Origin of the sequence: Aerococcus sanguinicola (genome assembly GCF_001543145.1) — a bacterium.
Taxonomy (GTDB): domain Bacteria; phylum Bacillota; class Bacilli; order Lactobacillales; family Aerococcaceae; genus Aerococcus; species Aerococcus sanguinicola.
In genome coordinates this window covers 1903158-1960302 of the sequence record NZ_CP014160.1, presented here as the reverse complement: position 1 = coordinate 1960302, position 57145 = coordinate 1903158, and the positions used below count along the sequence as shown (strand labels likewise).

At 48.7% G+C, this 57145-nt stretch carries 58 protein-coding genes (2 of these 58 only partly in view); 49 read left to right on the top strand and 9 right to left on the bottom strand.

Annotation, left to right across the window (positions count from 1 at the left end; all coding sequences use genetic code 11):
- Positions 1-114 carry the 5' portion of an N-acetylmuramoyl-L-alanine amidase family protein gene (locus tag AWM72_RS08780; RefSeq protein WP_083505598.1) on the bottom strand. The gene continues 1323 nt to the left of window position 1, outside the view, so only the first 114 of its 1437 coding nucleotides appear in the window; it begins with the start codon at positions 112-114; the stop codon falls past the left edge of the window.
- A gap of 463 nt (positions 115-577) precedes the next feature.
- Here AWM72_RS08780 and hisS point away from each other — a divergent pair, with 463 nt between their 5' ends.
- The 4 genes from hisS to AWM72_RS08760 are packed head-to-tail and all read left to right on the top strand — an operon-like array spanning position 578 to position 5343.
- Entirely contained in the window at positions 578-1873 is a 1296-nt protein-coding gene (gene hisS, locus AWM72_RS08775; protein ID WP_067976319.1) for a histidine--tRNA ligase, read from the top strand.
- A gap of 11 nt (positions 1874-1884) precedes the next feature.
- Positions 1885-3654 (top strand): aspartate--tRNA ligase, encoded by a 1770-nt coding sequence (gene aspS, locus AWM72_RS08770; protein ID WP_067976317.1) that lies wholly within the window; start codon positions 1885-1887, stop codon positions 3652-3654.
- 37 nt (positions 3655-3691) lie between these two features.
- Positions 3692-4699 (top strand): signal peptide peptidase SppA, encoded by a 1008-nt coding sequence (gene sppA, locus AWM72_RS08765; protein WP_067976314.1) that lies wholly within the window; start codon positions 3692-3694, stop codon positions 4697-4699.
- Between the two features lie 2 nt (positions 4700-4701).
- The gene (locus AWM72_RS08760) at positions 4702-5343 is read left to right on the top strand and encodes an RDD family protein (RefSeq protein ID WP_067976312.1); all 642 of its coding nucleotides are present in this window, start codon (positions 4702-4704) and stop codon (positions 5341-5343) included.
- 529 nt (positions 5344-5872) lie between these two features.
- Here the strand turns inward: AWM72_RS08760 and AWM72_RS08755 are convergent.
- Complete coding sequence (locus AWM72_RS08755; protein ID WP_067976310.1) at positions 5873-6703, bottom strand: pyruvate, water dikinase regulatory protein; 831 nt, start codon at positions 6701-6703, stop codon at positions 5873-5875.
- A 131-nt stretch (positions 6704-6834) separates the two neighbouring features.
- Between AWM72_RS08755 and AWM72_RS08750 the strand changes: the two genes are divergently transcribed.
- The 3 genes from AWM72_RS08750 to AWM72_RS08740 all read left to right on the top strand — a co-directional run bounded on the left by AWM72_RS08750 (position 6835) and on the right by AWM72_RS08740 (position 9899).
- The gene (locus AWM72_RS08750; protein WP_067976308.1) at positions 6835-7269 is read left to right on the top strand and encodes a Fur family transcriptional regulator; all 435 of its coding nucleotides are present in this window, start codon (positions 6835-6837) and stop codon (positions 7267-7269) included.
- 79 nt (positions 7270-7348) lie between these two features.
- Entirely contained in the window at positions 7349-7528 is a 180-nt protein-coding gene (locus AWM72_RS08745; protein WP_067976306.1) for a hypothetical protein, read from the top strand.
- A gap of 220 nt (positions 7529-7748) precedes the next feature.
- Positions 7749-9899: a beta-glucosidase gene (locus AWM72_RS08740; protein WP_067976305.1), complete on the top strand. Its 2151-nt coding sequence runs from the start codon at positions 7749-7751 to the stop codon at positions 9897-9899.
- A 201-nt stretch (positions 9900-10100) separates the two neighbouring features.
- Here AWM72_RS08740 and AWM72_RS08735 read toward each other — a convergent pair whose 3' ends face one another.
- On the bottom strand, positions 10101-11066 hold the full coding sequence (locus tag AWM72_RS08735) for a 2-keto-3-deoxygluconate permease (RefSeq protein ID WP_067976302.1): 966 nt from the start codon (positions 11064-11066) through the stop codon (positions 10101-10103).
- 198 nt (positions 11067-11264) lie between these two features.
- Here AWM72_RS08735 and rpsU point away from each other — a divergent pair, with 198 nt between their 5' ends.
- The 13 genes from rpsU (at position 11265) to AWM72_RS08675 (ending at position 24152) form a co-directional block, all read left to right on the top strand.
- Positions 11265-11438: a 30S ribosomal protein S21 gene (gene rpsU, locus AWM72_RS09250; RefSeq protein WP_070619792.1), complete on the top strand. Its 174-nt coding sequence runs from the start codon at positions 11265-11267 to the stop codon at positions 11436-11438.
- A gap of 30 nt (positions 11439-11468) precedes the next feature.
- Positions 11469-11912 carry a GatB/YqeY domain-containing protein gene (locus AWM72_RS08730; RefSeq protein WP_067976301.1) on the top strand — a complete coding sequence of 148 codons (444 nt, stop codon included), beginning with the start codon at positions 11469-11471 and terminating at the stop codon, positions 11910-11912.
- 147 nt (positions 11913-12059) lie between these two features.
- Positions 12060-13007, top strand: coding sequence for a PhoH family protein (locus AWM72_RS08725; RefSeq protein ID WP_067976300.1), 948 nt, complete (start codon positions 12060-12062; stop codon positions 13005-13007).
- 25 nt (positions 13008-13032) lie between these two features.
- A complete protein-coding gene (gene ybeY / locus AWM72_RS08720) occupies positions 13033-13512 on the top strand; it encodes an rRNA maturation RNase YbeY (RefSeq protein ID WP_067976299.1) in 480 nt (159 codons plus the stop codon).
- On the top strand, positions 13490-13879 hold the full coding sequence (locus AWM72_RS08715; protein ID WP_067976298.1) for a diacylglycerol kinase: 390 nt from the start codon (positions 13490-13492) through the stop codon (positions 13877-13879). The genes ybeY and AWM72_RS08715 overlap by 23 nt, the downstream gene beginning before the upstream one ends.
- 17 nt (positions 13880-13896) lie before the next feature.
- Positions 13897-14814, top strand: a complete 918-nt coding sequence (gene era / locus AWM72_RS08710) for a GTPase Era (protein WP_067976297.1) — start codon at positions 13897-13899, stop codon at positions 14812-14814.
- A gap of 17 nt (positions 14815-14831) precedes the next feature.
- Positions 14832-15614: a DNA repair protein RecO gene (recO, locus tag AWM72_RS08705; RefSeq protein ID WP_067976296.1), complete on the top strand. Its 783-nt coding sequence runs from the start codon at positions 14832-14834 to the stop codon at positions 15612-15614.
- 238 nt (positions 15615-15852) lie between these two features.
- Positions 15853-16779: a glycine--tRNA ligase subunit alpha gene (glyQ, locus tag AWM72_RS08700; RefSeq protein ID WP_067976295.1), complete on the top strand. Its 927-nt coding sequence runs from the start codon at positions 15853-15855 to the stop codon at positions 16777-16779.
- Entirely contained in the window at positions 16772-18853 is a 2082-nt protein-coding gene (gene glyS, locus AWM72_RS08695; protein WP_067976294.1) for a glycine--tRNA ligase subunit beta, read from the top strand. Before glyQ ends, glyS begins: the two co-directional genes overlap by 8 nt.
- A 39-nt stretch (positions 18854-18892) precedes the next feature.
- Positions 18893-20230 carry a GTPase ObgE gene (gene obgE, locus AWM72_RS08690; protein WP_067976293.1) on the top strand — a complete coding sequence of 446 codons (1338 nt, stop codon included), beginning with the start codon at positions 18893-18895 and terminating at the stop codon, positions 20228-20230.
- A gap of 129 nt (positions 20231-20359) precedes the next feature.
- Positions 20360-21286: a ribonuclease Z gene (rnz, locus tag AWM72_RS08685; RefSeq protein ID WP_067976292.1), complete on the top strand. Its 927-nt coding sequence runs from the start codon at positions 20360-20362 to the stop codon at positions 21284-21286.
- Between the two features lie 15 nt (positions 21287-21301).
- Positions 21302-23629 carry a single-stranded-DNA-specific exonuclease RecJ gene (gene recJ, locus AWM72_RS08680; protein WP_067976290.1) on the top strand — a complete coding sequence of 776 codons (2328 nt, stop codon included), beginning with the start codon at positions 21302-21304 and terminating at the stop codon, positions 23627-23629.
- Positions 23630-23639: 10 nt separating this feature from the next.
- Positions 23640-24152: an adenine phosphoribosyltransferase gene (locus AWM72_RS08675; protein WP_067976288.1), complete on the top strand. Its 513-nt coding sequence runs from the start codon at positions 23640-23642 to the stop codon at positions 24150-24152.
- A gap of 444 nt (positions 24153-24596) precedes the next feature.
- On the opposite strand, the gene lexA is transcribed toward AWM72_RS08675, so the two are convergent.
- Both lexA and AWM72_RS08665 read right to left on the bottom strand, forming a co-directional pair.
- Entirely contained in the window at positions 24597-25208 is a 612-nt protein-coding gene (gene lexA, locus AWM72_RS08670; protein ID WP_067976286.1) for a transcriptional repressor LexA, read from the bottom strand.
- 74 nt (positions 25209-25282) lie between these two features.
- A complete protein-coding gene (locus AWM72_RS08665) occupies positions 25283-26956 on the bottom strand; it encodes an Rqc2 family fibronectin-binding protein (protein WP_067976284.1) in 1674 nt (557 codons plus the stop codon).
- Positions 26957-27367: 411 nt separating this feature from the next.
- On the opposite strand from AWM72_RS08665, the gene trpX reads away from it, so the two are divergent.
- Genes trpX through AWM72_RS08650 form a run of 3 tightly spaced genes read left to right on the top strand, consistent with a single transcriptional unit; the run spans position 27368 to position 30088 of the window.
- Complete coding sequence (trpX, locus tag AWM72_RS08660; RefSeq protein ID WP_067976282.1) at positions 27368-28423, top strand: tryptophan ABC transporter substrate-binding protein; 1056 nt, start codon at positions 27368-27370, stop codon at positions 28421-28423.
- A gap of 2 nt (positions 28424-28425) precedes the next feature.
- Entirely contained in the window at positions 28426-29313 is an 888-nt protein-coding gene (locus tag AWM72_RS08655) for an ABC transporter permease (RefSeq protein ID WP_067976280.1), read from the top strand.
- Positions 29314-29317: 4 nt separating this feature from the next.
- A complete protein-coding gene (locus AWM72_RS08650) occupies positions 29318-30088 on the top strand; it encodes an ABC transporter ATP-binding protein (protein ID WP_067976278.1) in 771 nt (256 codons plus the stop codon).
- A gap of 336 nt (positions 30089-30424) precedes the next feature.
- On the opposite strand, the gene nrdH is transcribed toward AWM72_RS08650, so the two are convergent.
- Positions 30425-30646, bottom strand: a complete 222-nt coding sequence (nrdH, locus tag AWM72_RS08645; protein ID WP_067976276.1) for a glutaredoxin-like protein NrdH — start codon at positions 30644-30646, stop codon at positions 30425-30427.
- 110 nt (positions 30647-30756) lie between these two features.
- Here nrdH and AWM72_RS08640 point away from each other — a divergent pair, with 110 nt between their 5' ends.
- From AWM72_RS08640 to AWM72_RS08630, 3 genes are read left to right on the top strand one after another with little or no spacing between them, the layout of a single operon-like run.
- On the top strand, positions 30757-31623 hold the full coding sequence (locus AWM72_RS08640) for an NAD(P)H-hydrate dehydratase (protein ID WP_067976273.1): 867 nt from the start codon (positions 30757-30759) through the stop codon (positions 31621-31623).
- Positions 31624-32112 (top strand): Cys-tRNA(Pro) deacylase, encoded by a 489-nt coding sequence (gene ybaK, locus AWM72_RS08635; protein WP_067976271.1) that lies wholly within the window; start codon positions 31624-31626, stop codon positions 32110-32112.
- A 13-nt stretch (positions 32113-32125) separates the two neighbouring features.
- Complete coding sequence (locus tag AWM72_RS08630; protein ID WP_070485883.1) at positions 32126-32590, top strand: NUDIX hydrolase; 465 nt, start codon at positions 32126-32128, stop codon at positions 32588-32590.
- On the opposite strand, the gene AWM72_RS08625 is transcribed toward AWM72_RS08630, so the two are convergent.
- Complete coding sequence (locus AWM72_RS08625) at positions 32587-33150, bottom strand: 5-formyltetrahydrofolate cyclo-ligase (RefSeq protein WP_067976269.1); 564 nt, start codon at positions 33148-33150, stop codon at positions 32587-32589. The genes AWM72_RS08630 and AWM72_RS08625 overlap by 4 nt on opposite strands.
- Positions 33151-33185: 35 nt before the next feature.
- Between AWM72_RS08625 and AWM72_RS08620 the strand changes: the two genes are divergently transcribed.
- Entirely contained in the window at positions 33186-33470 is a 285-nt protein-coding gene (locus AWM72_RS08620) for a DUF503 domain-containing protein (protein ID WP_067976267.1), read from the top strand.
- 71 nt (positions 33471-33541) lie between these two features.
- Positions 33542-34030, top strand: coding sequence for a ComE operon protein 2 (locus AWM72_RS08615; RefSeq protein ID WP_067976265.1), 489 nt, complete (start codon positions 33542-33544; stop codon positions 34028-34030).
- A gap of 66 nt (positions 34031-34096) precedes the next feature.
- Here the strand turns inward: AWM72_RS08615 and nth are convergent, their stop codons facing one another.
- Entirely contained in the window at positions 34097-34726 is a 630-nt protein-coding gene (nth, locus tag AWM72_RS08610; RefSeq protein WP_067976263.1) for an endonuclease III, read from the bottom strand.
- A gap of 224 nt (positions 34727-34950) precedes the next feature.
- On the opposite strand from nth, the gene AWM72_RS08605 reads away from it, so the two are divergent.
- The 21 genes from AWM72_RS08605 (at position 34951) to AWM72_RS08505 (ending at position 56613) form a co-directional block, all read left to right on the top strand.
- The gene (locus AWM72_RS08605) at positions 34951-35961 is read left to right on the top strand and encodes an LLM class flavin-dependent oxidoreductase (RefSeq protein ID WP_067976261.1); all 1011 of its coding nucleotides are present in this window, start codon (positions 34951-34953) and stop codon (positions 35959-35961) included.
- Positions 35962-36034: 73 nt separating this feature from the next.
- Positions 36035-36367: a glycine cleavage system H family protein gene (locus tag AWM72_RS08600; RefSeq protein WP_067976260.1), complete on the top strand. Its 333-nt coding sequence runs from the start codon at positions 36035-36037 to the stop codon at positions 36365-36367.
- Between the two features lie 197 nt (positions 36368-36564).
- On the top strand, positions 36565-37338 hold the full coding sequence (locus AWM72_RS08595; RefSeq protein WP_067976258.1) for a protein-ADP-ribose hydrolase: 774 nt from the start codon (positions 36565-36567) through the stop codon (positions 37336-37338).
- Positions 37331-38197 carry an SIR2 family NAD-dependent protein deacylase gene (locus AWM72_RS08590; protein ID WP_067976256.1) on the top strand — a complete coding sequence of 289 codons (867 nt, stop codon included), beginning with the start codon at positions 37331-37333 and terminating at the stop codon, positions 38195-38197. Before AWM72_RS08595 ends, AWM72_RS08590 begins: the two co-directional genes overlap by 8 nt.
- Before the next feature lie 77 nt (positions 38198-38274).
- Positions 38275-38574, top strand: a complete 300-nt coding sequence (locus AWM72_RS08585; RefSeq protein WP_067976255.1) for an ArsR/SmtB family transcription factor — start codon at positions 38275-38277, stop codon at positions 38572-38574.
- Between the two features lie 191 nt (positions 38575-38765).
- Complete coding sequence (gene nrdI / locus AWM72_RS08580; protein ID WP_067976252.1) at positions 38766-39158, top strand: class Ib ribonucleoside-diphosphate reductase assembly flavoprotein NrdI; 393 nt, start codon at positions 38766-38768, stop codon at positions 39156-39158.
- Positions 39124-41301: a class 1b ribonucleoside-diphosphate reductase subunit alpha gene (nrdE, locus tag AWM72_RS08575; protein ID WP_067976250.1), complete on the top strand. Its 2178-nt coding sequence runs from the start codon at positions 39124-39126 to the stop codon at positions 41299-41301. The genes nrdI and nrdE overlap by 35 nt, the downstream gene beginning before the upstream one ends.
- Positions 41302-41411: 110 nt before the next feature.
- Positions 41412-42452 carry a class 1b ribonucleoside-diphosphate reductase subunit beta gene (nrdF, locus tag AWM72_RS08570; protein WP_180754550.1) on the top strand — a complete coding sequence of 347 codons (1041 nt, stop codon included), beginning with the start codon at positions 41412-41414 and terminating at the stop codon, positions 42450-42452.
- A gap of 1038 nt (positions 42453-43490) precedes the next feature.
- Positions 43491-45398, top strand: coding sequence for an ABC-F family ATP-binding cassette domain-containing protein (locus AWM72_RS08565; RefSeq protein WP_067976248.1), 1908 nt, complete (start codon positions 43491-43493; stop codon positions 45396-45398).
- Between the two features lie 11 nt (positions 45399-45409).
- A complete protein-coding gene (locus tag AWM72_RS08560) occupies positions 45410-46354 on the top strand; it encodes a thymidylate synthase (RefSeq protein WP_067976246.1) in 945 nt (314 codons plus the stop codon).
- A gap of 31 nt (positions 46355-46385) precedes the next feature.
- Positions 46386-46883 carry a dihydrofolate reductase gene (locus AWM72_RS08555; RefSeq protein ID WP_067976245.1) on the top strand — a complete coding sequence of 166 codons (498 nt, stop codon included), beginning with the start codon at positions 46386-46388 and terminating at the stop codon, positions 46881-46883.
- On the top strand, positions 46883-47503 hold the full coding sequence (locus AWM72_RS08550) for a DUF2140 family protein (RefSeq protein WP_067976243.1): 621 nt from the start codon (positions 46883-46885) through the stop codon (positions 47501-47503). The genes AWM72_RS08555 and AWM72_RS08550 overlap by 1 nt, the downstream gene beginning before the upstream one ends.
- A gap of 12 nt (positions 47504-47515) precedes the next feature.
- Positions 47516-47743 (top strand): YozE family protein, encoded by a 228-nt coding sequence (locus tag AWM72_RS08545; protein WP_067976241.1) that lies wholly within the window; start codon positions 47516-47518, stop codon positions 47741-47743.
- 13 nt (positions 47744-47756) lie between these two features.
- On the top strand, positions 47757-49253 hold the full coding sequence (locus AWM72_RS08540; RefSeq protein WP_067976239.1) for a S41 family peptidase: 1497 nt from the start codon (positions 47757-47759) through the stop codon (positions 49251-49253).
- A 15-nt stretch (positions 49254-49268) separates the two neighbouring features.
- Positions 49269-49817, top strand: a complete 549-nt coding sequence (gene lepB / locus AWM72_RS08535) for a signal peptidase I (RefSeq protein ID WP_067976237.1) — start codon at positions 49269-49271, stop codon at positions 49815-49817.
- A 60-nt stretch (positions 49818-49877) separates the two neighbouring features.
- Complete coding sequence (ylqF, locus tag AWM72_RS08530; protein ID WP_067976234.1) at positions 49878-50756, top strand: ribosome biogenesis GTPase YlqF; 879 nt, start codon at positions 49878-49880, stop codon at positions 50754-50756.
- Positions 50749-51525, top strand: a complete 777-nt coding sequence (locus AWM72_RS08525) for a ribonuclease HII (protein WP_067976231.1) — start codon at positions 50749-50751, stop codon at positions 51523-51525. The genes ylqF and AWM72_RS08525 overlap by 8 nt, the downstream gene beginning before the upstream one ends.
- 63 nt (positions 51526-51588) lie before the next feature.
- Complete coding sequence (gene dprA / locus AWM72_RS08520) at positions 51589-52434, top strand: DNA-processing protein DprA (RefSeq protein ID WP_067976230.1); 846 nt, start codon at positions 51589-51591, stop codon at positions 52432-52434.
- 184 nt (positions 52435-52618) lie between these two features.
- Positions 52619-54688 carry a type I DNA topoisomerase gene (topA, locus tag AWM72_RS08515; protein WP_067976229.1) on the top strand — a complete coding sequence of 690 codons (2070 nt, stop codon included), beginning with the start codon at positions 52619-52621 and terminating at the stop codon, positions 54686-54688.
- A gap of 166 nt (positions 54689-54854) precedes the next feature.
- The gene (gene xerC / locus AWM72_RS08510; RefSeq protein WP_230080811.1) at positions 54855-55790 is read left to right on the top strand and encodes a tyrosine recombinase XerC; all 936 of its coding nucleotides are present in this window, start codon (positions 54855-54857) and stop codon (positions 55788-55790) included.
- Between the two features lie 4 nt (positions 55791-55794).
- The gene (locus tag AWM72_RS08505) at positions 55795-56613 is read left to right on the top strand and encodes a hypothetical protein (RefSeq protein WP_067976228.1); all 819 of its coding nucleotides are present in this window, start codon (positions 55795-55797) and stop codon (positions 56611-56613) included.
- 165 nt (positions 56614-56778) lie between these two features.
- On the opposite strand, the gene plsY is transcribed toward AWM72_RS08505, so the two are convergent.
- On the bottom strand, positions 56779-57145 hold the 3' portion of the coding sequence (gene plsY, locus AWM72_RS08500; protein WP_067976227.1) for a glycerol-3-phosphate 1-O-acyltransferase PlsY. The gene runs 239 nt beyond the window's last position; the window shows 367 of its 606 coding nt (coding positions 240-606); the start codon falls outside the window, past its right edge; it ends in the stop codon at positions 56779-56781.

Genomic DNA, 57145 nt, shown 5'->3' with positions numbered 1-57145 from the left:
GTTTTGGCTTAGATGAAAAATCGTTAAAAAAGCCCCCAACAAGACCAGGACGACCACTAAGCTGTAGATAAAATAATGCCCCCGCCTGGCTTCCCAGTGGTCTTTCCAGTTCATATTCAACCCCCTTTCTGAATGACTTCTTTCTATAAGTTTACCCTTTAATTAAAAAGAGCGCAATTCAAAAGATAAAAAAGATAGGGGCTGATCCTGAAGTCAGCTGTTACTTGGCTCTGGACCAAAGCTAGCTTCTATCTCTCACTACGAAATAAAAAGTCCCAGTTGGGGAAGATTTTTAAATTGACTTTTGTCTAAAGATTGGTTAAGCTAGTTACTGATAAAACCGTTGAAAGAGAATGACTTAAGGAGAGAATCCTTAGAGAGAATGCGGAGGGTGCAAGCATTTATTCTTGTCTTAAGTTGGACACTCTGGAGGTGAGTGAAGACTCCGTTGCGCACGTTACGCGCTAGAGATTTCTAGTCGATAGCTAGAATAATTAAGGTGGTACCACGAAACTTTCGTCCTTATCCTGTTTTTCAGGATAGGGATTTTTTTATGGAATGATTAAGGGGGATGTGAATGATTCAGCGACCAAAAGGAACGGTGGATATTTTACCTGAAGAAATTGCCAAGTGGCATTATGTAGAAGACAAGGCCAGGGATATCCTGAGCCGCTACCGCTTCCGTGAAATTCGAACACCGATGTTTGAGCACTATGAACTCTTCGCACGGGGAGTAGGGGAGACCTCAGACGTGGTTTCTAAGGAAATGTATGACTTTAAAGATAAGGGCGACCGCCATATTGCCCTCAAGCCAGAAGGGACGGCACCGGTTGTTCGGGCCTATATTGAAAACAAACTCTATGGCCCCGAACACCATCATCCTTACAAGGTCTACTATCTGAGCCCCATGTTCCGCTATGAGCGGCCCCAGGGTGGGCGCCAGCGCCAGTTCAACCAATTAGGAGTGGAAGTCTTCGGCGATTCCCAGGCCCTCATTGATGTGGAAACCATCGCCCTGGCTTGGGAAATTCTCACAGGCTTAGGGATTTCTGACCTGGAATTAGTGATTAACTCACTGGGCGATATCGATTCACGTATAGCCTACCGCCAGGCTCTCATTGATTACCTGGAACCCTTTGAAGGCCAATTGAGCGAGGACTCTAAGACCCGGCTCCACAAGAATCCTCTGCGCGTCCTCGATAGTAAGGACCCTAAGGACAAGGAAATTGTTAAGGACGCACCAAGTATTCTGGACTTCTTATCCGAAGAGTCTAAGGAACGCTTTGACCTAGTCCAAAGCCTTCTCGATCAATTAGTGATTCCTTACCGGATCGATGCCAATATGGTCCGGGGCTTGGACTACTACCAAGATACCATCTTTGAGATCATGACCAAGAATGAAGTTTTCGGAGCAGAAACCACTATCTGCGGGGGCGGGTCTTATTCGGGACTTGTCAAGGAACTCTCTGATGGGAAGCAGGATGTGCCTGGCTTTGGCTTTGCGATCGGTTTAGAGCGGCTCATGCTCCTCTTGGAAGCCCAAGAAGTGGCCTTGCCTGACACGGATCCTTTAGATGTCTACTTGGTGACTATTCCAGGGATCCAGGTTGAAAACAGCCTGCCTTTAATTGAGGCCATCCGCCAACAGGGCTATTCCTGCCAGCTCGATTACAAGCACCGCAAGCCGGGCAAGCAATTCCGGGATGCCGATAAGTTGGGCGCTAAGTTCGTGATGACTCTGGGTGAGAGCGAATTAGAAGAAGGGGCCCTCAATGTTAAAGACATGGCTTCAGGCGAGGAGAAAAAATTCGCCATTGACCAAATTAAAGAACAATTTTCAGATGTTATTGCAAGTTTTCATGCTAATGCATAAGGAGGAATAAGATGAAACGTACAATATATTGTGGAAACGTATCTAAAGAATTAGTCGGCCAGACGGTCACACTCAAGGGCTGGGTACAAAAACGCCGGGACCTTGGTGGGGTAATCTTCGTTGACTTGAGAGACCGTGAAGGCTTCGTTCAAGTGGTTTTCAACGTAGAAAACTTAGGGGACCACTTCGACCAAGCGGAGAAATTGCGGTCTGAATATGTTATTGAAGTGACCGGCGATGTTATCAACCGGGACGAAGACATGGTCAACCCTAAGATTAAGAATGGGGACATCGAAGTCATGGTCAAAGACCTGACCATCTTAAATAAGGCTAAGACCCCACCATTTATGGTAGAGGACGACATCGATGTGAACGATGATATCCGCTTGAAATACCGCTATGTGGACCTCCGTCGTCCTGAAATGAACGCTAATATTGTCCTACGTGCGAAGGTCACCCAAGCCATCCGTCGCTTCCTTGAAAAAGAAGGCTTCTTGGACATTGAAACGCCTTACCTGACCAAGTCAACACCAGAAGGCGCCCGCGACTACTTAGTTCCTTCCCGTGTCCACCCTGGTGAATTCTATGCCCTACCTCAGTCACCTCAGCTCTTCAAACAATTGCTGATGGCTTCAGGTATGGACCGCTACTACCAAATCGTTCGTTGCTTCCGTGATGAAGACTTGCGGGGGGACCGCCAACCAGAATTTACCCAAGTGGACTTGGAAACCAGCTTCCTCAGCCAGGAAGAAATTCGTGAGATCGTCGAAGCCATGCTTAAAGATGTCATGAAAGCAACCCGGGGCATTGAAATTACCGAAGACTTCCCGATTATTTCCTATGATGACGCCATGAATTATTACGGGACAGACAAACCCGACACCCGTTTCGGCATGAAGTTAGTGGATGTTTCAGACGTGGTGAGTCAGTATGAATTGAAGGTCTTCAACCAAGCCATCGAAAACGGGGGTATGGTTAAAGCGATCAATGTCAAAGGTGCAGCTGACCAGTACTCTCGTAAGGACTTAGACGGCTTAACTGACTTCGCCAGCACTTACGGCGCTAAAGGGGTCGCTTGGATCAAGGTGAGTGAAGACGGCTTGACTGGTCCGATTGGTAAATTCTTCAAGGAAAACCCAGAACCACTTGTGGACCGTCTCCAAGCAGAAGCAGGGGATATCCTCCTCTTCTTAGCTGACAAGGCCAGTGTGGTCCACCAATCTCTGTCCGAAATTCGCCTGAAATTTGCCCGTGAACTAGGCTTGATGGACAAGAATCAATTCAACTTCCTCTGGGTCGTGAATTGGCCATTGCTCGAGTATGATGAACAAGAAGGCCGCTATAATGCCATGCACCACCCCTTCACCATGCCTAATGAAGAAGATCTCGACAAGTTAAGCAGCCAACCTGAAGAGGTCTATGCTCAAGCCTATGACATCGTCCTCAACGGCTATGAAATCGGGGGCGGGTCCATCCGTATCCACCAAAAAGATATCCAATTGCAAATGTTAGAAGCATTAGGCTTCAGCGAAGAGAGCGCCAATGAGCAATTCGGCTTCTTACTGGACGCTTTGGAATACGGCTTCCCACCACACGGCGGCTTAGCAATTGGTCTCGACCGTTTAGTGATGCTTTTAGCCGGTGAAGATAATATCCGTGAAGTCATGGCCTTCCCTAAGAATGGCCGCGCCTTCGATCCATTGACAAATGCGCCTAGTGAAGTTTCCCAAGAGCAATTAAACGACTTGAGTCTTGAAGTGACTCGCATCGATGTGGACTAAGCTACAATTTAAGCGTCAAAGGAAGGAGAGCTTGTAAATGAAAGCCAAATCATGGATTTTGGTCATTGTGGCTGCTTTACTCTTGATTCTCGGACTTGCTAGCCACCGACAAAGCCAAGAACGGCTCAAAGAAGTCAATTGGGAGGAATTGAGCAAGCCCTTTGCGGGTAAGGAAGAGGTGCTTGAGAGCGGGAATCCGAGTCAACGGATTGCCGTCCTCAAGGTGGAAGGGACCATAGCGGATACAGGCAATAGCTCTAGCTTGCAAGGGCCCGGCTACCGCCACCAGGAAGTCCTGGACCAGATTGCTGACCTCAAGGAAGACGACAGCGTCAAGGCCTTGCTCCTAGTTGTTGATTCCCCAGGTGGGACGACCTACCATAGCCAGGAACTGTACCGCGCCCTTAAAGACTTAAAAGACGACCGCCAGTTGCCGATCTATGTCAGCATGGGTTCAATGGCAGCCAGCGGGGGCTATATGATCTCCATGGCAGGGGATAAGATCTTTGCTGATAACAATACAACCACCGGCTCTATTGGGGTCATCATGTCCTCGCTCAATGTCAAGGACTTCATGGACGAACACGGCTTCAAGATGGAAGTCTACAAGTCTGGTGACCAGAAGGATATGGGCAGTCCCTTCAAGGATGCCTCTGACGAAGAGAAGAAGATCTTTGATGGCCTGATCAAGGAATCCTACGATGAATTCGTGCGCATCGTCGCAGATGGTCGTGGCATGGAAGAAGACCAAGTCCGCAAGTTAGCGGATGGGCGGGTTTATTCCGGCAAGCAGGCGAAAGATAATGGCCTCATCGATGAGATGGGCTACCAGGCCGATGCCCTAGCTGCCCTCAAAAAAGACCAATCCTTAGAAGAAGCTGAAGTCGTCGATGTGACACCTAAGGCTTCCGAAATGGACTCCATCCTCGGTCTCTTCTCCAAATCCTTGGATCTCAAAAGCGTCATCCCTAACTGGGAAAGTATCCAAGGCCAGGCCCTCCACCAAAACACCCCTCAAGCCTACTATCTCTACGGAGGTGTTTAAAGATGGCCAAGGAAAGAGATGACAAGCTCCAAGGACCTCTGCCCCAACTCAATGACCAGCTCTACCACGGCCGTTTAGAAGGGGAGGCAGAGGCCGTCCGACATGATAAGCAAAAGAAGGCTCAGAAACTATCGGGCCAAGACCTGCTCATGTCCTACCGCCGCCATGTCGACCGCAACCTGGTCAACGGCTTTAGCCGCAAACTCTATGCTGGCTTTTGGATCCGGCTCTGGGCCTTTCTCGTGGACCTCATCTTTGTGGGGGCCCTCCAAGCCATCCTCCTGGCCTGCGTCCTGACCTTCCTGCCTGATGCCTACCTAGTCCAGTGGCCCTTAGTGACTTATTTAGCAGGTCAGCTGGTCTTAGTGATCTACTTTAGCCTGGCCTCATATCTATTAAACGGTCAGACTCTGGGCAAGGCCCTCTTCAAGCTCCAGGTCGTTAAGGCAGACCAGTACCGCCTGAATTTCGGCACCTGTTTTGTCCGCGAAGGTTTAGGTAAGCTGATCCTGACGAATTTGCCCATTCTCGGCCTCTTTGTGGTCGTTACGCCTAAGCGTCAGAATTTCATGGACTTCTTTACCGACACCAATGTCGTCGCCCTCGACCAATTCCGTTTCCTCTATGAAGAAAATCGGATTTAAGCACTAAAAACAAAAGGCCGCCAAGTTACTACAATTAAGTGTGACTTGGCGGTCTTCAATTTTAGATGATGCACATGGTAGTACTGAGCATCCGTTACGTTTTTTGAATTTGATCGTTAAAAAGCCATGGCATCGGCTCGAGCCAAGGTCTCTCGCCTAGCGAGCTTCAAAGGGCTAGTAAGGCTAAAGCCAACTATCCCTAATTCACATCGCTTGCTTATTCATGGCTAACGATCAAATTCAAAGCTCCACTCCTGCTCAAAAATAATTGGTAGAAATCAATTATTAGTTACTAATCATCAAAATTAGCAGAAAAGAGACTGGGATAAAAAGATCCACTGTTTTTTCTAATAACGAACTTCTTTCAAAAAAATGTTTCCAAAGTCAGATCTGACATCCACTTCATATACAGGGTATGAGACTTGGCATTTAGACTTGCGAACCCAACTATGAACTATGAAAAAATATTGTCAACAATTTTTCATAGTTCGCTTCAGCCATCCACTCCTTAGCGACTGTTATCAGAGTCTCATTCTTCAGCTTCTTTTTCCTGGAAATTGAGGAACATGAGGATGAGGGTGGCGGTTTCTTCGATGCTTCGGTCAGCGACATTGATGACTGGACAGCCGAGTTCAGCGTAAATCTGATCCGCATAGTCCAGTTCTTTTTGGATACGCTGGTCGTCGCTATAGCGGCCTAGTTCCTGGATGCCGTAAGAGCGGAGGCGTTCCCTTCGAAACTTGTTGAGGACATTGACATCATTGGTTAGTCCGATAATTTTTTCAGGGTCAACCTCATAGAGCTCTTCAGGTAAGTGGGCTTCGGGAACCAGGGGGAGGTTGGTGACCTTGTATCCCTGGTTGGCGAGAAAGAGACTGAGCGGGGTCTTCGAGGTACGTGAGATCCCTAAGAGAACAATATCCGCCTTCTTGAAGTCAGCGGGATGTTTGCCATCATCGTTTTTGACCGCGAATTCAATGGCTTCGATCCGCCGGTAGTAGTCCTTGTCCAAGGCTTTCTTGTTACCTGGTTTCTGCCGGGGGGCCTGGTCCGCTTCCTTAGCGATATGTTGGACGAGGGGATCGATTAAGTTGTAGTAGAAGAGGTCATTAGCCTCACAGTAGTCCTTGGCCACCTCCTCTAATTCTTCCTTAATAAATGTGGAAATAATAGAGGCCTGGCAGTCTTTGGCCGACTTCAGAATCCGTTTGAGATAGTCCGTATAATGGACAAAGGGAAAGATGCGCACCTTGTATTCGATATTTGGAAACTGGACAAAGGCGTTGTTCAAGGCATCCTTAGCAATGGTTCCTACCGCATCGGATAGGACATAAAAAATTTTTGTTTGGTCTTCACTCATAGACGTCACCCTCCATTAATAGTGGCCCCATTATAGCATAGCTGAGGACCCGGGCCCAGTCCAAGACAAATGAATTATTAGTCATCTGACCCTTCCTGTGTTATAATCAGGTCACAAAAGGGGGCTTAATGATGACAAATTTTGTGACGGAGTCCATGGATGAACTCAAAGACGCGGGCTACAAGTATACCCAAAGACGGGCCGACCTCCTAGCGGCCTTCGACCAGGCAGAGGGCCAGTATTTGACCGCTAAAGAAGTCCAACAGACCATGGAAGACAAGCATCCGGGGATGAGCTTCGACACCATCTACCGCAACCTGAAGCTCTTCAGTGACTTTCATTTCTTAGAAGAAACTGATGTGAATGGGGAAATGTTATTCCGCAAGCACTGCGACCCTGAAATCGGCCACCACCACCACTTCATCTGTGAGAACTGCGGTCGCGCCTTCCCGCTGGAAATGTGCCCCTTGGATTTCTTCTCCGACCAGGTGCCCGGTGCTGAAATCCATAGCCATGACTTCAAAATTATGGGCCTGTGTGCAGACTGCAGTAAGCAGGGGAAATAGGATGTTTATTGTGGTTTAGTATTTTGCTGAAATGAAAGTGTAGTTAATAGAAGCCATAAAAATCCAGCAGGTGATTGACATGAAAAATAAATACCATGCCTTTGTGCTTGTGATTGTATTGGGGCTTTTGATTTTTGGATCCCCCTTTTTTCAAGATAAAATCGTCAATTTTATCTTTGGACTAATTGTTATCTTGGCTAGTGGGGGTCTGATGATCCTAGCAGAAGGCGATATCCGAAACACTAACAGGAAAAATTAATTAACGGCCATTGCTTTTGCCCTTTAGTTCATAACAGCAAATCTCATTTAGAACTTAAATTTAGACCGTCTTTTCGTTTAAGAAATTTAAAGTCCGACTGTAGGAAGCAGTCGGACTTTTTTAACAGCTTAAGATTCTGTCAGGAAATGGCTTTCTTTGTTAATTTGTGCCCCTTGAGTGTTATAATGAAACTACCATAATTGGAAAAGGAGATGCGAAAATGACAGAACAAGTTTGGTTAGACGACTCCAAGTCGCCTAAGGAGCGAGCAGAAGCCCTGGTCGCTGCTATGCCTTTAGAAGATAAGATTGGGCAATTGCACGGTGGCATGAAGACCATCAATATTTACAACATTGATATGGAAGCCATCCAGAATTTATCCGAAGAAGAATATGAAGAACAGATGGCCCAATTGCGGGTGGAACGCCATGTTAAAGAGAATGAAGAGTTTTCGATTCCCCGCATGCGGGTGACCAATGGCCCAGTAGGCGTGGGTATGGGGGATGGCTATCCGAGCCCCAAGGCGACTGCCCTGCCCATGACCATCGGGGTGGCAGCTTCCTTCGATCCCCTCTTAGCCTATGAATACGGGGATATTATCGGGTGCGAGACTCGGACGCTGGGCCAACATGCCCTGGAAGGTCCCGCTGTTTGCCTCCACCGCCTGCCCATTTCAGGCCGGAACTTTGAATACTTCTCCGAGGACCCTTACCTGAGTGGTCGGATGGGGGTAGAAGTGACCAAGGCTATCCAGAGCCATGATGTGATCGCTATGGGTAAACACTTCGTCCTCAACGACCAGGAAGATGAACGCTTCCGCCACAGCGTGGAAGCTTCAGACCAAGTGATGCGGGAACTGTACTTGCTGCCCTTTGAAATGCTAGTGAAGGACGGGAAGATTTCTTCGATTATGAGCTCTTACAACCGGATCCGCGGCGTTTACGGAACGGAATACCGGGAAACTCTGACCGAAATTCTTCGCCATGAATGGGGCTTCGAGGGCTATGTTCAGTCCGACTTCTGGTCTACCCGGTCGGCTGCCCCTTCGCTCAATGCTGGATTAGACTTAGAGATGCCTGATGCCAAGTGGTTCAATGAAGACAATATCAAAGCGGCCCTTGAAGACCAAAGTCTGGAAGAGAAGACGATTGACCGGGCCCTCATCCGTCGCTTCACCCAAATGTTCCGCTTCAACCAGTTCGATTGGGAATACAATCCGGGTGAAATTGACGCTAAGGGCCATGGGGAACGTGCCCGCAAGATTGGCCAAGCTTCAGCCGTCTTACTCAAGAACGATAAGAAGCTGTTACCTGTGGACCCTGCTGACTACGACCATATCCTCCTGGTCGGTCAAGAAAAATTCGCTGGCCAAGCCTGCAATGGGGGTGGGGGCTCTTCCAAGGTTGAACCAATCTATACCGTCAAACCTGAAGACGGTTTGAAGGATGTCCTAGGAGACCTGGGTGCTAAGACTGAGCTCGAGACCGTAATTGTAGAAGATAATCTCTCGAATATTGAAGCGGCTCTAGCTAAGGCTAAAGCGGCTGACTTGGTCATTATTATGGCAGGGATTGTGGCTTCTGAAGGCTTTGACTTGGCCAAACCGAGTCTACCTAACCAACAAGATATTATGGTAGAACAGCTCCTGGCTGTTAACTCCCAAAGTATCTTAGTCCTAAAAGATTCGACGCCCGTCCTCATGCCCTGGATTGATGACGCCCACACCGTCCTTGAAACCTGGAACCAGGGAACAGAAGATGGCCATGTGGCAGCTGACCTGATCTTTGGTTTAGCCAATCCTTCAGGTAAGGTACCAACCACTTACGCTAAGCGAGAAGAAGACCTGGTCTACTATGACCATCCTGAACGGCATCCGGGTGTGGATGAAGGAGACGGTTATCCTGTCATTCGTTACTCAGAAGGGCTTGAAATGGGCTATCGCTGGTACCAAGCCAATGACATCGAATCCCTTTTCCCCTTCGGCTACGGTTTGTCCTATACCGACTTTGAAGTGACAGATGTCGAGCTGAAGCGGACAGAAGACCAAGCTAAGGATGCGCCTTTTGAAGTCACAGCTACCGTCAGCAATACGGGTGACCGTGACGGAGCCGAAGTGGTCCAAGTTTACGTCGGCATCCCTCAAGACCAACAGCCACCTAAGCGCTTGATCGCCTTCCAAAAGGTTCAGCTAGAAGCTGGCCATTCCAAGGCCATCTCCATCACCATCGATCCGCAGGCGACCCACCATCCACTATCCGTATGGGACCGTGGCGCCCACGACTTTGTCATCCCTAATGGTGACTTTACCCTCTACGTCGGCACTTCTAGTGAAGACAATAGCGCTAGCTTTAACTTCACCATTGAAGATTAAGCGTGTGCCTGGTGGCTACTATAGGAATCAAGCGCCTAAGGCATAGGCTGGCAGAGGGCTAGACTTGTTCTTAATTCTATAAATCTTTAATAAGTAGATTCAAAAGAGCAATGCATGCCCAGCATGCTGATAAGAAACTAATAATCGATAACAAAAAGGCTCCCCGTCACTCAATTGACGGGGAGCCTTTTCTTATTTCATTTAGACTTTTTTAGCTTCTTTGAGCTCTGTATGTTGATCTTGACCGGGATGGCCAAAGAGCCATTTGGCAATAATTGGGGTGAGGATACTTGAGATCACAACCCCGAAGGCAATTTGGGCGGTTGCTGCATCCACATAGGCTTGGTAGGCCGGATTGGTCGCCCCAATTAAGGCTGGAACAGACACCGACATCCCGGCGATGGTTGACATGGCGAGAGAAGTCACGCCATCCTTCTTTAAGACATAACGTTCAATGAGGACTAAGATCACAACCATAGGAATATAGAAGAGGAGGGTAAGAAGGATCCCTTGCCCGCCTGCTTTGAGGGCATTGACCAGGTTAATATTAGCTCCGAAAGCCCAACCCATGAAAGGAAGGGAGAGGGCCGCCCCAGGTTTGAGGAAGTCGGCCAATTTCTGGTCGGTATTACCGATAATGACCCCGAGGATAACTGGAATCAGGGTTGAAATAATCGGCATCCAGTTAATAGGGGTTGCCTGGGAAACAGAGAAAACTAACATGGGATAGGCTGGCGTACAGAGGACAGCCAGTAAACCAAAGGCAGCTGAGTCGCTTTCCGTCCCATATTCTTCTTCTAAGGCTAAGAAGAGGGAGGGGTTGGTCGATGCGATGGTTGTAATATAGGCAATGGCAGAGATACCGAAGATACCTGGCAAAGCAAAGAACTTGAAGAAGAGGAAGCCCAGTAGAACATTCAGAATAATTTTACAGAGGATCAAAATTCCTTCTTTTTTGAGGACCACCCGGATGGTATTGAGCTTGAGGGTAGTGCCGGAACACAAGCAGGCAAAACCGATAATATAGTTCAAACCTTTCGAGGTAAAGAGGGCCTCTGTCGCCCCACCGATTTCAAAAAGACCGGGGAAGAAGGTACAAAAAAGAGCGCTGATCAGCATCGGGACTAGGAGCAGGCCGCCCGGCACCTTTTTCATCAATTTAAACATGTCCATCTCTCATTTCTATCACTATATTTTTAATTAATTATAACATAATGCCTTCAAAATTGTTGTAATAAAAGGGATAATCGCTGTTTTGAAAAAAACTTCAAGTAAAAATTGACGGCAGGGAAGAAAAAAGCTATAATGAACGATGTACATTTTCAATGGGAAAATGACAGGTTGAAACGAGGGGAGGTATTGTTCATGTCAAAAACTGTAGTTCGTAAAAACGAATCTCTTGATGATGCTCTTCGTCGCTTCAAACGCACGGTTTCTAAGTCAGGTACTTTACAAGAAGCACGCAAACGTGAATATTACGAAAAACCATCAGTTCGTCGTAAGAAAAAATCGGAAGCTGCTCGTAAACGTAAATACTAATTTATATATGAGCTGATAGGAGGCGAATTCATGGCACTTATTGATGAATTAAATCAAGATATCAAACAAGCCATGAAAGCTAAAGATAAGACAGCCTTATCTGTCTTGAGAATGCTTAAGGGTTCAGTTCAGAATGAAGAAATCAACGAAGGCGGGACTTTAACTGAGGACCAGGAAATGACCGTGCTTTCTCGTGAGTTGAAGCAACGCAAGGACTCGATTTCGGAATTTCGGGCAGCCGGTCGCGAAGACTTGGCTGAGAAGACTGAAGCTGAACTAGGCTATGTTGAAAAGTATTTACCTAAGCAATTAAGCCGCGATGAGATTGAAGCAGTGGTTAAGGATGTTATCCAAGACACCAATGCCCAATCCAAAGCTGACTTTGGTAAGGTAATGGGCCAGGCAGTTGCTCGCATGAAAGGGCAGGCTGCGGGGTCAGAAATTCAACAAGTCGTCAAAGAATTATTAAAATAATTCCAAAGGCAGGTCAACTGCCAAAAGAAAGCTGGAGCTCGTGTTCCAGCTTTTTTCTTTGGACAGACCCCTGACTTAATTTCATTCGTATTTTAGGCGGATATTTGGTATACTTTGAAGTAAATAGAAGAAGGAGGCCGTGCACATTTGACAGCAGCAGATGCGACATACACTTACCAGATTGATCATCCAGATATTGCCCAACAAATTTTTGGCAGCCAGGACCGCCATTTGGATTTCTTGGAGCGAAGCTTTGAGGCAGAAGTCTTTGCCCGCGGAAATGAGGTCGTGGTGAAGGGGGAGGAAGGCCCGCAGATCATTGACTTGATCAAGACCTTGGAAGGCTTACTCCTCAAGGGACAAGTCCTGGAAGAAGCCGATATCGTAACCGCCATTAAGATGGCTAAGAAGGGGACCCTCTCCTACTTTGTCAACCTCTACGATGAAGCGATTGGGAAAACCTACGACGGTAAGGAGATCCGAGCTAAGTCTGCCGGACAGAAACGCTATGTCGAGGCCGTGAAGAAGCATCCAGTGACTTTCGGGATTGGACCGGCTGGGACCGGGAAGACCTATCTGGCCGTGGTTCTAGCTGTCTCCGCCCTGAGAAAAGGTGAGGTCAAGCGTCTCGTCCTCACTCGTCCCGCCGTGGAAGCGGGAGAGAGCCTGGGCTTCTTGCCCGGCGACTTGAAGGAGAAGGTCGACCCTTATCTCCGGCCGATCTATGATGCCCTCTATGCTATCTACGGCTTGGAGCAGACGGAGCGCTTAATCGAGCGCGGCGTCATTGAAATTGCACCCCTGGCTTACATGCGGGGACGGACCTTGGATGACGCCTTTGTTATCCTCGATGAGGCGCAAAATACAACCATTGCCCAGATGAAGATGTTTTTAACTCGTCTCGGCTTTGGGTCCAAAATGATTGTCAACGGGGACCGGACTCAGATTGACCTGCCGCGCGGGGTAAAGTCTGGTCTGATCGATGCCCAGCACAAGCTGCAAGATCTCTCCGATATTGCTTTTGTCTCCTTTGATACGTCGGATGTGGTCCGCCATCCCGTCGTGGCTGCCATTATCCAAGCCTATGAAAACTAAGATTAAATAAAAAGCAGGTGACGCCATGTTAACAATTGAATTTACGGATAAAACCCAAGCCCTTAAGCCCGAGCACTGCCAAATGGTCCAAGAGCTCTTGGCCTATGCCAGCGACTACCTGGACTTAGCTGATCAGACCGAGATGTCGGTGACTATCGTAGATGATGAAGAGATCCACCAGATCAATAAGACCTACCGCGGGGTGGACCGGCCGACTGATGTGATCAGCTTTGCCATCAATGATGAAGTGGCGGATGAATTTGAAATCTTAGAGCTTCCTGAAGGCATGCCTTATGAACTAGGGGACCTCTTTATTTCTATAGATCGGGTCAAGGCCCAAGCTGAAGAATACGGTCACAGCTTTGAACGCGAGCTTGGTTTCTTGACCGTCCATGGCTTCCTCCACCTCAATGGCTATGACCATATGACGGAAGAGGACGAGAAAGAAATGTTTACTTTACAAAGAGAGATTCTAGATAATTATGGACTCAAACGATCAGAATAAGGAACAAGTCGGCAAGAACCGCCACTTCCTAGGGGCCTTGGGGCATGCCCATGACGGCCTGCGCTTTGCCCTCCACCATGAACGAAATTTTCGCTTCCAACTGGCCATGGTTCCCTTGCTGGGAGCTTTGGGCCTATACCTCGGCTTAAAGCCTACGGAATGGGCCTTGCTCGCTCTAGCTTGCGGCCTGGTCCTTTTGGCTGAACTTTTCAATACCAGTGTGGAATGGCTCTGTGACCTGGTAGTGGGAGACCACTTCCACCCCTTGGTCAAGACCATCAAAGATGTCGCGGCAGGGACCGTCCTCTTGATGACCCTGGTGGCTATATTTGTCGGTTTTGTTATTTTTGGTTCCTATATTCTTTAATAAAGTGAGGAAAAATTTTGAAGGAAAATACACACGATACGTTTAAATCAGGCTTTATTGCCATTGTCGGTCGACCTAATGTGGGCAAGTCGACCCTGATGAATCAAATTGTCGGCCAAAAAGTCGCCATCATGAGCGACAAAGCCCAGACCACCCGCAATAAGATCCAGGCTATCTACACCAGTTCCAACAGCCAGATGATCTTTATTGATACACCGGGCATCCATAAGCCCAAGAATGAGCTGGATGATTACATGCTCCAGAGTGCCTACCAGGCTTTAGACGAGGTGGAAGCTATCCTCATGCTGGTCAGTGCGGACGAAAAGATCGGCCCGGGTGACCGCTTTATCATGGACAAGGTCAAGGACCGGGAGAGCCCCGCTTTCCTGATCGTCAATAAGACCGATAAAGTCTCTGAGGAAGATTTGGCTGCTTATATGGCCGATATTCCTAATCCAGAAGCCTTTGAGCAAATTATCCCCATGTCTGCCCTGAATTCTGGCCAGGTGGAGGGCTTAATCGCTAAGCTGGAAGACTTATTACCTGAGGGCCCCCAGTATTATCCCGAAGACCAGCTGACTGACCACCCTGAATACTTTGTGGTCAGTGAATTGATCCGGGAACAAATCCTACAGAAGACCCGGGAAGAGATTCCTCATTCGGTGGCCGTCACTGTGGATAAGATGCAAAAGGACGAACTGGACCGGGTCCATGTCTATGCCAATATCATTGTCGAACGCAAGTCCCAAAAAGGGATAATTATCGGCAAGGGTGGCAAGATGATCAAGTCGATCGGGACAGGGGCTCGTAAGGAAATTGAAAACTTGCTAGGGTCCAAGGTCTTCTTGGAACTCTGGGTCAAGGTTGAGAAGAAATGGCGGGACAAGAAGTCCCTGCTCAAGGAATTTGGCTATAACACCAAGCAGGACTATTAGAAGCTAGAGGGGATTTTTTGCAGGCGGAAGAATTTGCAGGAATTATTCTATTTACGCGCAAGCACCGAGAGAAGGACATGCTGGTCAAGATCTTCACCCGCGAATACGGCAAGCGGATGTTTTTCCTACGCAATATCCAAAGGGCTAAGAATCCTCTGCGACCAGCTGCCTTTGCCTTTGTCCGTGGCCACTTTATCGGTCAGATTAATGCCTCGGGCTTGAGTTTCCTCAATGATGTCCGGGACAGCCTCTTTCCCCGCTTGACGACAGCGGATATCAGCGTTAATGCCTATGCCAGCTACATGACGGGGCTCCTGGACGCTGCTCTGGAGGATGGGGAAGTCAATACGATTCTCTTTGATTCGCTCTGGCAGGCTCTCGGCCAGCTTGAAGCAAGCAAGGATCCGGCCGTCGTTGCCAATATCTTTGAGCTCCAGCTCCTGCCCCAATTTGGGGTGGTTCCTAATCTCAAGGCCTGTGTCTTCTGTGGCCAGGCAGATACGGCCTTGGACTATTCCATGAAGTATGCGGGTTTTTTGTGCCAAAAGCATTTCGATAAGGATCCCCGCCGCTTGCATTGGACGCCGCGAACGGCTTATCTGGTCCAACATTTGAGCCAAGTCGATCTCAGCCGCCTGGGGTCTGTCAGCTTGGGAGAAGCTAATAAGCGGGCCCTCCGCTCAGCCATCGATGACCTCTACGAGGAATATGTGGGCATTCATTTGAAGAGTCGGTCCTTTATCGACCAGTTGGAAAAAATGATAAATCCTCTTGACGGTAAGGAGGAAAATCGAGTATAGTAAACGTATATATTGCATGCAAAGATAACCGAATAAGGAATTCCCTTTTTAGCGAGCCTAGTTAGTGAAAGTAGGCAACGAATTCTAAGGCAGGTTAGAGCATGTCCTGTTAAAGAGTGCCGGCGCTTTGCCGGAAATAGGGTGGAACCGCGATTGAATCGTCCCTATGCACTATTTTTTTAGTGTATGGGGCTTTTTTGTTTGTTAATTTAAATAAAAGAAAAGAGGAGAAGACAAGATGAACCAAGCAGCCAATACCTTACAAGGGATGATTTTAACCTTGCACCAGTTCTGGTCCGAGCAAGGCTGCCTCATTCTGAATGCATATGATACGGAGAAGGGGGCAGGGACCATGAGTCCTTATACGATTCTCCGGGCAATTGGGCCGGAGCCATGGAATGCTAGCTATGTGGAACCCTCCCGCCGGCCCGACGATGGCCGCTATGGGGAAAACCCTAACCGGCTTTACCAACACCACCAATACCAAGTGGTGATGAAGCCCCATCCCGATAACATCCAAGAGCTCTACATCCAGAGTCTGGAACGTTTGGGCCTTGATGCCAAGGACCACGATATCCGCTTTGTTGAGGACAACTGGGAGAATCCTTCCATGGGCTGTGCCGGTCTAGGCTGGGAAGTGTGGATCGATGGGATGGAAATCACCCAATTTACCTACTTCCAACAAGTCGGGGGCTTAGATTGCCACCCAACCACCTGCGAAATTACCTACGGACTCGAGCGCCTAGCTTCCTACATCCAAGGTGTCGATACTGTCTACGACCTGGAATGGGGCGGTGGCGTGAAATACGGTGAAATCTTCAAGCAACCGGAATATGAACACTCCAAGTACACCTTTGAAGAATCAAATTATGATGAACTCTTCAAGATGTTTAACTTCTATGAAGAAGAAGCCCTCAAGCAAATTGACAACAAGCTGGTTCATCCAGCCTATGACTATATTTTGAAGTGTTCCCATACCTTCAACCTTCTGGATGCGCGCGGGGTGATTTCGACAACCGACCGCCAAGCCTATCTGAGCCGGATCCGTAACATGGCCCGGCAAGTGGCCAAACAATTTGTCGCCAACCGCAAGGCCCTGAAATATCCTTTATTGAGCCGGGAAGAAGCGGAAAAATTATTAGAGGAGGACGCAGCTAATGAGTAAGCAACAGTATTTATTAGAAGTTGGTTTAGAAGAAATGCCCGCCAAATACGTGCGTCAAATCAGCCAACAATTCCAAGACCGGGTCGCTAACTTCTTAACCGAAGAGCGATTGACTTATGACGCCATTAAGGCCTTTGCCACTCCTCGCCGTTTTGCGGTTTTAGTGGATGGTTTAGCCGATAAGCAAGCTGACTTTGTCGAAACGGCTAAAGGCCCTTCAGAAAAGATTGCCAAGGATGACCAAGGGGAATGGACCAAGGCTGCCCAAGGTTTTGCCCGGGGTAAGGGCTTGTCGACTGACGACCTCTATGTGGAAGATGGCTATATCTATGCGGAAATCAAGGAAGAGGGGAAGCCCAGCCGGGAAATTCTGCCTCAAATCAGCCAATGCATCACGCAGATGACTTTCCCTGTATCCATGTACTGGTCTAACCACCGTAATTTTAAGTATATCCGGCCCATCCACTGGTTCCTCTCTCTCTTAGATGATGAGGTCCTACCCTTTGAAATATTGGGCATCCAAGCCGACCGCTATACCCGCGGTCACCGCTTCCTCGGCCATGACCAATTAACGATCGACAAGGCTTCAAATTACGAGAAACTCCTGGAACGAGACTTTGTCATTGCTGACCAGGATAAGCGTAAGGAAGTCATTGTCCAACAAATTAAAGACCTCGCTCAAGCGGAAGGCGTCCAAGTCAGCCAAGATGAGGCCCTCCTAGAAGAAGTCACTCAAATTGTGGAATACCCAACGGCCTTTATCGGCAGCTTCGATGATAAGTACCTAGCCTTGCCAGATCCTGTGCTTATTACCTCGATGGCCGAACACCAACGTTACTTCTATGTGTCCGACCAAGAAGGTAACTTGCTGCCTAAATTTGTGGCCGTCCGCAACGGTAATGAAGAAGGGCTAGAAAATGTTCGCCACGGGAATGAGAAGGTCTTAGTGGCTCGGCTAGAAGATGGCTTGTTCTTTGTGGAAGAAGATAAGCAAGAATCGATTGATGACTTCGCTAAGCGTCTCAGCCATGTGACCTTCCACGCTGAAATCGGGACCATGAAGGAGAAGATGGACCGGGTCAGCCAAATCGCTAAGCTCTTATACAGCCATTGGACCATGGAAAACCTCTTTGCTGATTACTTATCCACTGACTTTGAGCCCTTGATTGAGCGGACCGGAGCTATCTATAAGTTCGACTTATTAACTAATATCGTCAATGAATTCTCTGAACTCCAAGGGATTATGGGCGAGTACTATGCCAGAGAAGCTGGCGAGGCTGAAGAAGTCGCTGTCGCTATCCGGGAACACTACATGCCGATCGCTTCTGATGCAGCATTAGGCCAATCAGCCCTAGGGATCCTCTTCGCCATTGCCGATAAATTGGATACGATTATTAGCTTCTTTAAGATTGATCGCATTCCTTCTGGCTCTAACGACCCCTTCGCCCTGCGTCGGCAAATGATCGGGATCGTTCGTCTAATGGCAGCTGAAGAGCTCCCCTTCGATTGGGATAAGGACCTGAAAGCCATCTTAGAGGCCGTTTACCCATCCGACGATGACCAAGTTGCCTTGGCGGAAGCAGTCTATGCCTTCATGTTAGAACGCTTGAAGAATATTTTGGAACAAGAAGGTTATGACCGGGACATTATCCAGGCTGTATTAGGGTCTGCTAGTCACGGTATCAACCAAAAACGCGCAGCCGCTAAAACCTTAGCTGACCACCATGAGGATGAAGACTTCAAGACTGTCATCGAATCTTGGAACCGGATCCTAAACCTCAAGGACAAAATGAAAGAGTTTGATATTGACCAAGTCACAGTCTCAGCAGACCTTCTAGAAAGCGAGAGCGAAGAGGCCCTCTACCAGGCTGTGGATAGCCTTTACCTAGGGGATACGCCAGCTGACTACTACCAAGCCTTGGCTGAACTGGCACCGCTTATTGAGCAATTCTTTGAAGACAATATGGTCTTTACCGATGATGAAGCGGTTCGTAACAACCGCCTGGCCCTCCTAGAAAAAATTGGTCAGCCAGTCAAAGTACTTGCCAATACCAAGGAACTCCTAATAAAATAAGAAGTGAAATAAAGAAAAAGAAGAGAAAGGAGGCAAAAGATGTCAACCTTTTATGATTATGCTAAAATTTGGGTGAAAGCCGGCAAGGGTGGCGACGGCCTCGTCGCCTTCCTGCGTGAAAAATACCGGCCTGATGGTGGCCCTGTGGGTGGCGATGGTGGCCGCGGTGGCGATATTATTTTCCGCGTGGACGAGGGGCTAAGAACCCTGCTCGACTTCCGCTACAACCGCCATTTTAAGGCCAAGGCCGGCCAAAACGGCATGACCAAGGGCCGCTATGGACGGGGGGCAGAAGACCTCATTGTGGGCGTTCCCCCGGGCACTATTGTCAAGGATTTTGATACAGGTCAAATCTTGGCCGACCTGGTAGAAGAAGGTCAGGAAGCCATTGTTGCTAAGGGTGGCCGGGGTGGCCGGGGCAATATGAAGTTTGCCACTCACAATAACCCCGCCCCTGAAATTGCAGAGAATGGGGAACCTGGTCAAGAACGGACCCTGCAATTGGAACTCCGGGTCCTAGCTGATGCTGGTTTGGTAGGTTTTCCTTCTGTGGGGAAATCAACCATCCTATCCATTGTTAGCGCCGCTAAACCCAAGATTGGTGACTACCATTTCACCACCCTGTCACCAAACTTAGGAGTTGTTGATCTGTCCGACCAACGTTCCTTTGTCCTGGCCGACTTGCCGGGCCTTATTGAAGGAGCTGCGGAAGGGATCGGTCTCGGTTTTCAGTTCTTGCGCCATGTGCAGCGGACCAAGGTGATTCTCCATGTCGTGGATATGGGAGGCTTTGAGAACCGCGATCCCTTCGAGGACTATGTGGCCATTAATGAGGAATTGAAGACTTATGACGAGACCATCTTAGAACGGCCGACTATCATTGTCGCTAACAAGATGGACATTCCCGAAGCAGAGCTCTATATTGAGGAATTCCGCGAGAAGTTAGCCGCATATTTTGAGGAACATTTTCCTGGCCGTGACTTGCCGGAAATCTTCCCCATTTCGGCCATTAGCCAGTCTGGTTTGAAGGACTTAATGGAAGAAACTTACCGCTTGATTCAAGAAGAAGAAGTCCGTCTGGCTCAAATCGAAGCTGAAAAAGTCGATGAAGTCGACCAAACACACAAGCTTTACCAAATCGAAGCTGAAGAACCCTATTTCAATCTATCCTATGACCAAGCAGATAAGATGTTTGTCTTATCTGGCGATCGGATTGAAAAAGACTTCTTGATGGCCAATCTTGAATACGATGAGAGCGCCCTGCGTTTTGCGCGCAAGCTTAAGCATCATGGGGTCGACCAAGCCTTGGTTGATGCTGGAGCCCAAGCCGGGGATATCGTCCGCATTCGAGACTATGAATTTGAGTTTTTTGATTAAAGAAGATGCGATAAATACTGGGGTAGGGCGATGAGACTGGGTGCTGATGAAGCAGTTTGGTCCTAAGACCTACCCCTCTTTTATCCTCATCCTGGGCTGTGCCAAGAGGCATTTAGAAAGGTTTTTGAATTGGAATTACATTTTTTAGGAACAGGAGCTGGTGTGCCGAGTCGTCAACGCAATGTGTCCGCTCTAATGCTTAAGCTATTGGATGAAATTAATGAGATGTGGCTTTTTGACTGCGGGGAGGCTACCCAGCAGCAGATCCTCCAGACCACCCTTAAGCCAGGCAAGGTCAGTCGGGTCTTTATTACCCATCTCCATGGCGACCATCTTTATGGATTGCCGGGCTTTTTAAGTTCTCGGTCCTTCCAAGGTGGGGCAGAGCGTCCCTTGACAGTCTACGGTCCTAAGGGTTTGAAGCAGTATGTCTGGACCGCGCTAAAAGTGTCCCAGTCTAAGTTGAACTATCCCTTAAAGATTGTGGAATTGGAAGGGGAGGGCCTCGCTTTTGAGGATTCTTCCTTCAAGGTGAGCTATGGACCTCTTGACCACGCTGTTGAATGTTTTGGCTACCGGGTGGAACAAGCCGACCAAGAGGGGGAACTCTTGGTTGATAAGGCCCGGGCTGCCGGGGTTCCGAATGGGCCCCTCTTAGGTAAGCTCAAACAGCGGCAAAAGGTGACCTTGGAAGATGGACGCGTGCTCGATGGTAATGACTTTGTCGGCGACAAGCAGGCGGGGAAGACCGTCACCATTTTTGGCGATACCAGGCCTTGTGACCAGGCCCTGAGTTTGGCTAAGGATGCGGACGTCTTGGTGCATGAGGCTACCTATGAAGCGGGCGAAGAGAAGATGGCCCACCGTCATTTCCATTCGACGGCCGCCCAAGCGGCCAAGCTTGCCAAAGAAGCAGGCGTTAAGCAGCTCTACCTGGCCCATATTTCCTCGCGCTATGTCACGGCGCCCCAGATCAAGCAATTGGTCCAAGGTGCCCAAAAAATCCACCCTCAAAGCTTGGTGGTTAAAGATTTTGACCAGTTTCAGATCAAGTAGAAAGTAGGGAGATACTTGCTTAAAGCAAACTATGATTGGAAAGTAAGATCTGACCAGTTAACAGACCAAGACCAGGAGACTATCGCCCAGTTAAAGGAAGCGGTGGAGCTTCCTGAATTGATGGTGAACTTGCTCTACCAGCGGGGCTTCCAAGATGAAGCCGCTATTCATGACTTCTTGGACGAAGAGCCTGTCATCCACGACCCCTTCCTCTTATCCGACATGGACCGGGCAGTGGCCCGACTGATGGCTGCCATTGAAGCAGGCGAGGCCATCTTAGTCTACGGGGACTATGATGCCGATGGGATTACTGCGGCCACCATCCTCGTTGAGAGTCTGGAGAACATGGGAGCTAATGTCCATAGCTACCTACCAGACCGCTTCGTGGATGGCTATGGCCCAAATACCGAGGTTTATGACTACTATATCAAGCAAGGGATCCAAGTTATCCTCACCTGTGACAATGGGGTCAAGGGGCATGAAGCGATTGCCCATGCTCAAGCCCAGGGGGTGGATGTGATTGTTACTGACCACCATGAAATCGGTGCTAGCTTACCCGAAGCCTATGCCATTGTCCATCCCCGCCATCCCGACCAGGCCTATCCTTTCGATGACCTGAGTGGGGCCGGGGTGGCCTTGAAGTTGGTCCAAGCCCTAACTGGAGACTTACCCGTCGACCTCTTAGACCTCTGCGCAATCGGAACAGTAGCGGACTTAGTCAGCCTCACTGATGAAAACCGGTCCTTGGTCAAGTTGGGCATCCAAGAGCTCAAGCAGACCCAACGTCTGGCCTTCATCCGGCTCTTTGAGAAGCTGGAAATTAACCCGTCGACGATTGATGAGGAGACCATCGGCTTTAAGATTGCCCCTCGGCTCAATGCTTTGGGCCGGCTTTCCGATGCCAACCTAGGCCTTAAACTCTTGATGAGTTTCGACCCGGATGAAGTGGACCAACTCCTCCAAGAGATGGAAGCCATCAATGTCGAACGGCGCGGCCTAGTCGACCAAATCGAAAAAGAAGCCCGGTCACAAATCGACCAACGCGATGATTTGGACGATATCTTAATCTGCTGGCAGGAGGACTGGCATGAGGGCGTCTTAGGCATTGTCGCCAGCCGCTTGGTTGAGCGCTACCAACGCCCTTGCCTTGTCCTTAGCCATAAGACTGACCAGGATGTCTACAAGGGATCTGGCCGGTCGATTGAGGGCGTCAACCTCTTTGACCTACTGAGCCAAGTTGAAGACCTCATGCAAGCCTTTGGAGGCCATGCCATGGCAGCAGGTTTGACGATTGCAGGTGAAAACTTTGCAAGCTGGCAGTCCCAGCTCCAAGCACTCGGCCAGACTATCCATGAGACGGTCCAAAAACCCGCGCCCTTGGTCCTAGATGGCCGCATCCAGCCGGAAAGTATTAGCTTAACCAGCCTCGACGCCTTAGAACGCCTGAAACCTTTTGGGACGGATAATCCGAAACCTAGCTTCTTACTCGAAGCCGGTCCCTTGAACCGGATCCAGCAGATTGGCCGCGACAAGCAGACTTTGAAATTAGCTTTGGAAAAGGCGCCTGACCTGGCCCTGATTGGTTTTTGCATGGGAGACTTGGCCCGTCAGCTCGCTCCTGGCAATCATTTAGAGGCTGCTGTTGAATTGAATATCAATGAGTGGCAGGGCAAGCGCTCGCCCCAGGCCCTTTTGATTGACTTGAGGGTGGATGAGGCCAGTGTTATTGACCTCCGCCAGGCCCGGGCTCGCGAAGAGGTCTTTGCGGTTGAAGAAGCCTTCTATCTCTTCCAGGACCCCAAATACTTGGCAGCCTACCGCGACCAAATTCCTGGCTCGAGTCGGGCCATATTGGTCGATGAATTGGACCAGGATCAAGGGCTAAGCTACCAGCAGGCTGTTCTCTTTGACTGCCCCTTGGACCTAGAAGGCGTGCGTCGCTTTGTTCAAGGCCAGGGGATTAAGAACCTTTATCTCTTTGCCTATTCGCCCAAGCAGGTCTACTTGAATGGCTTGCCCCAGCGCGAGGATTTTGAACGCTACTACCGTTATCTCTTGGGCCACCCCCAACTCCCGCTCAAAGGACAGACAGCTGTCCTAGCTTCTTATCTCAAACTCGCTGAAGGACAGCTCATCCTGATGACGGATATTCTTGAGGAAGCCGGCCTAGTCGCTTGGAAGGGGGAGACCCTCCACATTTTGCCGGTCCAGGGCAAGGTTGATTTGAAGGCCTACCTGATCAAGTATGAGCAATTATTAAACAGTGAACAAGTTTTGCTTTATAATGATATTGGATCAATCACGAGCTACTTTTTTGCGCCAGAGCCAGCCAGTGCACCATAAGGAGGAAATTATGAATTTTGAAGACTATATTGCTAGTATTGAGAACTATCCTGAAGAAGGGGTGACTTTCCGCGACATTACCCCTCTGATGGCTGATGGGGAAGCCTTCCATGCTGCCATTGACCAGATTGTCCAGTTCGCTAAGGATAAGCAGGTCGATATGATTGTTGGACCAGAAGCGCGGGGCTTTATTGTGGGATGTCCCGTGGCCTATCAACTAGGGATCGGCTTTGCGCCCGCTCGTAAGAAGGGCAAGCTCCCTCGCGATATCATTAGCGTAGACTATGGTTTAGAATACGGAGAAAATACCCTCCAGCTCCATAAAGATGCCGTTAAACCCGGCCAGCGCGTCCTTATCGTCGATGACCTCCTAGCAACCGGAGGCACCATCCAAGCCACCACCCAATTAGTGGAAAAACTCGGAGGCCAAGTCGTCGGCGCAGCCTTCATCATCGAACTAGAAGCCCTCAATGGCAGAGAAAAAATCCCTAACCTGGACATCTTTAAAATACTGACTTATTAGGAAAGGGTGTGAGGGCTGGCGTTTAGCTTTCCTTCACTGGAGCAAGTCACCAGAGCAGTCTGAAAGACTGCTGCGGGGACTTGTGAAGTGACAGGAAAGCTGCCGGCCCGAGCCCAACTAGGGTGTGAGCAAAGGCGGTTAGAAAGGGATGACTGGAGGCAAAGAGGATAAGAGCGGCTTTAGCCGATCGTTTCCCTTTGCTGAAGTCACTCCTTTTCTGCCTTTGCGAACCCGACTAGGAAAGGGTGTGAGACTTGGCGGTTAGACTCGGATGATTGGAGCAAGTCAGAATAAGAGCGAAGCATTCGTTCGTTTCTGACTTGTGAAATCACTCCGAGCCTGCCAAGTCGAACCCAACTACAGCCTCCAAGCAATTTCCCATAGAAAACTAAAAAAGGAAACTGGCAAAAATCCAGTTTCCTTTTTCTATAAAAACTTTTCACTTTAGAAGGTATGCTCTCTAAAAAGGGAAATAACCTTTCCTAAGATTGTACAATTGTCCAAAATAATCGGGGCCATTTCATGGTTTTCGGGTTGCAGGCGGATATGACCGTCTTCTTTAAAGAAACGTTTGCAAGTAGCCTCATCGGCATCGGTCATCGCAATGACAATCTCGCCGTTCTCAGCGCTCTGCTGCTGGCGAACGAGAACATAGTCGCCATTGAGGATGCCAGCTTCAATCATTGAATCCCCGCGAATCTTCAGCATGAAGAGATCTTCATCACTCTCGGCGAGGTGGGGTGGCTTGGGAAAATAACCTTCGATGTCCTCATAAGCAGTAATGGGCTGGCCTGCTGTAACCGTCCCAAGCATGGGGATACCACGGGTGTTGATGCCCAGTTTATCTAGGCCTTTTTGGGTGATTTCTAGGGCCCGGGGCTTGGTCGAATCTTTGAAAAGATAGCCCCCTTCTTCTAGACGGTTTAAGTGGCCATGGACTGTGGACGTTGAGGCTAGGCCAACTGCATCGCATATTTCGCGGACAGTCGGGGGATAGCCCTTGTCGTCAACACAATCAAAGATATAGCGTAAGATTTGCAGTTGCCGTTCTCTCATCTCTGTGTCCTCCTCGAATGATTTGCCCTCATTATAGCATAGATCGATCACAGACACAAACAAACGTTCTCATTTTATTCTTTATTAGCGATCTGGGCCGGTTTGACAAAGACCGTTTTTTGGTTGAAATAGTTGACAAAGCCCGGCTTGGCCCCATTCGGTTTTTTGACATCCTTGACCCGGGTGTAGTCAACCGGCACATTGTTGGAGTGGCGGGACTTGGAATAGTGGGCAGCGATACTAGCGGCTTCGAGGATATCGTCGTCACTAGCCTGGTCTGTCTCTAAGATGACATGGCTGCCGGGCACGTCCTTGACGTGGAACCAGTAGTGGTTCTTGTTGGCCTGGCGCATGGTCAGTTGGTCATTTTGTTTGTTATTGCGGCCTACTTTAATGGTATAGCCGGAGGAACTGGTGAACTGTCGGGGCTTGAGCGGCTTGATCCGCTTATGGGTCTTCTTCTTACGGTCCTTGATATAGCCTTCTTCTTTGAGCTCTTCGCGGATCAGTTCCAATTCTTTAGGATTGGACCATTCAATTTGGGCTTGGATGGATTCCAAGTAGTTGATCTCTTCTTGGCTCTTGGCCAATTGTTCCTGGATATGTGACCGCGACTTGGTGAGTTTATTGTATTTTTGATAGTAGGCTTGGGCATTCTCGGCAGGCGAGAGCTCTGCTTTGAGAGGGATATGGACTAGGCGGTTATCGTCATAATAATTAGGCAGGTCCACACTAGCCTGGTTCCCCTGGAGCTGGTAGAGGTTGGAAGTGAGAAGCTCTCCTAAAAGCTGGTAGTGGTCAGCTTTCTGGCTCTTTTCCAGGTCCTTCCTGAGGTTCTTCTGCTTCTTTCTCTGGTGCTTGAGTTCCCGCTGGGTAACCTGGTCAATCTGTTGGCCGATTTCTTGGACTTGCTGGCGCTCGGTATGGCGGGCATAATAAACATCCAAGAGTTGACCGAGACTATCATAAGTTTCTTTATCCCCAGTCAGGCTGAGATAGGGGAAGGCCGTGAATTCTAACTTCTTGTCGGTCCCTGTCAGGCAGGGCTGGGGCTGGTCGAAGGCCTGGCAGAATTCTTGGATAATCTGCCCCAGGGCCTTATCTGGATTGGACTGGGCACGGAAGATAATTTCCTCCGCTGATTCCCAGCCCAGGCCCATGAGTTCTTGCTGGAGGACTTGCCGGGACAGGCTCTGTTGGCTGGTAGGCTGCCAATCGCTCCCAATTTTGAAAGGGTTAGCCTTGTTTTGATAGGGAGGGAGTTGGTAGCTAGCGCCGGGCAAAAGGGTCCGGTAGCGGTTCTGGTAAAGAGGGACCCGCTTGATCACATCCAGAATTTGCCCCTGGTGGTCGACTAAGATGATATTGGAATGGCGTCCCATCATCTCGACCACTAAAGTCAGCTTCTGTTGGTCGCCAATCTCATCCGTCCGTAAGAGGTCCAAACGAATCACCCGGTCGTTTTCGTATTGGTCAACGGCGAGCACTAGGGCGCCCTTGAGGTACTTGCGCAGGACCATACAAAAATTGGGTGGGGTATCGGGCATTGGGTAGTCCACCTGGCTCAATTGGGCCCGGGCAAAGTCCGGATGGGCAGACAGGAGGAGCTTATGATTTTGCCCCTGTTTGCGTATGGTAAGTAGAACTTCATAATCAGAAGGTTGTTGGATCTTGTTGATTTTACCTTGTGTCAGTGTTTCTTTGAGTTCGTGTGTCATGCTGTGTGTAAACATTCCATCAAATGACATTCAAACACCTTCTTTCCAATCACTAATTATAGCAAAAAAGCCTATAATATCAAAACTAAGGAGGACAGCAAGGGACTTTTATGATAAAGTCTTAATAAAGTTATTGCAAATTCAGACTTAATCTGCTATCCTAAAGCTAACAAATCAAAGGGAGGTTATCACATGTCAGTTTTAGATACAAAACTTAGAGCTTGGCAAATCCGCACGGCTTAGTTGTATTTATTACTGTTGAAGCAATAGATACAACTTCAGACAACTGAGGCTGTATCTGTGCGGTGTGATAACAAGACAATTTTGAGTACCCGCATAGACGCATAAAGAGTGACTTTATGTCTGTGCGGGTTTTTCTATGGACCTGCAGCTTCTGCTTTAGCTGGAGGTTTTTTATTTTTAATAAGGAGGAAAGAAGAAATGAAACGATTTACAGCTTTAGGCAGTTTCTTGATTGCTGCCTTGATGGTATTATTCCTAGCTATGCCAACGCTTATCGAGAAAAATAAGGCCGCCCAAGCGCCTAAAACCAATTCAGGCAACCAAGCCGTAACAGCCAAGGACTTGGACGAAGACTTGAAGGTGGGCCTGCTCCAACTCATGGACCATCCCGCCCTCGACCAGATCCGCCAGGGCTTCTATGACCAACTGGCTGAACGGGGCTATGTTGATGGGGAAAATATCCATATCGACTACCAAAATGGCCAGGGGGACCAAAATAACTTAAAGATGATTTCGGATAAGTTTATTGCCGATGACGCGGACTACCTGGTAGGGATTGCAACCCCGGCTGCCCAGGCCCTAGCCAATGCGGCAGAAGGCAATGTACCGGTTGTTATGGGGGCCGTTGCCAATCCCAAGTCCGCTGGTTTAGTGGAAAATTACGAGAAACCAGGGGCTAATATTACTGGGGTGTCCGATATTCCACCGGTTAAAGAACAATTTAGACTGATTAAAGAAATCCTCCCTGAGGCCAAGACCATCGGCATTATCTACAATTCTTCCGAAACCAACTCCCACGCCAATGTGGCCTTAGCTAAAGAAGTCGCTGCAGACATGGGTTACGAGGTCAAAGAAGCGACCATCAATTCCACTAACGATTTAGCCCAAGTGGCCGAACAGTTAGCCAATGATGTGGATGCTATCTGGGTGCCAAATGATAACTCGATTGCTTCGTCTATGCCGACTTTAATCGCTGCTACCGACAGCAAGGGCATTCCCGTCTTCCCGGTTGTGGATACCATGGTTAAGGATGGGGGCCTAGCAACGGTCGGCATCAACCAATACCAATTAGGGGTCGATACAGCCAATGTCACCGCTGACCTAATGGACGGCCAGAGTCCAGCCGACCATCCGATTGTCTTTACAGATAAGACCGATACCTATATCAACAAAGAAAAGGCCGACCAATTAGGGATTAAATTGCCTGATTCCGTCCTTGAAAAAGCAACAGATGTTAATGAAGGAGGGCACTAAGCATGGATATGATTATTTCTGCCTTATCACAAGGCGTGATCTGGGCCGTTATGGGTCTAGGCATCTATATTAGTTTCCGGATCCTGAACGCGCCTGATATGACGACAGAGGGTTCCTTTACCCTAGGGGCAGCCATTGGGGTTCAGATGATCCACTTTGGGTTCAACCCCATTCTTGCCTTATTGATTGGCTTTCTAGCCGGCATGGCAGCGGGGGCGATTACAGCCCTTCTCGTCACTAAGCTAGACATCAACCCCCTCCTGTCAGGGATTATTACCATGACCGGTCTTTATTCTATTAACCTGAAGATGATGGGCCAGGCTAATCTCAGCTTGAGCGGCCAAGAGACCTTCAAGACCATGCTGAGTGGGTTAGCCCTCCCTCGAAATGTGGATACCATCCTGATTGGGACTGTCGTTGTAGCGATCGTTATTGCCCTGATGGCTTACTTCTTCAAGACTGACCTGGGCCAGGCGCTGATTGCGACTGGGGACAATGTGCACATGGCCCGTGCCGTAGGAATCGATAGCAATGAAATGACCATGCTAGGCTACATGCTGGCCAATGGTTTGATTGCTGCTTCCGGCCTCTCGGTGGCGACCGACAACGGTTATGCGGATATCTCCATGGGGATTGGGACCGTGGTGATTGGCCTAGCCTCCATTATTATCGGCGAAGTCATCTTCAAAAATGTCAGCCTGACTACCCGTTTCATCACGATTGTGGCGGGCTCGATCATCTACCGCTTACTTTTAAGTCTAGTGCTCATGCTTAACTTTAATGCAGATGACTTTAAACTCTTCTCTGCGATTATTGTAGGCCTCTGCCTAGCCATTCCTAAACTCCGCAAGTCCTTTAACCGCAGCAGCCGTCAAAGTAGAAAGGGGTAGACCAATGACGCACTTATTAGAGCTTAAAAATGTAGATAAACGCTTCAATCCCCATACACCGGATGAATTCTATGCCTTGGATGATTTGAACCTCACCATTGAAGCCGGGGACTTCATCACGATCATTGGGGGCAACGGGGCAGGGAAGTCCACCCTCCTTAATGCTATCGCCGGGACCTTTGACCTGGATGCTGGGCAGATCCTTCTGGAAGGGGAGGACATCACGGACACTTCGGACATCGAGCGGGCGGCCTATATTTCCCGGGTCTTCCAAGATCCTAAGATGGGGACGGCACCGCGGATGACAGTGGAAGAGAACCTGGCCTTGGCTGAGAAGCGGGGACAGACCCGGGGCTTACAATTGGCCTTGGACCAAGACAAGCAAAGCAAGTATCAGGCACTCCTCAAACAATTAGGCCTAGGCTTGGATGAACGCTTGGAAGCGGAGATTGGCTTGCTCTCAGGAGGCCAACGCCAATCTGTCGCCCTGTTGATGGCAACTATCGTGAAGCCAAAGCTCCTCTTATTGGACGAACACACGGCTGCCTTGGACCCCAAGACTTCGCGGCGGATCCTAGAGATTACTGCCCAACAAGTCTCCCAGGAAAACTTGACAGCCCTGATGATCACCCACAACCTACAAGACGCCTTAACATATGGTAACCGGATGATCTTGATGGACCGCGGGCACATCATCCGCGACTTCAGCCAGGCGGAAAAAGAAGCCCTCAATCCAACCCAACTCTACAGTTTGATGGAAGAGATCAACCAGTAAAAGAATTTTCACATCATTCAAAAAGGAAATTCTATACTCAATCGTATTGGTGAGCATCCGTTCCACTTCTGAATTTGATCGTTAAAGAGCCGTGGCACCGGCTCGGGCCAAGGTCCCTCGCCTAGCGAGCTTCAAAGGGCTAGTAACGGCTGACGCCGACTATCCCTAATTCACATCGCTTGCTTAGTCACGGCTAACGATCAAATTCAGAGCTCCACTCCTGCTCAAAACTACTTAATATGGAAATTTTGTCTTAGTTAATTACTAGTCACCAATAGAAAAATAAAAATTTTTAAAAGCCCCCTGACCAATTGTCAGAGGGCTTTTATGATGGCTTTAGGCAAATTTTGCTAAGATATCTGGGCGGAAGCCGTAGAAGGGTTCTTGGCCATCCGCTACGATAACCGGTAGGGCTTGGAAGCCAAGGGCCTTGACTTCTTCAAGAGCGGCTTCGGATTCAGTGACATCGATCATTTCGAAGGCTACCCCATGTTCGTCTAAAAATTTCTTTGTAAATTTACATTGCATGCAATTAGGTTTAGAATATACTTTGACCATTTCCGTCATCCTTTCAATCCATCTTTTTCTTTTCGCCTAGATATAGTATCATAGAATCATAGGAGATACAAGATATAGCTTTTAGAAAAAATCAAGGAGGGTTGAAGCCAATGCAAGCCATAAAAATTACAGAAAACCGGGTGGTCGATTGGCTGCCCCAGCGATCCCGTCAGTCCTATAAGGGGTCTTATGGGCGCCTGCTCTTAATTGGAGGCAACGCCAATATGGGGGGCGCTATCCAGATGGCGGGTCAAGCGGCCCTAGCCGGGGGCGCAGGTCTAATCACGATAGCCACTGATCCGGTGAATGTGCCAGCTATCCATGCCAGTCTACCTGAATTAATGGTGGTCGACTGGTCGGACTTAAAACAAGTCCAAGCCGCTCTTGAAAGCAGCGAAGTTATCCTCGTCGGACCAGGTATGGGGCGGTCGCTCTACCGCTGGCGACGCATCAGCCAGCTTCTCTACCAAGAAGCCCGGACCAAGCCCCTGATTATTGACGGGGATGCCCTGACCATGCTGGCAGCAGATATCAAAGACCAGGTCGCTCGCTTAGAGGACTTTAACCACCTGATTCTAACCCCTCATCCTGGCGAATGGGCTCGGCTCTATGAAACTACTGAGCCCAAGTCCGATCCAGCCAGCGTCCAGGCTTGGTGCGACCGCTACCAGGTCTATCTGGTTAAGAAGAGCGAGGCAAGCCAAGTCTACCTGCCGGGCCAGACTGCCTATTACCAGAACACTTGCGGTAATCCTGGCATGGCGGTCGGCGGGTCGGGGGACACCCTGGCTGGCATGATGGCTGCCTTTATCGGCCAAAGTCAGGACGACTTGCCAGGGGCTATCTTGAGTGCCCTTTACTGCCACAGCGCCCTGGCTGACCAAATTTACCAAGACCATTATGTCGTCCGGCCCAGCGCCATTGCGGCGGGTTTATCAGCCTTTATGCGGGGTTTAAGCCGGAAGAAGGGAGTCTAAATGGGAAAGAAACACAAGAAAACCAATGCTATCCGCATGGTCGAACAAGCGGGGATAACTTATGAACAGCATGAATACGACTACGATGAAAACCACCTGTCGGGACGGGACGCTGCCAAGCATTCTGACCTGCCAGCTAAGCAGATGTATAAGACGATTGTCTGCCAGGCCAATCCCCGGGACCACTATGTCTTTGTCCTTCCGATTCTAGAAGAGTTGGATCTCAAGCACTGTGCCCGGATTGCTGGTGTCAAGAAATTGGAACTTTTACCTTTACAGGATCTGCTCAAAGTGACCGGTTATGTCCGCGGGGGCTGTTCGCCCGTTGGCATGAAACAGCTCTTTCCAACCTATATTGACCAATCCAGTCTAGCTTATGATATGATTTATGTCAGTGCCGGCAAGCGCGGCTTCCAGTTGGGCCTTGCGCCCAAGGACTTGGCCAGCTTAGTTCAGGCGGAATTCCATGCGCTTAGCCGCGATGAATAGAAAGAGGGAAACTATGTCAAACCATCATCTAACGCCCAGTGCGGGCATCCTTATCCTAACGCGCGAGTGCCAAGGACAAAGGGAAGTTCTCCTCCAGCACCGGGCCAATACAAAAATGCTGCCCCAACAATGGGACCTCATCAGTGGTCATGTTGAAGCAGCTGAAAGTGTCCGCCAAGCCATTGTGCGGGAAGCCAAAGAAGAAATCGGCATCGAACTAGATGTCGATGATCTCGACTTTGTCCTCCTCAGCCACAATCGCATTAACCGGGATACAACTTATTATAATATTTTCTTTACCAGCCAGCGCTTTCAAGGCCAGCCGCACATTTTGGAGCCGGAAAAGCATGACGCTTTAGACTGGTTCCCCCTAGACGACCTGCCTAGCCCCTTGGTCAAAGACCGCAAGCTCGCTTTAGAGGCTCTAAGGACAGGTCAGACCTATGTGGAAGTGGACTTCGACGCTTACGGAGACTAGCGGCCAGGGAAGTATTCAGCCTTTTCCGTAACGATATGGGGCACTAGGTGGTCGTGGGGGTCCATGGGGATGTCGTCCACCATTAATTCCTCGAAATAGGGGAGACTGATCCTGCCTTGGTATTGGGCCAAGAAGCGATCATAGAAGCCGCCCCCATAGCCCAGGCGTTCGCCTTTAGGATTGCAGGTCATGCAAGGCAGGGTCACCCAGTCAATGCTTTCAAGAGGAACAATCTCTGCTTCGGGACTAGGCTCTTCAATATTTAAAGAACTGAGGATCAATTCATCACCTTGGTCATAACGGCGCAGGCTCATCTGCCCCATACTTTCCACCCGGGGAACGACAATGGTTTTCCCATCCTGCCAGGCCTGCCGGATGAGCGCTTCGGTATCGAATTCCCGGGGCATGGTCAGAAAGGTGAAGATGCATTGGGCCTCTTGGTAGGCCTCGCTTTTAAGAAGGCGGTCCGTAATTTTTTGACTGGCCGATGCATAGTATTCGGGGCTCAGTTCTTGACGTTTGGCTTTGACGGCTTTACGCAGTTCTTTTTTGCTTAACATAAAATAACCTCCTGTTAATTCTAGAAAGGATCACAATGTACGTACTAGCTTTTGAATTGACCTGTCGCTTATCCGGCATCCAGTCACTCAAAGACAAGCGACGTTTGGTCAAGAGTATCATTCAACGCTGCCAGCGACGCTATGGGGTATCAGCTGCTGAAATTGCTCACTTAGACGACCATCTCTTCATGAGTCTGGGCTTTGCTTTAGTATCTAATACTTACAGTAAGAGCCGCAACCGCCTCCTCCAGTTAAAAGAAGAAGTCGAAATGACCTATCCTATTGAAATCGTCGCCTGTGACTGGTATGAAGGGGTCTAGAAAAATACTTCTGCTGATTCAGGCCTCATCGACTTTTGTCACACGTTCACAATAGAAAAGGAGAAAAAATCATGAGTAACCGCATCCCTTGGGACCAATACTTCCTGGCGCAGAGCCTAATGCTGTCTATGCGCTCAACCTGCCAACGTTTAATGGTGGGCGCCGTTATCGTTCGAGACAAGCGGATTATTTCGGGAGGCTATAACGGCTCCGTTTCCGGTGAGGTCCACTGCCTCGATGAAGGCTGTTATATGGAAGACGGCCACTGTGTGCGAACCATCCACGCTGAGATGAATGCCTTACTCCAGTGTGCCAAATTCGGGGCCCCGACAGCTGGGGCGGAAATCTACGTCTCCCACTTTCCCTGCCTCCAGTGCAGCAAGGCCATCATCCAGGCGGGTATATCGAAGATCTATTACTTGTATAACTACCACAACCATCCCTATGCCCTCCACCTCCTGGACCAAGCGGGGATCGCCTACCAGGAAGTCCAGCTCGAAGAGGGCTTCTTTAAGGAAGTGGGCCAGCAGCACCAAAAAAATCTTAAGCAGACAGACTAAAGGCTGTCTGTTTTTTTCTGCTTATACCTCAGTCTCTGAATGGAGCAGGACTAAACGCATTCATCGCTATTTTTCATCTAGGCATTGGTAGAGTTGGGGATAGTCCCGGCATTCAGGGTTTTTGGGATGGCAGATATTGCGGCCAAAGTAGATCAAAGCTTGGTGGGCCTGGGTCCACTCACTTGGGTCCAAGAGGCTGGTCACCCGGTCCTCAATCTCTCTAACACTGGCATCTTGGGCGACGATCCCATGGTGCTTGCAGACCCGGGTCACATGGGTATCCACCGCAAAGGCGGGGATATCAAAGGCAATACTTAAGACCACATTGGCAGTCTTCCGTCCGACTCCGGGCAGTTTCTCCAGGTCTTTACGGTTCTGCGGCACCTTCCCATCAAAATCTTCCACTAGCATCTTGGCGCAGGCGACCAGGTACTTGGACTTGTTGCGGTAGAGACCAATCCGGTTGATATAGTCCGCCACATCTTCTTCCTTAGCCTGGCTTAGGCTTTCTGGGTCAGGATAGGCCGCAAAGAGGGCAGGGGTGACCTTATTGACCTGAACATCTGTTGTCTGGGCGCTCAGGATCACGGCCACCAATAATTCAAAAGGATTTTGATAATCAAGGGCGGTTTCCACGTCAGGGTAGAGGGCAATAATCTCTCTAAGCACCTGACGGGCACATTGGTCAGTTAACATAGCACACCTCCTTTAAGCAACTGCTTTTATTTTATCATAGATTGAAAGAAAACGGTTACTATTCAATTTTTGTATTTTTAAAAGAACAATAAATGTATAAATACCAAGCTTTCTGATCCCAAAAAAGAATTTTTTTAGAAAAGACCCTTGGCAAAAATTGACATGTATTCGCTTTCGTCATAAATTAGAAGAAAGACATGTTGGTTAAAGAAAGGAGTTCCGAGATGACGGAATATAGTATCTTAGACTATGCAGTAATGGATGAAGGGGAGAGTGCGGTTGAGGCCTTAGCCCATACGGAAGAATTGGCCCAGCTGGCTGAAGACTTGGGCTATCAGCGCTTCTGGGTGGCTGAACACCATAATATCCCAGCCTTCGCTTCTTCAAGCCCGGAAGTGATTATGATGCGCCTGGCGGATCGGACCAAAAGCATCCATATTGGGTCAGGTGGCGTGATGCTTCCCCATTACAGTCCCTACAAAGTTGCGGAAAATTTCAAGGTCTTAGCGGCCTACCATCCAGGGCGGATTGATTTAGGTTTCGGTAACAATAAAAGCGTGCCCCAAATTGCCAAGGTGATGAATGAATATCAAGAAGGGGAGCTGTCTTACGAACAGGCCATCAAGGACCTCTATAAGTATATGACCGATGAGGACCAGCCCGACCACCGCTTCAATGATCTCAAGGCCAATCCGACCATCGGAGAAGATTTAGAGATGTGGATCCTCTCCTCAAGTGTAGCCAATGCCAAACTAGCGGGACGCTTGGGCCTTGCCTATTGCTTTGGGATCTTCCCCTTCGCCCGGGATAATGTCTTAGAAATTGCGGAAGAGGCAGTGGCGGCTTACCGGGAGAACTTCAAGCCCTCCAAGGCAACAGCCGAGCCCCGGGTGATGTATGCCGCCTTTGTCGCCGTGGCAGAAGACCCTGACCAGTCCAAAGACCTGGCTCAGGCTTTGGACTGGTGGCTCTTGGGTCAAGATAATTTCCGCTACTATGACCGTTTCCCCTCCATCGCGAGCAGCCAGTCCTTTGAAGCAACAGCAGACCAAATCCAGGCCATGGAGGAGAACCGCAAGCGCATGATTACGGGAGGAATCGACCAGGTAAGCGCTGAAATTGCCGATTGGAACCGCCGCTTAAACGCCGATGAGGCCCTTTTGATTCCCTTAGTGCCCGGCTTTGATAACCGGACTAAGAGCTTAGAACTCCTGGCTGACGCCTTGATCAAGTAAAGAGGCAAGGGGTCCCATTATTTGAGAAAATATGTTATGATGATAGAGTAAGTTTTAACTTGGAGGTATTAGAATGAAAAAACGTGCAAATTTCTTATTTATCGAAAAAGACGGCGCTAACTATGTCGTTTCTATGACCCCTGAACTACAAGATGATGTTGGCACTGTTGGCTTCGTTGAATTCACGAGCGAAGACCACTTAGAAAAAGATGACCCTATCGCCAATATCGAAGCTTCAAAAACCGTGATGGAAATCCAAAGCCCATTAGCTGGTAAGGTTGTAGAAAAGAACACGGCGGCTGAAGACCAAGCGGAACTCTTAAACTCAGCCAAGTCAGAAGAAAATTGGTTGGTTAAATTAACAGATGTTGATGAAGAAGCCTTTGCGGGATTAGAAAACGCCTAATTAGCTTATGATAAATGTCATTAAACCCTGGACTACGAGAAGAAATGCTGGCGGATTGCTTTTAGACAATCTTCTAGCTATTTCGGAAGTGGATGCCAGGGTTGACTTTTGGATTAGTTTTTGCAGATTAGCGATTTATGAGGTGGCGGGGCCTTTGCCTTGCCCCTTTACTGATTGAAGAAGAGGAGGGGACTTTTATGGAAGCTAGTTTGCCAGCTTTGATTAAGTATCTCCAGGCCGAACGTCCGGATTTTGATTTAGATCCTGCTTTATCGGCCTTTGACCAATACCGTAGCTTAGTCAATACCCGGCCAGCCCAACCCATTAGCTCAGACTACCTCGAAGCAGAAGGCCAGGTGCTCGATACCATTAACCAGGCCAAGCCGCACTATGATTGGACGGACATGGAAGAGACTTGGGGCCCCTTAGCTCTCTGGCAGGGGGACATTTGCCAGTTAGCAGTGGATGGAATTGTCAATGCCGCCAATTCCCAGCTCTTGGGTTGCTTCATTCCTGGTCACGCCTGCATCGATAATGTCATCCATAGCTATGCTGGAACTGCCTTGCGTTTAGAATGCCAAGACCTGATGGCTAAACAGGGGCGCTTAGAAGCTGCCGGCAAGGCCAAGCTAACGTCCGCCCACCACTTACCCAGTCGCTACATAATCCATACGGTAGGCCCTGTGATCCAGGATGGTCGGGTGACGCCTATCCGCCGCCAACTCCTGGCCCAGTGCTACCGGTCTTGCTTAGAAGTCGCTGAGCGGGAAGGCCTAGACTGTATCGCCTTCCCTTGCATTGCCACGGGACAGTTTGCCTTCCCAAGAGAAGCAGCTGCCCAGATTGCCATCCATACGGTGACTACTTACCTAGATGAGCACCCATCTCGACTCAAGGTCATCTTCAATGTTTTTAGCGATGAGGATGCCCAGATTTACCGTCAACTATTAGGGGAGGAAAATTATGAATAAAATTTGGAAAGCGCTCCAAAGCGCAGAAGAAAAGTCCGAATCAGAATTACTGGCTGAGCTCTTTAAGGAAGCCGAGGCTCTGGTGATCGGAATTGGTGCAGGGATGTCAGCAGCGGACGGTTTTACTTATGTAGGCCCCCGCTTCAAAGAGAACTTCCCCGACTTCATCGCCAAGTACGGGCTCTTTGACATGCTCCAAGCTTTTTTAAATGATTTTGAGTCCTTAGAAGAGTACTGGGCCTTCCAGAGCCGCTTTGTTAAACTTAACGGCTTGGACCAAGATGCTGGGGCTTCCTATCTTAAATTAAGAGATCTCCTAGCAGATAAAAACTACCATATCATTACCTCCAATGCGGATAATGCCTTTGAAGCAGCGGGCTTTGACATGGACAAGGTTTTCTACTACCAGGGCAAGTACGTCCTCTTCCAATGCTCCAAGCAGTGCCAGGACGTGACCTACCGCGACGATGATATGATCCGCGAGATGGTTGATCGCCAAGAGGATATGAAAGTGCCTAGCGAACTGATCCCTTACTGCCCCAATTGTGGGGCACCCCTGGAAATTAACAAGCGTGACACAGTCCGAGGCATGGTCGAGGACGCCCATTGGCATGAACAAGAAGCGGCTTATACGGACTTCTTAGCTGCCAATGAAGGGAAAAAGGTGCTATACTTGGAGATCGGTATCGGTCATACCACTCCCGAATTGATCCGCGAACCCTTCCAAGAAGAAACCCTGGATAATCCACAAGCCCTCTATGTGATGATGAACCAGAAACCCTACCATATCCCGTCCGAACTGGCTGACCAGAGCCTGCGTCTGACCGATGACTTGGCCCAAACTTTCGCCAATATGTAAGAAGAAGGGAAAAGGTATTGTATCAATCACTTTTATCGTATAAAATAAGAATGATTACGATTTAAGGAGGCGGTGCTATGGAAAAATCTGAATTAAGTCCTGAAGTGAAGCAGCAGGTGACCAAGTTTTTTAAGGTGATTGGGGACCAAACACGCTTCTCTATCCTTTACCTACTTAAGGGACGGGAATTGAACGTGACGGAAATTGCGCAAGCGCTCGATATGGAGCAATCAGCCATTTCCCACCAATTACAGGTCCTCAGAGAAAGCAAGCTGTTAAAATCCAGACGGGACAAGCGGTCAGTTTATTACAGCCAGGCCGACGACCACGTCTATGAAATCATCAGTCAGGCCATTGAACATATGTGTGAAGAATAAAGGATAAGGGGCAAGAGATACAAGATCTGTGTTTTTTCTTTTGGCCCTTATTTTTTATTTTGGGGCCAAAGCCCCTTGCCATACTATATCTTGTGTGAGAATAAAATTAGAATTCAATATGTTGGATCAATTACTTGAATTACGGTTAGGTCGTGACGTATGATAGGGCTATTGAAAAAAGGAGGGATTTGATGTTAATCGTCTACATGTCTCTGGTAGGCAATACACGCCGCTTTGTCGAAAAGCTCGGCTTGCCATCTCTAGAAATCACGGACCACAATGCTTTTACCACAGTGGACCAACCCTATCTCATGATTGTTCCCACTTACGAAATCGAAGTGACTGATATCATGAATGATTTCATCGAAACAGGGGACAACCTGTCCTATTGCCAGGGCGTCATTGGGGGAGGTAATCTGAATTTTAATGACCTCTTCTGCTTTACCGCAAAAGATCTGGCTATGGACTATGACCTGCCCCTCTTACACACCTTTGAATTTATGGGCAATTCCCACGATGTAGAAAAAGTAAAGGAGTTGGCGAAAGAAATTGAAGAATCCACAAGTATCCAACGAACCAAATGAAATTACCTATTATAAGTTAAACAACGAATTAAATATCCCAATCGATAACAAGATCCCGCTCGAAAAAGACAAAGAAGCTGTCCGGGCTTTTTTCTTGGAGCATGTCAACCCTAATACGGTTTTCTTCTATACCTTCGAAGAGAAGATCCGTTACTTGATTGACCATGACTACCTGGATGAAAGCTTCATCAACAAGTATGACCGGGACTTTATCTACCAATTGATGCAGGACGCTTATGACCGCAAGTTCCGCTTCCAATCCTTCATGGGGGCTTACAAGTTCTACACTCAATATGCCATGAAGACCGATGATGGGGAACGCTATTTGGAACGCTATGAGGACCGGGTCGTTTATAATGCCCTCTACCTAGCCGACGGGGATGAAGACCTGGCGCGTAAGCTCTGTGATGAAATCCTCTCCCAGCGCTTCCAGCCTGCGACCCCAACCTTCCTCAATGCCGGACGTAAGCGCCGGGGAGAAATGGTCTCTTGCTTCCTGATCCAATTAACCGATGACATGAATTCGATCGGTCGGGGCATCAATTCCGCCTTGCAACTCTCCAAGCGCGGGGGTGGGGTAGGGATCAACCTCAGCAACCTCCGTGAAGAAGGGGCTCCCATCAAGAAGATCGAAAATGCCGCTTCAGGGGTCGTTCCCGTTATGAAATTATTCGAAGACTGCTTCAGCTATGCTAACCAATTAGGGCAAAGAAACGGAGCCGGGGTAGTTTACCTGAATGTCTTCCATCCTGATATTGTCCGCTTCCTCTCCACCAAGAAGGAGAATGCGGATGAAAAAATTCGGGTGAAGACTTTATCCCTAGGCATTACGGTTCCAGACAAATTTTATGAACTCGTAGCAGCTGATGATGACATGTACCTCTTCAGTCCCTACGATGTGGAACGGATTTATGGCAAGCCTTTCTCTTATGTCAATATTACTGAGGAATATGACAGACTTGTTCACCACCCAGAGGTCCGCAAGTACCGGATCCGGGCCCGGGAATTAGAGAATGAAATTTCCAAACTCCAACAAGAATCTGGCTACCCTTACATTGTTAATATCGATACGGCCAATGAAGCCAATCCTATTGATGGAACGATCGTGATGTCCAACCTCTGCTCAGAAATTTTACAGATCCAAGAACCTTCGAAGATTAATGATGAGCAGCTCTATGACCACTTAGGCACCGATATTTCCTGTAACTTAGGGTCAACCAATATGGTGAACATGGTCGAGTCGGATGACTTTGCTCGATCTGTAGAAACAGCCGTTCGAGGGCTGACCTTTGTGACCGACAGCACGGATATTGAGGCCGTCCCATCCATCCAAAACGGCAACCAGATGTACCACACGATTGGTCTAGGGGCGATGGGCCTCCATACTCTTTTTGCCATCAACCACATATACTACGGGTCAGATGAATCGCTCGAATTAACGGAGGCTTATTTCTACGCCCTCAATTACTGGTCCCTTAAGGCCAGCCATAAGATTGCAGTTGAGCGCGGCCAACGCTTCGCCAACTTCGAAAACTCTGCTTATGCGGATGGGTCTTACTTCGAGCCATATATCGAAGAAGACTTCCGTTATGAATCCGATAAAGTGGCTCAAATTATGGCTAAGGTGCCGCTCCCAAGCAAGGAAGACTGGCAAGCCTTGCGCGATGACGTGATGCGGGATGGGCTCTACCACGCTTATCGTCTAGCGGTTGCGCCAACGGGATCCATTTCCTATGTCAATGAAACCAGCGCTAGCTTGCAGCCGATTATCCGATTAATTGAAGAGCGGCAAGAGAAGAAGACCGGGAAGACCTATTACCCAGCGCCCCAGCTCTCCAATGATAATATCCAATATTATGAGTCCGCCTATGACCTGGATATGCGGAAGGTAATCGACGTTTATGCCGCTGCCCAACAGCATGTGGACCAAGGCATGTCCATGACCCTCTTTATGCGCTCAGACATTCCTTCCGGCCTCTATCCTTGGAAAGATCCAGATGACCACAAGCTGACCACGCGGGACTTAAATATCTTGCGCAATTATGCTTGGAACCAGGGCATCAAGTCCATCTACTATATCCGGACCTTTACCGACGATGGCGATGAAATCGGCAGCAATTACTGTGAATCCTGCTCTATTTAAGAACAGTTAAGGAGGTCAAAATGGGACAAATTGATAACAATCTCTATATAAATTCAAAAGATAATTGGCAACAAAACTTGTGGGATGGGACGGACCAAGCTGATCCGGACCTGGGTAAATACTACAAGGCTATTAACTGGGACAGCATTGAAGACATGGTTGACAAGCTGACCTGGGAGAAGCTCACGGAACAATTCTGGCTGGACACCCGGATCCCCGTCTCCAACGACCTGGATGACTGGCGTCGGCTGTCTGCTGCTGAACAAGATGTCGTCGACAAGGTCTTTGGCGGCTTAACCCTCCTGGATACCCTCCAATCAGAAGAGGGGGCCTTAGTCCTCTTACCAGACGCCCGGACCCAGCAAGAGCGTGCCGTCTTCTCGAATATCCACTTCATGGAGTCTGTTCACGCTAAGTCTTATTCCACGATCTTTATTACGCTTAATACCACGTCTGAAATCGATAAGATTTTTGACTGGACCAATGAGAATGAACTGATCCAATACAAGGCGAAAAAGATCAACCAAGTTTACCGGACAGGGACGGGCCTGCAGAAGAAGGCAGCCAGCGTCTTACTGGAATCCTTCCTCTTCTATTCCGGCTTCTATGCCCCCCTCTGGTACTTGGGCAACAGCAAACTGCCTAATGTGGCGGAAATTATCAAGCTGATCTTGCGTGATGAGTCCGTCCACGGCACTTATATTGGCTACAAGTTCCAATTAGGCTACAATGAACTATCCGAAGAAGAACAAGAAGAGCTGAAGAATTGGACCTTCGAGCTCCTCTACGACCTATATGAAAACGAAATGAAGTATACCTCAGCCGTCTACGACCAAATTGGTTGGACAGAGGATGTTAATATCTTCGTTCGCTACAATGCCAATAAAGCCCTGCAGAACCTAGGCTTTGACCCGCTCTTCCCTGATACTGCGGAAGACGTTAATCCGATTGTAATGAACGGGATTTCAACAGGAACGTCTAACCATGACTTCTTCTCCCAAGTCGGCAACGGCTACCTATTAGGTGAAGTCCAAGCCATGGAAGACGAAGATTATTCCAAGTGGTCAACCTCTGCCCGCCGCGAGCAACGTATGGCCTACCGCAAGGCAAAAAAGGCTGCCCGCAAAAAGGCCCAAGAGGAAGACAAATAATTGACACTTTAAGAGATCGTGGTTAAGATCAAACCACGATCTCTTTTATTTAAAAAGGGTGAGAGACTTGGCGCTTAGGCTTGGATGATTGGAACAATTAAGGATAAGAGCGAAACATTCGCTCGTTCCTTAATTGTGAAATCACTCCAAGTCTGCCAAGTCGAACCCGACTAGATAGGGTGTGACGGAGCGCGGTTAGCTTTGGATGCTTGCACGTTTCGATCGTGTGAAGTGGAGAAGTTTCTGCCTTGCGAATCCGACTATGATCTGTGCTGATGAGCATGCGTTCCGCTTTTGAATTTGGTCCTTGAAGGGTTAGAGGATCAACACGGCTGAAGCCGTCTTGTACTTTATCCGTAAGTCGCTAAAGCTCCAACGGCTAAAGCATAGCACCGGCTCGAACCTCGGTTTCTCGCCTAGCAAATCTCAAACGGACCGTACGGCTAAAGCCTACGCTCCGTAATTCGCTTTACTTGCTTTTCATGACTAAGGACCAACTTCAACGCTTCACTCCTGCTCACAACAGTAAATGAATATATTATTAAATAAAACGCAGCTTTTGGGTTTGACTTGAAAGTAAAATCTTCTTGCTTAATTAGTGCGCTATTAACTTTAAGAGAGGTGCTATAGGAGAAGGATTGCACGGTGAACATGCGTTGCGCTTTTGAATTTGCCTCTTAAACGTTCAAATAGTTAGCTTTCGTTTACTAGAACAAGTCACCAGAGCAGTCTGCAAGACTAAAGGGTGCGAAGGCTAGCGGGAGAAATAGACCTCTGGAGCTAAAAGCCAGAGAAGACTGAAGGTCCTCGGCGAATTTTAGTGAAGAGGAGCTATTTCTGCTAGCCTAAACCCGAGTACGGCGGGGACTTTGTGAAGTGACACGAAAGCTGATCTTGCGAACCCAACTAGGTTGAAAACAAAGGCGAAAAAATTAAAGGGCCTGCTTGGTCGTGTCTTTATAAAAACTTTGCTTCCTAACCCCGAACTTATGATAAACTATAAGGATGTAAGTAACTTTAAAGGAGTCGATGAAATAGATGAAAGATTTCAAGGCCTTAAATTGGTATAAAACTTATGGGGAGAAACCCCTGTTAACAGATGTCTCCTTCCTTATTCGGGGAGGGGACCATGTGGGCTTGATTGGAACCAACGGCTCAGGAAAAAGTACTTTAATGCGTATTTTAGCAGGCGTGGACAGCCTGGATAGCGGGGAAATGGAGCACCCCAAAGATTTCAAGGTCACTATGGTTAGCCAAGAGGAAAACTTTGATGAAGACCTCACAATCTTTGAAGCCGTCTATGATTCAGAGAGCCACTTGGTCCAAATTGTAGCTCGCTACCAGGAAGCGGCCCACCGCCTCGCGCAGTCGCCCCAGGATAAAGACCTCCAAGCTGCCTTTAGCCAGGCGGAAGAGGCTATGAATGCAGAAGATGGCTGGCAATTGGATACAACCATCCATACCGTCCTCAACCAGCTAGGCTTTACAGATAGCTCACTAACTATCCGCCAGCTGAGCGGGGGACAGCGTAAGCGGATTGGCCTAGCCAAGGCCTTGATTGAAGAACCCGACCTCTTCCTCCTCGATGAACCGACCAACCACCTGGACTTTGAGATGGTTGCCTGGTTGGAGAAGTATTTAGCTAATTATAAGGGGTCGGTCCTCTTGATTACCCACGACCGTTACTTCCTGGACCGGGTAGTAGGTCGTATTTTTGCCTTGGACCATGGGAACTTGCGCGAATACGAGGGCAATTACCAGGCTTATCTGGAGAAGAAGGCCATCGAGGACGAGCAAGAACGTGAGACGGCCCGCAAACAAAAGCAACTCTATAAGAAGGAATTAGCCTGGATGCGGACAGGCGCCAAGGCTCGGACGACTAAGCAGCAAGCTCGGATTAACCGCTTCGAGGACTTGGAAGGCCAAGTGAAAGGCCAAAGGGGACCGGACCAGAAGCTCAGTATCGACTTTGACCAAGAGCGCCTAGGTAAGAAGGTTATCGAATGTCAGGATTTAACGGTTGGCTATGAGTCAGAAGCTCCCCTGGTCAAAAACTTAGACCTTCTCGTCCAGAACCGGGACCGAATCGGGATTATCGGGGAGAATGGGGCAGGAAAGACCAGTCTGATGAATACCATTGCTGGTCTCTTGCCTCCCTTATCTGGCCAAGTTGTGATAGGGGAGACGGTAAAAATAGGCTACTTCCAACAAGTGCCTGTCGATTTGCCCGAAGACAAGCGGGTCATTTCTTATATCCAAGAAGAGGCGGAAGACTATGTTTACCGGGATGGGAAAACCCTCAGTGCCTCCCAGATGCTGGAAACCTTCCTCTTTGACCGGTCCATGCATGGGGTGAAGATTTCATCCCTGTCAGGGGGCGAGAAGAAGCGGCTCTACCTCTTGCGTATCCTCATGGCCCGGCCCAATGTCTTATTCTTAGATGAGCCGACCAATGACCTGGATATCCAGACCCTGACCATCCTGGAAGATTATTTAGAAGATTTCCCAGGCGCTGTCCTGACCGTCAGCCACGACCGTTACTTCCTCGACAAGGTAGTCGACAAGCTCTTGGCCATCGATGACCATCATGAGGTCGATATCTTCTTCGGTTCCTATAGCGACTACCAAGAAGAGCTTAAGGCAGCGGACAAGGCCAAGGCGGAGGCCCAGGCCAAAAAAACACCCAAGGAGCCAGCAGAAGCTCAAAAACAAAAGGACCCAGATCGCAAAAACCGGATGACCTACCAAGAGAAGAAGGACTGGGAACAGATCGAAACGGTGATTAGTCAACTAGAAGACAAGCTCCAAAGCATTGATGAAGAGATGTTAGCCAATGGAGCAGACTATGGGAAATTAGCCGACTTACAAAAAGAAAAAGAGACCACCGAAGCTGAACTTTTAGACCAAATGACGTATTGGGATTATCTCAGTGAAAAAACTTATTAGGGAGTGACACAATGGCCAAACAATATTTAGACTTATTGCAACATATTTTAGACAAGGGAAGCTTTAAGGATGACCGAACAGGGGTAGGGACCCTGTCGACTTTCGGCTACCAGATGCGCTTTGACTTGAATGAGGGCTTTCCACTTCTGACAACCAAAAAAGTCGCTTTTGGTTTAATTAAGAGCGAACTCCTCTGGTTTTTAAGAGGGGATACCAATATTCGCTTCTTACTCGAGCATAATAACCATATCTGGGATGAGTGGGCCTTTAAGAATTGGGTGGAAAGCGCGGCCTACCAAGGACCGGATATGACTGATTTTGGTCTGCGGGCTGAAAGCGACTCAGACTTCGCGGCAGTTTATAAAGAAGAAATGTCTAAGTTCCGCCAGCTCATGCTTGAAGACGATGATTTTGCGGCTCAATATGGCAACCTCGGTGCGGTCTACGGTAAACAGTGGCGGCACTGGGAGACCCGGGATGGGGGAGAGATTGACCAAATCGCCATCCTCCTCGACCAATTGCGCCATACACCAGATTCAAGACGGATGATTCTCAGCGCTTGGAATCCTGAAGATGTGCCAGATATGGCCCTGCCTCCCTGCCATACTTTGAGCCAGTTCTATGTCCAAGATGGGAAATTGAGCTGCCAGCTCTACCAGCGGAGTGCCGATGTCTTCCTGGGCGTTCCTTTTAATATCGCCTCTTATGCCTTATTGACCCATCTTTTAGCTCGGGAAGTGGGACTCGGTGTGGGCGATTTCGTCCATAGTTTTGGTGATGTGCATATTTATAAGAACCACTTAGACCAAGTCAAGGAACAATTGTCGCGCGAGCCCCGTCCCTTGCCTGAACTCGTCATTAAAGGAGAAGCCCCGATGGATGAGCTTGCGACTGAAGATATCTTCGTCCAAGGCTACGACCCTTACCCAGCCATTAAGGCCCCTGTTGCTGTTTAATGTCATGATTTAACGCTGAAGGAGAGTTAAGATGTTAATTGCCGTTTGGGCCCAGGCCCGCAATGGTGTCATCGGTAAAGATCAGAAGATGCCCTGGCACCTGCCCAATGATTTTCAATTCTTTCGTTCCCAAACCATGTACCATAAGATTGTCCTCGGCCGCAAAACCTTTGAGGGCATGGGCTCTAAGCCTCTGCCTGACCGCCAGACCTATATCCTGACTCGTTCAGAATCGATTGCAATCAATGGCGATAGGTCCTCTGTTGAACTCATCCATGCTATCGATCCCATCCTAGAACTGGCCAAGAAGGAAGATGTCTATATTATCGGCGGTAAGCAGATTTACCAAAGCTTCTGGCCTTATTTAGATGAATTGCGGGTAACTTACATCGACCATGCCATGGCAGGGGATACGGTCATGGATCCTGACCTCAGTGATTTCCACAGCTATGCGGAAATCAAGGGCGCAGTTGACGATAAGAATCCTTACCCCCATCGTTTTATTTTTTACCGACGGGAGGCTAAGTGATGGCAAGACAAAGCAATGGCTGGCGACGGGCCTTCTTTATTCTCCTCGGCTTAGTCCTGGCCCTAGCACTTGGCCTCTTCCTTGTCCTCTCCAGTATCCGGCCTTCTTATGAACCGGTTGACCAGGGAGAGCTAGCCCAAACGGAAGAGACCATACAAGCTGAAACCCAGCTCAGCCGAGAGAGCTTTAACGTTCTCATGCAGGCTCTCCTAGCTGGCGACCAGGTGCCTTACCGCCTCCACTTGGACGATCAGGTCCATTTATTAGGCCAATTTCAGGTCTTAGGGCAAGAGCTGTCTTATGAGATTCGTGCCCAGGCAGAAGCCCAGAATGACGGGAATATTGGTCTTTCTATAGAGGCCATTGAAGTAGAAGGCTTGGACCTGCCCATTGGAACTAGTCTAGCACTCTTTAGCCGGCTCATTCCCGACCATGTGCCGCTCAGTGTGGATAGGGACCAGGAGCGTCTCATTGTCCGCCTCGACCAAGTTTCAGCAGAGGGACAGGTCGCTATCGTAGCGCAAGCGATTGACCTGCCTAACAATCAGATCAAACTTGCCTTTTCCCTGCCTTTGCCTTATGCTGTAGAACAAATAGAAGCTTACCGACAAGGCCAGTAGAGGAGGAAGAAGATGTCACTTTCATTTTACCGCTATGTGGAACGGTTTAGAGGGCGGGGCAGTCTAGAGGTCGACCAGAAGGAAGCTTTTGCTGACTTGGTCTACCGCGACCTGGACTTTCCCCGCGACAGTAAGGAATTCGATGAAATCAGCCGCTATATTGAAGGCCATAGTGACTATGCCGATTACATCTCATGTTTTGATGACTTATGGCAGGCCTATGACTATGAACAAGGTTAGAAAGTAGGCTCACATGCAGGAAGATAAACACACGCAAACAAGTGACCAAGCTAAAGCAAGCCCTAAAAATACAGGCAAGTTGGGCAAAAAAAGAGTTGGGCAGGGTGCTCTCTGCCTGTCGGTTGGACTGGTCCTGGGTATCCTAGGAACCAATACCTATACCACAGGCCGTTTACCCTGGGACCTGCTAGCTTCAGACCAGGCCCTATCGGCTGCTGACCTGCGTAAGCTCCAGTACGGCTACCAAATCTTGAACGACCAATATATTGGAGACGTTAAGAAGGGGGAAGTCGTGAATGGTGCTATGGCGGGAATGGCAGATAGTGTAAAAGACCCCTATACCGCTTATTTGACCGGTGCTGCTTCAGAGAGTCTGGATGAAACCATCAAGGGGAGTTTTGAAGGGATTGGCGCCCAAGTCACTACCGAGAATGGCTGGCTTACAATTATCAGCCCCATCAAGGATTCACCCGCTGAAAAAGCTGGCTTACAGGCCAATGATATCATCCTCGAAGTGGATGGCAAGTCGACCAAGGGTTTGTCTACCGAAGAAGCGGTCAAGATGATCCGCGGCGAGAAGGGAACAGAGGTCGAGCTGAAGATTAAGCGGGGCGACCAAGAGCAGACAGTCAAGGTGAAGCGGGATGAAATCCCTATCGAAACCGTCCATGCCCGTCTTATGGACCAAGCCCCTGACGTCGGCCATATCCAAATCTCCGAATTCTCAGAAACGACCTACGACGAACTCGTTCAAAACCTCAAGGACCTGCAAAAGCAGGGCGCTAAGAAATTCGTCTTAGATGTGCGGGGGAATCCAGGGGGCCTCTTGCCTTCCGTTTTGAAGGTTGCCAATATCTTCCTCGAAGAGGGGCAGACCATTTTGAAGGTGGAAGACAACCAGGGGGAAGAGCAAGTCTACCAGGCCAATAGCCAAGACTTGGGCGACTTTAAAGTCCAAGCCCCTCTCGTTGTCCTAATTGATGAAGGTTCGGCCAGTGCGAGTGAAATCTTAGCCGGCGCCCTCCAACAGAGCGGTCAAGTGCCGGTCGTGGGTCAGAATTCTTATGGTAAGGGATCCGTGCAGACTGTCTTCCCCCTTGATAAGAATGGGAAGATGAAGGTCACTGTGGCGAAATGGCTAACTCCTGACGGTACTTGGATCAATGAGAAGGGAATCCAGCCAGATATTGAGCAAAGCCTGCCAGAATATGCTAAACTGACCCTAATTGATACGAGCCAGCACTACAAGGCGGGCCAACAATCTGAGGCCGTCCTCAATATTCAAAAGATCCTCCACAGCTTGGGTTATCTCAGCGAAGACCAGGTGACCAGCCGTTACGACCAAGGCACCGTTGAAGCGGTTCAAACCGTCCAGGAAGAAGCCGGCTTGAAGGTCACAGGAGAAGTGGACGGAGAAACCGCCCTGCGTTTAACCCAAAAGATGCAAGAGAAGATTAAAGCCAATGATAGCCAGTTGGATAAGGCCATTGACGTCTTGGCGCAAGCTTAGAAAGAAGGCAAATTGATGAAACGATTTTTTAATGAAGTAATTTCTTTTATCCTCCCAATTCTCATTGCGGTTGTCCTAGTTTTAGGGGTGCAAAAATACATTGCCTTCCCGATTAATATTTCGGGTGACTCCATGGCGCCTACTCTCCACAATGGGGATATGGCCATCGCCTATCGCTTGGCTGAACCAGATCGCGGGGATATTGTCGTCTTCCCGGGCCCCGATGCCCCTAATGAGAAATACATCAAACGGGTAATCGGTAAGGCTGGGGATACGATTAAATACCAGGACAACCAGCTCTACGTCAACGGCGAGCCTGTTAAAGAGGAATATCTGGAGCCCTTAAAGGCCAGCAATCCCGGCCAGCTGGTGACCCAGAACTTCACCCTCGAAGAACTGACCAATGAAAAAACGGTGCCTGAGGGCGAATTCTTTGTCCTCGGTGACAACCGTCCCGTTTCAAAGGACAGCCGCTATTTTGGCTTCGTCCACAGCGACCAAGTCGAAGGGACCACCAACTTTAGATTCTGGCCCCTATCTGACTTCGGCAAGATTCAAGAATAAATTTTAAGGAGGCAGCCTGCCTCCCTTTTTAATGACAAGCTATAAAGGAGTGAAAATAAGATGGCAACAATTCAATGGTATCCTGGACATATGGCCAAAGCCAAGAAAGAGGTCCAAAACCACCTGAGCCAAGTCGACTATGTAATCGAACTCAGGGATGCCCGGGTGCCCGAAAGCAGTAAGAACCCGATGATCGATCAGATTATCCAAGACAAGCCCCGGATCATTGTCCTTAATAAATCAGACCTAGCCGATAAAGAAGAAACCCAGGCTTGGCTAGACCTGCTCAACCAAGAAGAAGGCAGCCAGTCTTGCGCCTTAAACAGTAAAAACCCCAAGGAAATGAAACGCTTTAAGAAAAAGCTCTACGACTGGACAGCCCCCGTGCGAGAAAAGTGGCAGGCCAAGGGAGTCAAACACCAAGCGGTCCGTCTCATGATTGTAGGAATTCCCAATGTGGGTAAGTCTACCTTTATCAACCAATTTACCCAAAAGAAAAAGGCCCAAGTCGGGAATAAGCCCGGTGTCACCAAGGGCCAACAATGGATTCGAATCGATAAGGATTTTGAACTTTTAGATACTCCGGGAATTCTCTGGCCTAAGTTTGAAGACCCAGAAGTAGGGACGCGTCTGGCCCTCTGTACGGCGATTAAGCAGACCCATTATTACAACGATGACATTGCCCTCTATGCTTTAGCCTTCCTCATGGACTATTATCCCGGTGCCATCGAGGCCAAGTATCCCATTTCTGCTGACCAGGTACACCCTCCATATCCGGAACTCCTCATGACCCTAACGGAAAAGATGGGCTTCTTAGATGATTACGACCGGGCCTCAGAAAAAATCATCAAGGACTTCCAAGATGGCGCCATTAGCCGGCTGACCTTGGACCGAGTGGCGGACTATGAAATGGCTCAGGAGGCAGCTGATAATGACTAAGCGCGAGAGCATCCAAGCCATTAAAGACCGGCTCCAAGCCAAGGGAGCGGACCTGAGGCCGGAAGACCTGGCTCCCTATAGCCAAGACGAGCGCAAGGGGGTCCAGCAGGTCCTCAAGACTTACCAGCGCCGCATCGACCGGGCCCAAGAAGAAGGAGCAGCGATCCAAGAGTTGAGGGCCTATGAAGACCAGCTGAGGGCCCAGGGCTATGCCTATATTGCTGGCGTTGACGAAGTAGGGCGGGGGCCCCTGGCTGGGCCAGTTGTCACTTGTGCGGTCATTTTGCCCCCAGATATGCCAGCTGTTTACTTCAATGACTCCAAGCAGCTCTCCCATAAGAAGCGCCAGGCCTTGGTTGCCGATATCGATAAGTATGCCCTGGCCTGCGAGATTGGCCTCAGTCCCGCTGAACGTATTGACCGCATTAATATCCTCCAGGCGACTAAAGAAGCGATGGCGGCTTCTGTTAACCAGCTCCAACCCAAGGCTTCCTATGTCCTGGTTGATGCGATAACCATACCGGGAATCAGCCAGCCCCAAGAGGCGATCATCAAAGGCGATGCGCGTATTTATTCCATTGCTGCGGCATCAATCTATGCCAAGGAGTATCGAGACCGTCTCATGGCAGACTATGCCGAGCTTTATCCAGAATATGGTTTCGACCAACATGCAGGCTACGGAACTAAGGCCCACTTAGAGGCCCTAGCCAAGTACGGCCCTTGCCCCATCCACCGCAAAAGCTTTGCCCCAGTTAAAGATTTTATTTAATGAATAAATCACTTGATGAACTGGCCGCTCTTTCGTTTATATATGAATGAAGGAGTTGATAAGATGTTTAACAAGCTAAGTCGTCGCCAACAAGAGATTTACCTGACCGAATCGGGCCTCATTCCCTATAGCGAGCGCCTGCGATTATTGCAGGATCCTGACCGAGAAAGAGTAAAGATCCCAGCCAAACACTATGACAAATGGCAGAACTTTACCGCCCACTACCCACCGGCCTATTTCCAAGAACTCTACCAAAAAGAGGGGGTCGTGCCCCTTGTCCTTGGCGATGCTGCCTATCCTGAGGGGCTTATAGAAACCCATAAACCAGCCCTTGTCCTCTTCTGCCAGGGAGACCTTACATTATTGAAACGCCTAGCCCTAGCCGTAGTCGGCAGCCGTAAAATGACAGTTTATGGTCAGGAAGCACTAGAGAGCCTCCTACCAGAAGTCGCTAAGAAATTAGTCATTGTCAGCGGATTAGCAAATGGAATCGATTGCCTATCTCATCAGATAGCTATGAAAGAGCAAGGGAACACCATTGCGGTTATTGGGACTGGATTGGGTCAAGTTTATCCAGACAACCATGCCAAGCTGCAGAGCCAAATTGCACGCGACCACTTGCTGGTCTCGGCCTTGCCTTATCATGCGGGTGCCAAGCGCTGGCACTTTCCTTACCGCAATGAAATTATCGCGGGCCTTTCTGCCGCCTGCCTAGTAGTCGAAGCGGGGCATAAGAGTGGGTCCTTGATTACAGCGAATTATGCCTTGCAGGCTAACCGAGATGTCTTTGCCGTACCTGGCCCCATCAACCAGCCGCTCTCTCGGGGGACCAATGAATTGATCCAGGCAGGGGCTAAGCTGATTTTGACCAGTCAAGATATCCTGGAAGAGTATAGCCATCTTTTTTGAATCATTTCTACTATTATAATAAGGGACAATTTAAGCAATTTTTTTCTCTCGCCATCATTTTATATTTGACAAAGAATCTTGAATGGCATAATATGAGAATCAATTTGACAGCTTATCCGACACTTCAGCCTTTTCCAGCATCTTCTTATTATCCTGTCGGGTAAATTCGAAAGGAGTTATTCTTTTGGCTTATAAGTACCTTGTCATTGTGGAATCACCGACTAAGGCGAAAACCATTGAAAAATATTTAGGCAGAAATTACAAAGTGGTTGCAAGTAAGGGCCACTTGCGGGACCTCCCTAAGAGTAAGATGGGGATCGATATCGAAAATGAGTATGATCCTTACTATATTACTATTCGGGGCAAGGGACCCATTATTAAAGAATTGAAGAAATACGCGAAAAAAGCAGAAAAAATTTACCTGGCTTCCGACCCGGACCGGGAAGGGGAGGCCATCGCCTGGCACCTGGCCTATATCCTAGGTCTTGACCCTAAGGATAAGATCCGGGTGACCTATAATGAAATTACCAAGGAAGCCGTTAAGGAGGCCTTCAAGCACGCCCGGCCGATCGACAATGACCTGGTAGATGCCCAGCAGGCACGCCGGATCCTCGACCGCTTGGTGGGCTATAGCCTGTCACCGATTCTCTGGTCCAAGGTCAAAAAAGGCCTGTCTGCTGGACGGGTTCAATCGGTCGCTTTACACTTAATCATTGAGCGTGAAAAGGAAATTCGCAATTTCAAACCAGAAGAATACTGGTCTATTGACGGCGAATTTAAGAAGGGGCGAGAAAAGTTCAAAGCCAATGCTTCTAAATTCAAAGGCAAGAAGCTTGATCTAAAGAACAAGCAAGATGTTGACCAGTTGATGGCCCACATCACATCTGATGAATTCACCATTGCCAACCTGACCAAGAAGCAACGGCAAAGAAAGCCACAAAAACCTTTCACCACGTCTTCGCTCCAACAAGAAGCTTCTAAGCGGCTTAAATTCCGGACCCGGAAGACTATGATGATCGCCCAACAATTATATGAAGGAATTAATATTGGCAAGGGAAGCGTCGGTCTGATTACCTACATGCGTACCGACTCCACCCGGGTCGCTGATGTCGCCAAAGAAGGGGCCAGTGACTTTATCACTAACACTTACGGTAAGGAATACCTGGGTAAGCAAGGGCAAAGCAAGGCCAAAAACAGCAATGCCCAAGACGCCCACGAAGCCATTCGTCCTTCAGCTCCCGACCGGACCCCTCAGTCCATCGAATCTTACCTGACCAAGGACCAGTACAAGCTCTACAGCCTCATCTGGTGCCGGTTTATGGCCAGTCAAATGGCGCCTGCTATCTATGACACAGTAGGCTGCGACATCGTCCAAGGAGAAGTTTCTTTCCGGGCAACAGGTTCACAAATTAAATTTGAAGGTTATCAAAAAGTCTACGCTGAGAAAAAGGAAAAGGATAATCCGCTCCCTGACTTAGCTAATGGGGATACTGTAAAGAGTGTCAGCTTAGATCCTAAGCAACACTTTACCCAACCCCCAGCCCGCTATACGGAAGCTAGCCTCATCCAAACTTTGGAAGAAAACGGCGTCGGGCGGCCATCGACCTATTCACCAACCATTGAAACCCTGATCAAACGTTACTATGTTAAGATCGAAGCCCGACGCTTTGAGCCGACCGAGCTCGGTGAAATCGTCAACCAACTCGTTGCCACGTATTTCCCAGACATTGTTGATGTGAACTTCACGGCCAGCCTAGAAAATGAGCTGGATAAGATTGAAGAGGGCAAGGAAGAGTGGGTGGAAGTCATCGACCGCTTCTACCAACCCTTCGCCAAGGACTTGGAAAACGCTGAGGAAAAAATTGAAAAAATTGTCATCAAAGATGAGGCCGCTGGTTTCGACTGCGAAAAATGTGGCCATCCCATGGTGATTAAATTGGGCCGCTATGGCAAATTCTACGCCTGCTCTAACTTCCCTGACTGCCGGAATACCAAGGCCATTGTCAAGGAAATTGGTGTCGACTGTCCTAAGTGCCAAGAAGGCCAAGTCATTGAGCGGAAATCGAAAAAGAACCGTATTTTCTACGGCTGCAGCCGTTATCCTGACTGTGATTTTGCTTCTTGGGACAAGCCCATTGGTCGCCAGTGCCCAGTTTGCCAAAACTACCTCGTTGAAAAGAAAAAGCGGGGGAGTAAACAAGTCAAATGTAGCCAATGCGACTACCAAGAAAGCGAACAAAAAGGGGATAATTAGAAGCTCTTCTTAGTTTCTAGTCCCACCTCTTACTTACTTTTTTGCTATGGCAACATAAATTAAAAACTATTTATTCGAAGAGATAAAATCAATTTCCGACTTTGGATGATTTTATCTCTTTGTTTGTGTTATAATGTTTAGGTAAAAGAGGGTGAGTGCCATCGAGTTGACAGCAAAAGGAAAAGCCTTCCTAAACTACCTTACAAATGAAAGACACTATAGTGAAGAAACGCTCCTAGCCTACCAGCATGACCTTGAGGAATTTGCGGATTTTCTATCGGAAGCAAATGTAAACGATTTAAAAGATTTGACTTATCAAGATATCCGCCGCTATTTATTCCAATTACAAAAAAAGGACCTGGCCAAGTCATCGCTTGCCAGGCGTTTGAGTAGTTTACGGTCTGCTTTTAATTTTTTCCAAGAATCCGGTTGGGTCGATAACAATCCTTTTCAATATGTTCATTCGCCCAAGCAAGGCTTGCACCTGCCGGACTTTTTTTATGAGGAGGAGCTGCTTGCTCTATTCGAAGCCGTCCAAGGTCCTGAAGCTCTCCAGCAGAGGGACCGAGCTCTTCTCGAATTTCTTTATGCAACGGGCGCCCGGGTTAGCGAATGCACGGAACTTAGCTTAGACCAAGTTGAATTGGACGCCATGGTCGTGCTCCTCCACGGTAAGGGGGGCAAGGACCGCTATGTGCCGTTCGGTGGGCCTTGTAAGGAGGCTTTACAGACCTATCTAGCTGAGGGACGCCAAGAGCTCCTAGCTAAATCTGGCGAAGATCATCAGCTCGTTTTTGTTAACTACAAAGGACAGGGGCTCAGCCGTGAGGGGATTGCCTATATTCTCAAGCAGATAGTCAAACGGAGTGCCTCCCAGCTGGCCATCCACCCCCACAAACTCCGCCACTCCTTTGCCACCCATTTATTGAACCATGGAGCAGATATTCGGACCGTCCAGGAGCTACTGGGCCACTCCAGCCTCTCCACCACCCAAATCTATACCCACCTTTCTAAGGAAAGCCTACGTCAGAATTATATGACTTTTCACCCGCGGGCCCAGCGTCAAGGGCACAATTCAAACCGATCATCTCAGGAGGACTAAAATTATGGATATTCAGGAAGTATTAGATAAAATTCGCCAAGTTAAACGTGTCGTTCAAACGGAAGATATTATTTCAGAAGACAAGGGCAGCGATTTTCCTTTCCAGCGTTTAGTTGAAGAAATCTCTGAAATTCTCGCGGTCAACGCCTATCTGTTAAATTATGAAGGCCAGCTGCTCGGTTATTTGTCTATCTTTGATGATATTAACAGTGCCCGGACCCATCAAATGATGGAAGAGAAGCAATTAGACCCCAATTACATGAAGCGGGTCCAAGAACTTACCGTTACCCTGACTAATATCCCTGTTGAAGACGAACGCACTATTTTTGCCAATGAATATGCGGCCAATTTCCCTAATGGTAAGACGACAATTATTCCGATTATCGGCCATGGTCGGGGACTAGGTTATCTGATCCTAGCTCGTAAAAAACAGGCCTTCGATGCCGGTGATATGATCCTAGGAGAATATGTCGCAACGATCCTGGCTATTGAAATTGAAAACCTCCTCCACCAGCAAGAAGACCGCCAACAAAAGAACCGACTGATGGCTAAGAAGGCAGTGGCTTCCTTAAGCTTCTCCGAATTGGCTGCTATGCGGACAATCTTAAAGGATAAGACCGAGCCTAGCTTCCGCTTCACCGCCTCACGTTTAGCGGAAAAAGAGGGCTTGACCCGGTCCATCATTGTCAACGGCATCCGCAAGATGGAATCCGCCAATATCCTCTCCTCCCAGTCACTTGGCACTAAGGGCACCTTTATCGACCTCTACACCGAAGAGAACCTCCACCTGATCCAGGAAACCTTAGACCAAGAAGAGCGCTAAGCAAGACGATATGATAAAGAAAAAGAGGAGCTGGAAAAACGCCAGTTCCTCTTATATAAAGCTAGCTCTACCAGCTAGTTCACGACCGATGGGAGATCCTTAATAGATCATCCATCGGTCGCTTAAATTTTAGGGTTTCTTCGTCTCTAAAGCTTTATCGTCCCATTATTTTTTGGCCCGGAAACCAAAAGGCACCTTGGATTCACTACCATTGAGGATGCGTTCAATATTGGTCCGGTGCCTGAGGATAACGATCAAGCATACAATGACTAAGATCAGTTGGAGGAAATGATCGCTAGTAAAAAGAAGCGACAAGACCAAAGCCGTCAACACACCAGTGATTGAAGCTAAGCTCACCATGCGTGAGAAGTAGAGGACTAAGAAGAAGGCGCCAATCCCCAAAAGGGAAATCAGGGGCGCGTAGAAGAGTCCCATGCCGAAGCTAGAAGCCACGGCCTTACCTCCCTTGAACTTGAGAAAGATCGAGAAGCTATGGCCCAAAATGACCGCAATGCCATAAACCAGGGGATGC

Excerpts from the sequence above, each read along its gene's own strand:
- hisS (WP_067976319.1), top strand. The coding sequence starts at position 578 with ATGATTCAGCGACCAAAAGGAACGGTGGATATTTTACCTGAAGAAATT.
- aspS (WP_067976317.1), top strand. The coding sequence starts at position 1,885 with ATGAAACGTACAATATATTGTGGAAACGTATCTAAAGAATTAGTCGGC.
- sppA (WP_067976314.1), top strand. The coding sequence starts at position 3,692 with ATGAAAGCCAAATCATGGATTTTGGTCATTGTGGCTGCTTTACTCTTG.
- AWM72_RS08760 (WP_067976312.1), top strand. The coding sequence starts at position 4,702 with ATGGCCAAGGAAAGAGATGACAAGCTCCAAGGACCTCTGCCCCAACTC.
- AWM72_RS08755 (WP_067976310.1), bottom strand. The coding sequence starts at position 6,703 with ATGAGTGAAGACCAAACAAAAATTTTTTATGTCCTATCCGATGCGGTA.
- AWM72_RS08750 (WP_067976308.1), top strand. The coding sequence starts at position 6,835 with ATGACAAATTTTGTGACGGAGTCCATGGATGAACTCAAAGACGCGGGC.
- AWM72_RS08745 (WP_067976306.1), top strand. The coding sequence starts at position 7,349 with ATGAAAAATAAATACCATGCCTTTGTGCTTGTGATTGTATTGGGGCTT.
- AWM72_RS08740 (WP_067976305.1), top strand. The coding sequence starts at position 7,749 with ATGACAGAACAAGTTTGGTTAGACGACTCCAAGTCGCCTAAGGAGCGA.
- AWM72_RS08735 (WP_067976302.1), bottom strand. The coding sequence starts at position 11,066 with ATGTTTAAATTGATGAAAAAGGTGCCGGGCGGCCTGCTCCTAGTCCCG.
- rpsU (WP_070619792.1), top strand. The coding sequence starts at position 11,265 with ATGTCAAAAACTGTAGTTCGTAAAAACGAATCTCTTGATGATGCTCTT.
- AWM72_RS08730 (WP_067976301.1), top strand. The coding sequence starts at position 11,469 with ATGGCACTTATTGATGAATTAAATCAAGATATCAAACAAGCCATGAAA.
- ybeY (WP_067976299.1), top strand. The coding sequence starts at position 13,033 with ATGTTAACAATTGAATTTACGGATAAAACCCAAGCCCTTAAGCCCGAG.
- AWM72_RS08715 (WP_067976298.1), top strand. The coding sequence starts at position 13,490 with ATGGACTCAAACGATCAGAATAAGGAACAAGTCGGCAAGAACCGCCAC.
- glyQ (WP_067976295.1), top strand. The coding sequence starts at position 15,853 with ATGAACCAAGCAGCCAATACCTTACAAGGGATGATTTTAACCTTGCAC.
- glyS (WP_067976294.1), top strand. The coding sequence starts at position 16,772 with ATGAGTAAGCAACAGTATTTATTAGAAGTTGGTTTAGAAGAAATGCCC.
- obgE (WP_067976293.1), top strand. The coding sequence starts at position 18,893 with ATGTCAACCTTTTATGATTATGCTAAAATTTGGGTGAAAGCCGGCAAG.
- AWM72_RS08675 (WP_067976288.1), top strand. The coding sequence starts at position 23,640 with ATGAATTTTGAAGACTATATTGCTAGTATTGAGAACTATCCTGAAGAA.
- lexA (WP_067976286.1), bottom strand. The coding sequence starts at position 25,208 with ATGAGAGAACGGCAACTGCAAATCTTACGCTATATCTTTGATTGTGTT.
- AWM72_RS08665 (WP_067976284.1), bottom strand. The coding sequence starts at position 26,956 with ATGTCATTTGATGGAATGTTTACACACAGCATGACACACGAACTCAAA.
- trpX (WP_067976282.1), top strand. The coding sequence starts at position 27,368 with ATGAAACGATTTACAGCTTTAGGCAGTTTCTTGATTGCTGCCTTGATG.
- AWM72_RS08655 (WP_067976280.1), top strand. The coding sequence starts at position 28,426 with ATGGATATGATTATTTCTGCCTTATCACAAGGCGTGATCTGGGCCGTT.
- AWM72_RS08650 (WP_067976278.1), top strand. The coding sequence starts at position 29,318 with ATGACGCACTTATTAGAGCTTAAAAATGTAGATAAACGCTTCAATCCC.
- nrdH (WP_067976276.1), bottom strand. The coding sequence starts at position 30,646 with ATGGTCAAAGTATATTCTAAACCTAATTGCATGCAATGTAAATTTACA.
- AWM72_RS08640 (WP_067976273.1), top strand. The coding sequence starts at position 30,757 with ATGCAAGCCATAAAAATTACAGAAAACCGGGTGGTCGATTGGCTGCCC.
- ybaK (WP_067976271.1), top strand. The coding sequence starts at position 31,624 with ATGGGAAAGAAACACAAGAAAACCAATGCTATCCGCATGGTCGAACAA.
- AWM72_RS08630 (WP_070485883.1), top strand. The coding sequence starts at position 32,126 with ATGTCAAACCATCATCTAACGCCCAGTGCGGGCATCCTTATCCTAACG.
- AWM72_RS08625 (WP_067976269.1), bottom strand. The coding sequence starts at position 33,150 with ATGTTAAGCAAAAAAGAACTGCGTAAAGCCGTCAAAGCCAAACGTCAA.
- AWM72_RS08620 (WP_067976267.1), top strand. The coding sequence starts at position 33,186 with ATGTACGTACTAGCTTTTGAATTGACCTGTCGCTTATCCGGCATCCAG.
- AWM72_RS08615 (WP_067976265.1), top strand. The coding sequence starts at position 33,542 with ATGAGTAACCGCATCCCTTGGGACCAATACTTCCTGGCGCAGAGCCTA.
- nth (WP_067976263.1), bottom strand. The coding sequence starts at position 34,726 with ATGTTAACTGACCAATGTGCCCGTCAGGTGCTTAGAGAGATTATTGCC.
- AWM72_RS08605 (WP_067976261.1), top strand. The coding sequence starts at position 34,951 with ATGACGGAATATAGTATCTTAGACTATGCAGTAATGGATGAAGGGGAG.
- AWM72_RS08600 (WP_067976260.1), top strand. The coding sequence starts at position 36,035 with ATGAAAAAACGTGCAAATTTCTTATTTATCGAAAAAGACGGCGCTAAC.
- AWM72_RS08595 (WP_067976258.1), top strand. The coding sequence starts at position 36,565 with ATGGAAGCTAGTTTGCCAGCTTTGATTAAGTATCTCCAGGCCGAACGT.
- AWM72_RS08590 (WP_067976256.1), top strand. The coding sequence starts at position 37,331 with ATGAATAAAATTTGGAAAGCGCTCCAAAGCGCAGAAGAAAAGTCCGAA.
- AWM72_RS08585 (WP_067976255.1), top strand. The coding sequence starts at position 38,275 with ATGGAAAAATCTGAATTAAGTCCTGAAGTGAAGCAGCAGGTGACCAAG.
- nrdI (WP_067976252.1), top strand. The coding sequence starts at position 38,766 with ATGTTAATCGTCTACATGTCTCTGGTAGGCAATACACGCCGCTTTGTC.
- AWM72_RS08565 (WP_067976248.1), top strand. The coding sequence starts at position 43,491 with ATGAAAGATTTCAAGGCCTTAAATTGGTATAAAACTTATGGGGAGAAA.
- AWM72_RS08560 (WP_067976246.1), top strand. The coding sequence starts at position 45,410 with ATGGCCAAACAATATTTAGACTTATTGCAACATATTTTAGACAAGGGA.
- AWM72_RS08555 (WP_067976245.1), top strand. The coding sequence starts at position 46,386 with ATGTTAATTGCCGTTTGGGCCCAGGCCCGCAATGGTGTCATCGGTAAA.
- AWM72_RS08550 (WP_067976243.1), top strand. The coding sequence starts at position 46,883 with ATGGCAAGACAAAGCAATGGCTGGCGACGGGCCTTCTTTATTCTCCTC.
- AWM72_RS08545 (WP_067976241.1), top strand. The coding sequence starts at position 47,516 with ATGTCACTTTCATTTTACCGCTATGTGGAACGGTTTAGAGGGCGGGGC.
- AWM72_RS08540 (WP_067976239.1), top strand. The coding sequence starts at position 47,757 with ATGCAGGAAGATAAACACACGCAAACAAGTGACCAAGCTAAAGCAAGC.
- lepB (WP_067976237.1), top strand. The coding sequence starts at position 49,269 with ATGAAACGATTTTTTAATGAAGTAATTTCTTTTATCCTCCCAATTCTC.
- ylqF (WP_067976234.1), top strand. The coding sequence starts at position 49,878 with ATGGCAACAATTCAATGGTATCCTGGACATATGGCCAAAGCCAAGAAA.
- AWM72_RS08525 (WP_067976231.1), top strand. The coding sequence starts at position 50,749 with ATGACTAAGCGCGAGAGCATCCAAGCCATTAAAGACCGGCTCCAAGCC.
- dprA (WP_067976230.1), top strand. The coding sequence starts at position 51,589 with ATGTTTAACAAGCTAAGTCGTCGCCAACAAGAGATTTACCTGACCGAA.
- AWM72_RS08505 (WP_067976228.1), top strand. The coding sequence starts at position 55,795 with ATGGATATTCAGGAAGTATTAGATAAAATTCGCCAAGTTAAACGTGTC.